General features: G+C 68.5%; 37 protein-coding genes, 1 other RNA gene and 1 pseudogene (1 of these 39 only partly in view). 11 read left to right on the top strand and 28 right to left on the bottom strand.

Annotation, left to right across the window (positions count from 1 at the left end; all coding sequences use genetic code 11):
- The 11 genes and pseudogenes from EZJ19_RS13205 to EZJ19_RS13160 form a co-directional block, all read right to left on the bottom strand.
- Positions 1-309: HAD family hydrolase (locus EZJ19_RS13205; RefSeq protein WP_476704073.1), on the bottom strand; the 309-nt coding region annotated here is incomplete at its 3' end.
- A gap of 157 nt (positions 310-466) precedes the next feature.
- Complete coding sequence (locus tag EZJ19_RS13200; RefSeq protein WP_131448324.1) at positions 467-1,318, bottom strand: thioredoxin family protein; 852 nt, start codon at positions 1,316-1,318, stop codon at positions 467-469.
- A 40-nt stretch (positions 1,319-1,358) separates the two neighbouring features.
- Positions 1,359-2,737: pseudogene (purB, locus tag EZJ19_RS13195) on the bottom strand (adenylosuccinate lyase).
- 15 nt (positions 2,738-2,752) lie between these two features.
- A complete protein-coding gene (locus EZJ19_RS13190) occupies positions 2,753-4,309 on the bottom strand; it encodes an HDOD domain-containing protein (protein ID WP_131448322.1) in 1,557 nt (518 codons plus the stop codon).
- Complete coding sequence (gene recR, locus EZJ19_RS13185; RefSeq protein ID WP_131448320.1) at positions 4,306-4,899, bottom strand: recombination mediator RecR; 594 nt, start codon at positions 4,897-4,899, stop codon at positions 4,306-4,308. The genes EZJ19_RS13190 and recR overlap by 4 nt, the downstream gene beginning before the upstream one ends.
- Before the next feature lie 7 nt (positions 4,900-4,906).
- Entirely contained in the window at positions 4,907-5,230 is a 324-nt protein-coding gene (locus EZJ19_RS13180; RefSeq protein WP_206199429.1) for a YbaB/EbfC family nucleoid-associated protein, read from the bottom strand.
- Positions 5,230-5,556, bottom strand: a complete 327-nt coding sequence (locus tag EZJ19_RS16705; protein ID WP_338069436.1) for a DNA polymerase III subunit gamma/tau C-terminal domain-containing protein — start codon at positions 5,554-5,556, stop codon at positions 5,230-5,232. Before EZJ19_RS16705 ends, EZJ19_RS13180 begins: the two co-directional genes overlap by 1 nt.
- 14 nt (positions 5,557-5,570) lie before the next feature.
- Entirely contained in the window at positions 5,571-6,848 is a 1,278-nt protein-coding gene (gene dnaX, locus EZJ19_RS13175) for a DNA polymerase III subunit gamma/tau (protein ID WP_338069435.1), read from the bottom strand.
- Positions 6,849-6,885: 37 nt separating this feature from the next.
- Positions 6,886-7,419, bottom strand: coding sequence for an acyloxyacyl hydrolase (locus tag EZJ19_RS13170; protein WP_131448316.1), 534 nt, complete (start codon positions 7,417-7,419; stop codon positions 6,886-6,888).
- A gap of 38 nt (positions 7,420-7,457) precedes the next feature.
- Positions 7,458-7,555, bottom strand: an RNA gene (gene ffs / locus EZJ19_RS13165) — signal recognition particle sRNA small type.
- A gap of 33 nt (positions 7,556-7,588) precedes the next feature.
- Positions 7,589-8,665, bottom strand: a complete 1,077-nt coding sequence (locus tag EZJ19_RS13160) for a 3-deoxy-7-phosphoheptulonate synthase (RefSeq protein ID WP_131448314.1) — start codon at positions 8,663-8,665, stop codon at positions 7,589-7,591.
- A gap of 253 nt (positions 8,666-8,918) precedes the next feature.
- Here EZJ19_RS13160 and EZJ19_RS13155 point away from each other — a divergent pair, with 253 nt between their 5' ends.
- On the top strand, positions 8,919-9,494 hold the full coding sequence (locus tag EZJ19_RS13155) for a peptidylprolyl isomerase (RefSeq protein ID WP_131448312.1): 576 nt from the start codon (positions 8,919-8,921) through the stop codon (positions 9,492-9,494).
- Between the two features lie 61 nt (positions 9,495-9,555).
- Positions 9,556-10,851: an HD-GYP domain-containing protein gene (locus EZJ19_RS13150; RefSeq protein ID WP_131448310.1), complete on the top strand. Its 1,296-nt coding sequence runs from the start codon at positions 9,556-9,558 to the stop codon at positions 10,849-10,851.
- Positions 10,852-11,249: 398 nt separating this feature from the next.
- On the opposite strand, the gene tldD is transcribed toward EZJ19_RS13150, so the two are convergent.
- The 9 genes from tldD to metH form a co-directional block, all read right to left on the bottom strand.
- Positions 11,250-12,695 carry a metalloprotease TldD gene (tldD, locus tag EZJ19_RS13145; protein WP_131448308.1) on the bottom strand — a complete coding sequence of 482 codons (1,446 nt, stop codon included), beginning with the start codon at positions 12,693-12,695 and terminating at the stop codon, positions 11,250-11,252.
- Positions 12,692-13,609 carry a carbon-nitrogen hydrolase family protein gene (locus tag EZJ19_RS13140; RefSeq protein WP_131448345.1) on the bottom strand — a complete coding sequence of 306 codons (918 nt, stop codon included), beginning with the start codon at positions 13,607-13,609 and terminating at the stop codon, positions 12,692-12,694. The genes tldD and EZJ19_RS13140 overlap by 4 nt, the downstream gene beginning before the upstream one ends.
- A gap of 91 nt (positions 13,610-13,700) precedes the next feature.
- Positions 13,701-17,516, bottom strand: a complete 3,816-nt coding sequence (locus EZJ19_RS13135) for a YhdP family protein (protein ID WP_131448306.1) — start codon at positions 17,514-17,516, stop codon at positions 13,701-13,703.
- Between the two features lie 75 nt (positions 17,517-17,591).
- On the bottom strand, positions 17,592-18,647 hold the full coding sequence (locus tag EZJ19_RS13130) for a GDP-D-glucose phosphorylase 1 family protein (RefSeq protein ID WP_206199427.1): 1,056 nt from the start codon (positions 18,645-18,647) through the stop codon (positions 17,592-17,594).
- A gap of 7 nt (positions 18,648-18,654) precedes the next feature.
- Positions 18,655-18,948 (bottom strand): type II toxin-antitoxin system RelE/ParE family toxin, encoded by a 294-nt coding sequence (locus tag EZJ19_RS13125; RefSeq protein WP_131448304.1) that lies wholly within the window; start codon positions 18,946-18,948, stop codon positions 18,655-18,657.
- The gene (locus EZJ19_RS13120) at positions 18,936-19,208 is read right to left on the bottom strand and encodes a toxin-antitoxin system (protein WP_131448302.1); all 273 of its coding nucleotides are present in this window, start codon (positions 19,206-19,208) and stop codon (positions 18,936-18,938) included. The genes EZJ19_RS13125 and EZJ19_RS13120 overlap by 13 nt, the downstream gene beginning before the upstream one ends.
- A gap of 82 nt (positions 19,209-19,290) precedes the next feature.
- On the bottom strand, positions 19,291-21,528 hold the full coding sequence (locus EZJ19_RS13115) for a tetratricopeptide repeat protein (protein WP_131448300.1): 2,238 nt from the start codon (positions 21,526-21,528) through the stop codon (positions 19,291-19,293).
- Between the two features lie 30 nt (positions 21,529-21,558).
- A complete protein-coding gene (locus EZJ19_RS13110) occupies positions 21,559-22,884 on the bottom strand; it encodes a hypothetical protein (protein WP_131448298.1) in 1,326 nt (441 codons plus the stop codon).
- A gap of 71 nt (positions 22,885-22,955) precedes the next feature.
- Positions 22,956-26,630 (bottom strand): methionine synthase, encoded by a 3,675-nt coding sequence (metH, locus tag EZJ19_RS13105; protein ID WP_131448296.1) that lies wholly within the window; start codon positions 26,628-26,630, stop codon positions 22,956-22,958.
- Positions 26,631-26,891: 261 nt separating this feature from the next.
- Here metH and EZJ19_RS13100 point away from each other — a divergent pair, with 261 nt between their 5' ends.
- Together EZJ19_RS13100 and EZJ19_RS13095 are read left to right on the top strand one after the other, a co-directional pair.
- Positions 26,892-27,278 carry a rhodanese-like domain-containing protein gene (locus EZJ19_RS13100; protein ID WP_131448294.1) on the top strand — a complete coding sequence of 129 codons (387 nt, stop codon included), beginning with the start codon at positions 26,892-26,894 and terminating at the stop codon, positions 27,276-27,278.
- A gap of 151 nt (positions 27,279-27,429) precedes the next feature.
- A complete protein-coding gene (locus tag EZJ19_RS13095; RefSeq protein ID WP_131448292.1) occupies positions 27,430-27,882 on the top strand; it encodes a hypothetical protein in 453 nt (150 codons plus the stop codon).
- A gap of 43 nt (positions 27,883-27,925) precedes the next feature.
- On the opposite strand, the gene EZJ19_RS13090 is transcribed toward EZJ19_RS13095, so the two are convergent.
- The 4 genes from EZJ19_RS13090 to coaBC are packed head-to-tail and all read right to left on the bottom strand — an operon-like array spanning position 27,926 to position 30,708.
- The gene (locus tag EZJ19_RS13090; protein ID WP_240754767.1) at positions 27,926-28,405 is read right to left on the bottom strand and encodes a retropepsin-like aspartic protease family protein; all 480 of its coding nucleotides are present in this window, start codon (positions 28,403-28,405) and stop codon (positions 27,926-27,928) included.
- On the bottom strand, positions 28,402-28,986 hold the full coding sequence (locus EZJ19_RS13085; RefSeq protein WP_131448290.1) for a hypothetical protein: 585 nt from the start codon (positions 28,984-28,986) through the stop codon (positions 28,402-28,404). Before EZJ19_RS13085 ends, EZJ19_RS13090 begins: the two co-directional genes overlap by 4 nt.
- A gap of 41 nt (positions 28,987-29,027) precedes the next feature.
- Positions 29,028-29,474, bottom strand: coding sequence for a dUTP diphosphatase (gene dut, locus EZJ19_RS13080; RefSeq protein WP_131448288.1), 447 nt, complete (start codon positions 29,472-29,474; stop codon positions 29,028-29,030).
- Between the two features lie 40 nt (positions 29,475-29,514).
- A complete protein-coding gene (gene coaBC, locus EZJ19_RS13075) occupies positions 29,515-30,708 on the bottom strand; it encodes a bifunctional phosphopantothenoylcysteine decarboxylase/phosphopantothenate--cysteine ligase CoaBC (RefSeq protein WP_131448286.1) in 1,194 nt (397 codons plus the stop codon).
- 51 nt (positions 30,709-30,759) lie between these two features.
- On the opposite strand from coaBC, the gene radC reads away from it, so the two are divergent.
- The 5 genes from radC (at position 30,760) to EZJ19_RS13050 (ending at position 35,705) form a co-directional block, all read left to right on the top strand.
- Entirely contained in the window at positions 30,760-31,434 is a 675-nt protein-coding gene (gene radC, locus EZJ19_RS13070; protein WP_131448284.1) for a RadC family protein, read from the top strand.
- A gap of 69 nt (positions 31,435-31,503) precedes the next feature.
- The gene (gene rpmB, locus EZJ19_RS13065) at positions 31,504-31,740 is read left to right on the top strand and encodes a 50S ribosomal protein L28 (protein ID WP_131448282.1); all 237 of its coding nucleotides are present in this window, start codon (positions 31,504-31,506) and stop codon (positions 31,738-31,740) included.
- 11 nt (positions 31,741-31,751) lie between these two features.
- Positions 31,752-31,919, top strand: coding sequence for a 50S ribosomal protein L33 (gene rpmG, locus EZJ19_RS13060; RefSeq protein WP_206199426.1), 168 nt, complete (start codon positions 31,752-31,754; stop codon positions 31,917-31,919).
- A gap of 200 nt (positions 31,920-32,119) precedes the next feature.
- On the top strand, positions 32,120-33,931 hold the full coding sequence (locus tag EZJ19_RS13055) for a PhoX family protein (protein WP_131448278.1): 1,812 nt from the start codon (positions 32,120-32,122) through the stop codon (positions 33,929-33,931).
- 100 nt (positions 33,932-34,031) lie between these two features.
- Positions 34,032-35,705, top strand: a complete 1,674-nt coding sequence (locus EZJ19_RS13050; protein ID WP_131448276.1) for a hypothetical protein — start codon at positions 34,032-34,034, stop codon at positions 35,703-35,705.
- 9 nt (positions 35,706-35,714) lie between these two features.
- Here EZJ19_RS13050 and EZJ19_RS13045 read toward each other — a convergent pair whose 3' ends face one another.
- From EZJ19_RS13045 to nhaR, 4 genes are read right to left on the bottom strand one after another with little or no spacing between them, the layout of a single operon-like run.
- Entirely contained in the window at positions 35,715-37,004 is a 1,290-nt protein-coding gene (locus EZJ19_RS13045) for a mechanosensitive ion channel family protein (RefSeq protein WP_131448274.1), read from the bottom strand.
- On the bottom strand, positions 37,001-37,570 hold the full coding sequence (locus EZJ19_RS13040; RefSeq protein WP_131448272.1) for a phospholipase D family nuclease: 570 nt from the start codon (positions 37,568-37,570) through the stop codon (positions 37,001-37,003). The genes EZJ19_RS13045 and EZJ19_RS13040 overlap by 4 nt, the downstream gene beginning before the upstream one ends.
- Positions 37,567-38,805 (bottom strand): RsmB/NOP family class I SAM-dependent RNA methyltransferase, encoded by a 1,239-nt coding sequence (locus EZJ19_RS13035; RefSeq protein WP_131448341.1) that lies wholly within the window; start codon positions 38,803-38,805, stop codon positions 37,567-37,569. The genes EZJ19_RS13040 and EZJ19_RS13035 overlap by 4 nt, the downstream gene beginning before the upstream one ends.
- Before the next feature lie 38 nt (positions 38,806-38,843).
- Positions 38,844-39,746, bottom strand: coding sequence for a transcriptional activator NhaR (gene nhaR / locus EZJ19_RS13030; RefSeq protein WP_131448270.1), 903 nt, complete (start codon positions 39,744-39,746; stop codon positions 38,844-38,846).
- 111 nt (positions 39,747-39,857) lie between these two features.
- Here nhaR and htpX point away from each other — a divergent pair, with 111 nt between their 5' ends.
- Positions 39,858-40,742 carry a protease HtpX gene (gene htpX, locus EZJ19_RS13025; RefSeq protein WP_131448268.1) on the top strand — a complete coding sequence of 295 codons (885 nt, stop codon included), beginning with the start codon at positions 39,858-39,860 and terminating at the stop codon, positions 40,740-40,742.
- A 63-nt stretch (positions 40,743-40,805) separates the two neighbouring features.
- A protein-coding gene (locus EZJ19_RS13020; RefSeq protein WP_131448266.1) for a TerC family protein crosses the window boundary here: on the top strand, positions 40,806-41,035 show its 5' portion. It continues 724 nt past the right edge of the window; only the first 230 of its 954 coding nucleotides appear in the window; its start codon is at positions 40,806-40,808; the stop codon falls past the right edge of the window.

Here is a 41,035-nt window from a genome sequence, read left to right as displayed (position 1 = left end):
CCCGGGGGTGGCGATCAGGTCGCCGAGCAGGCTGGCGATGCCCGGATACAGGCTGGCCTCCTCCCGGTACACCTCGGTCAGCGAGGCGAGCAGGCGCTTGCGGTTCTGTTTGCCGAACTGGCGCTTCAGGTTGACCGGAAACTCGCGCAGTCCGCCCAGGTACTTGAACAGCTTGCGCCGCTTCTGGAAACGGACCAGGTCGCCGATGGCCATGCCGTTGCGGGAAAAGGCCGCGTCGATGGCGCCGAAGGCATCGACCACCGTGCCGTCGGCGTCGAACAGGATCAGGCGTTCCCGGTTGCCGTACATGGGCGCATCCGGTTGCCGCCGGCTCGGCCGGCGGGGTGGTCAGGCATGGTCTGGCGCATGGGCCCCTCTCGATGTCGGTCGGGCCAAGCGGCCCGATGGACATTGAAAGACGGCGCCGTGACAGGCGCGTGACGAAATCGTGACAGCCGGATGACGGCTAGTTGAGCGCGCTCGCCAGCTTGCGCCGGTATTGCGCCACCAGGGGATCGCCGGCCAGCAGGCTGAACACCGACAGCAGGGTCTTGCGCGCCGCCTCCTCGTTCCAGCCCCGGTCGAGGCGCACCATGGCCAGCAGTTCGTCCATGCCTTCGCCGTAGCGGGCCATGGCGACCAGGTAGTTGGCGAGTTCCAGGCGCGCCTCCATGTCGTCCGGCTGGGCCGCGATGCGGGCGCGCAGCCCGGCCTCGTCCGCCTGCACGCCGGACTGGGCGAAGTTCAGCTTGGCACGCAGCCGCACCACCCGGTCGTCGGCCTGCATCTCGGGCGTCAGGCTGCCGAGCAGCTGGCTGGCCTCTTCCATCGCGTTCAGGTGGGCCAGGATCTCGGCCGCGTCGATGCGGACCTCCTGGTCACCCGGGGCGAGCTTGGAGGCCTGGCCCAGGGTGGTCAGGGCGCCGGCAAAGTCGCCGGCGTCGCGCTGCGCCGCGGCCTGGGCGCGCAGCTCGGCGGCCGGGGAGGGGAGGATGCGGTCGAGGAACTCGCGTACCTGGCCCTCGGGCAGCGCGCCCGAGAATTCGTCGATGATCTCGCCCCGGTAGACCGCCTTGACGGCCGGGATGCCGCGCACCTGGAACTGGGCGGCCAGGTCCTGGTTCTGGTCGGCGTTGATCTTGGCCAGGATGAATTTGCCCTGGTATTCCTCGGCCAGTTTCTCCAGGATCGGCTTCAACATCTTGCAGGGGCCGCACCACTCGGCCCAGAAGTCGATCACCACGGGCACCTGCTCGGCGCCGTCGATGACGATCTGCTGGAAATTGCCGGCATCCACGTCGTAAGCGAACTGTCCCATGTCTAACTATCCTGTCGTTGATGGCGGTTGATCGAATCTACTACTGAGCCTTGGCGATGCGTTTGGCCAGCTGGGCGGCCTTGCCGGTGTAGGCGGCCGGCGTCAGGGCCAGAAGGTCTTTCTTGGCCGCGGCCGGGATGGCCAGGCCCTCGATGAACTTGGCCATGCGGGCCGCGGTGATGCGCTTGCCGCGGGTCAGCTTCTTGAGCTGCTCGTAGGGCTTCTCCAGGCCGTAGCGGCGCATCACGGTCTGGATCGGCTCGGCCAGCACTTCCCAGTTGGCGTCCAGGTCGGCGGCCAGGGCGGCCGGGTTGGCCTCCAGCTTGTTGAGGCCGCGCAGCAGGCTTTCGTAGCCGAGCAGGGCGTAGCCCAGGCCGGTGCCCATGTTGCGCAACACGGTGGAATCGGTCAGGTCGCGTTGCATGCGCGAGATGGGCAGCTTCTCCGACAGGTGGCGCAGGACGGCATTGGCGAGTCCGAGATTGCCCTCGGAGTTCTCGAAGTCGATTGGGTTGACCTTGTGCGGCATGGTCGAGGAGCCGACCTCGCCCTCCTTCAGTTTTTGTTTGAAGTAGCCGAGCGAGATGTAGGTCCAGACGTCGCGGTCGAGGTCGACCAGGATGGTGTTGGCGCGGGCCACCGCGTCATAGAGCTCGGCCATGTAGTCGTGCGGCTCGATCTGGATGGTATAGGGGTTGAAGGTCAGGCCCAGGCCGGTCACGAAGCGGTCGGCGAAACCTTCCCAGTCGAGCTTGGGGTAGGCGGCCAGATGAGCGTTGTAGTTGCCCACGGCACCGTTGATCTTGCCCAGGCAGGCCACCTCGGCCAGGCGCTGCATGGCCCGGCGCAGGCGGTAGACCACGTTGGCCATTTCCTTGCCCAGGGTGGTGGGCGTCGCCGGCTGGCCGTGGGTGCGCGCCAGCATGGGCAGCTCGGCGAGGTCGACGGCCAGTTCGGTGAGCTTGCGCTCGACCTGCTTCAGGGCCGGCAGGAGGACATCGGCGCGGGCGTCGCGCAGCATGAGGGCGTGGGACAGGTTGTTGATGTCCTCGGAGGTGCAGGCGAAGTGGATGAACTCGGACACCTTGGTGACCTCGGCGTTGCTGCGCAGCTTGTCCTTGAGGAAGTACTCCACCGCCTTGACGTCGTGGTTGGTGACCTTCTCGTGGGCCTTCACGGCCTCGGCGTCGGCCAGGGAGAAGCCGGCGGCGACGGCATCCAGTTCCTTGATCGTGGCGGCGGAGAAGGCAGGCACCTCCTTGATCTTGTCCTCCGCCGCCAGGGCCTTGAGCCACTCGATCTCGACCAGGACACGGTACTTGATCAGGCCGAACTCGCTGAAATAGGGCGCCAGCTTGGCGCCGGTGCGGCGGTAGCGGCCGTCGAGGGGGACAGGGCGGTGAGGGTGGTCAGTTCCATGATGGCGGGTCCTTGCTATTGAATCGATTTCTGGCGCAGCGCCAGGGTGATCTGGTTGCGCAGGGCCTTGACCAGGCCCAGGGTTTGCGGGGTCAGTTGCAGGCTGGCGTCGCGCTTGTCGGCGTAGAGCACGGCGACCGTGCGGTTGTTCACGGTGATCGGCAGGAGCAGGAAGGAGCGGGCACCGATCTTCTCCGTATACCAGGCCGGGATGCGGCCACGTATGCTGTCCGCCAGGGTGTCGGCGATGAGCAGGTCGGCGTTCTTCGACACGGCGACGTGGAAGACGTCGGGGGCGAAGGCGAGCGGGATGCGGAAGGCCGCCTTCTGGCGCTCGGCGTTCGGGCCCAGGCCGATGCGGCCGACCAGTTCTTTGCCGCTCGCCGCGATGGTGGAGATGAGCACGTTGTCGAAGCACTTGGAGCGGTACAGGAGTTCGGCGGCGACGTGCAGGACGTCGGCCGGCCGGGCGTCCTCCAGGAGCAGGTTGGTGAGGTCCTGCATGCCGGTGATCAGGATGGTGGTCGGGTCGGCCGCCTCGGCCTCGCCGGGTTCATCGGCCTGGGCCGCCGTCTCTTCCGCCGGCGCGGCCGGTTCGCCGGCGGCGTCGGCCGCGGGCTCGGTCTGGCTGAGCAGGCGCGCCAGCATCGGGCTGGAACGGATGTCGACCTGGAGCAGGGCGGCGTCCTTCTCCATCACGGCACCGGCCTGGTGGACCAGTTCGTCGATCTCGTCCGTCTGCAGGTGCACGACCTCGCCATAGCGTTTCATCAACTCGGCGTAGGCCGATCTCGTCTCCTCCGGCGCCGTGTCGCGGGTGGCCTGGTAGACGTCGTGGGCGAGGTTGGCCATGACCTGGAGCCGGGGCACCTCGGCGCCGACCGCCCGGGCGGAACCGGGCGGCAACGGCGCCATGCCCTGGAGCAGGTTGTTGGGCAGGTGCCAATGGCGGCCGATGGCCTGGCCGAAGTCGTCGTAGGCGATGCCGAACACCCGGCGCGAGGCCGCGGCCTCGCTCAGGCCCTGTTCGGCGATCAGGGCCTCGACTTCCTTGCTCTTGTCGTAGAAATGCAGCCGGCACATCATGCGGCCGAGGTTGCGGAACAGCGAGCAGATCAGCACTTCCTCGTTGTCGCGCAGGCCCGAGCGGGCGGCCAGGGCACGGCCGAGCAGGCCGCAGTAGAAGCTCTCCACCGCCTCGGCCTTGAGCTCGTCGGCCTGGGCATGGTTGGCCAGGTGGTCGAACAGCATCAGTGACAGGGCGGTGTCGCGCACGACGTCGTAGCCGAGGATGACGATGGCGCGCGACACCGTGCTCACGGCGCCCGCACCGCGCTGCTTGTAGTTCACCGAGTTGACCACCCGGAGCAGCTTGTTGGTCAGGGCGACGTCCTTGAGTATCGACTCGGTCAGGTCGTCGGTGCGGCTGGTTTCCGAGCTGGCGATATGGTTGACCTTGCTGATCACCTGCGACAGGGCCGGGAAGTCGCGCGCCTTGGACAGGTCGGCGAGGAGCTGGCGGGCGCTGGCGACCTCGTCGTCGTCGTCGCCGCGGCGGTTGCCGTCGCTCATATCGGCTTGCGGTCCAGGAAGGCCTGCGCCACGGTCATGGCGTCGACGTGCTCGAGTTCGCCCCCGGCCGGCAGGCCGCGCGCCATGCGGGTGACCTTGAGGCCCTTGGCCTTGAGCAGTTCGCCCAGGTAGTGGGCAGTGGCCTCGCCTTCGACGGTGAAGTTGGTGGCCAGGATCACCTCTTCCGTGACGCCGTCCTGGGCCCGCCTGAGCAGGCGGTCGAGGCCGATCTCGCGGGGGCCGACGCCGTCGAGCGGGGAGAGGCGGCCCATGAGGACGAAGTAGAGACCCTTGTAGGCGTGCGTCTCCTCCATCCGGTTCAGGTCCACCGGCATCTCGACCACGCAGAGCAGACGGGGGTCGCGGCGCGGGTCGGCGCAGTTGTCGCAGACCTCGGCCTCGCTGTAGTTGTTGCAGCGTGCGCAGGACCGCAGGTTGTCGAGCGCGGCGGCGAGCCCGGCCGCCAGGCGGGCGGCGCCGGTCCGGTCGCGCTGCAGCAGGTGATAGGCCATGCGCGCCGCCGACTTGGGGCCGACGCCGGGCAGGACGCGCAGGGCGTCGATCAGGTTGGCGAGGGAGGCCGGCGTCACCGCGCGCTTAGAACGGCAGTTTCATCCCGGGCGGCAGCGGCATGCCGGCGGTCACCGAGGACATCTTCTCCTGGGTCACGCTTTCCACCTTGCGCACGGCGTCGTTGACCGCGGCGGCGACCAGGTCCTCCAGCATGTCCTTGTCGTCGCCCATCAGGGAGGCGTCGATGCTGACCCGGCGCACGTCGTGCTTGCCGGTCATGGTGACCTTGACCAGGCCGGCGCCGGACTGGCCTTCCACTTCCAGTTCGGCGATCTGGGCCTGGGCCTTCTGCAGGTTCTCCTGCATCAGCTGGGCCTGCTTCATGAGGTTGCCGATTCCGCCTTTGATCATTGCGTGGGTTCTCCGATGGGTTTGATGTTGGTCACGGTGGCGTCGAAATCGCGCACCATGGTCTGTACGAAGGGGTCGTCCATGATCGCCGTCTCGGCTTCGGCCTGGCGCTCGGCGCGCTGGCGGGCGACGATCTCGGCGGGGGCGTCGCCGGAGGTCTCGCCGAGTTCGAACTCGATGCGCGTCGCCGGGCCGAGCAGTTCGCGCAAGGCGGCCTTGAGCTTGTCGCCCAGGCTGTCGAGCAGGCTCTTCTTGTCGCCCGGCAGGCGCAGGCGCAGGACATCGCCGTCGTGGCCGGCCAGCTCGCAATGGGCGGCCAGCATCTTGATGCCGCCGCTCAGGCGCCGGCTGAGTGCGAACCAGTCGCCGTCGAAACCGGCCGGCTTGCCCGCCGGGACCGGGCGGGGTTCCGCGCGGGCCGCCGGGGCACTGGCGGGGGGGCGGCCGCACGTGCCGGGCGCGGATCCGGCGCCCGCGAGTCCGCTGCCGCCGTCGTCGGGCCGGTGGCGCGGGCCGGCTGGCCGAAGCTCCGGCCGGGCGCGAAGGCCAGCATGCGCAGCAGCGTCATGCTGAAGCCGGCATATTCGTCCGGTGCCAGTTCCAGGTCGCGCCGGCCGACGGCGGCGATCTGGTAGTAGAGCTGCACCGTCTCCGGCTCGATGCGGCCGGCCAGATCGAACAGCCGGGTCCGCTCCGGCACGTCCTCGGCGACCGCTTCCGGCACCGTCTGGGCCAGGGCGATCTGCTGCAGGAGCAGGGCCAGGTCCTGAAGGGCGGCGTCGAAGGCCAGGCTGCGCTCGGCGATCGCCTCGGCCTCGCGCATCAGGCGCGGGCCGTCGGCATCGGCCAGGGCTTCCAGGAGCGGGAACAGGTAGGCCTGGTCGACCGTTCCCAGCATGTCGCGGGTCTGCTGTTCCTCGATGCGGCCGCTGCCGTAGGCAATGGCCTGGTCGGTGAGCGAGAGGGCGTCGCGCATGCTGCCGGCGGCGGCGCGGGCGAGCAGGTTGAGCGCGCCCGGTTCGTAGGGGATGCCCTCGCTTTCCAGCACCCGGCGCAGGTGCCCGGCGACGTGGCCGGGCGGCATCTGCTTGAGGTTGAATTGCAGGCAGCGCGACAGCACGGTGACCGGCACCTTCTGCGGGTCGGTGGTGGCGAGCACGAAGACGACGTGCTCGGGCGGCTCCTCGAGGGTCTTCAGCATGGCGTTGAAGGCGCTCTTCGAAAGCATGTGCACTTCGTCGATGATGTAGACCTTGTAGCGGCCGGACGTGGGCGCGTACTGGGCGTTTTCCAGCACCTCGCGCATGTTGTCGACGCCGGTGTAGGAGGCGGCGTCGATCTCGATCAGGTCGACGAAGCGGCCCGCCTCGATCTGCCGGCAGGCGGGGCAGACGCCGCAGGGCGTCGAGGAGACGCCGGTGTCGCAGTTCAGGCAGCGCGCCAGGATGCGCGCCAGGGTGGTCTTGCCGACGCCACGGGTGCCGGTGAACAGGTAGGCGTGGTGCAGCCGGCCCTGTTCGAGGGCGTTGGAGAGGGCGCGCACGACGTGTTCCTGGCCGACCAGTTCGGCGAAGGACTTCGGTCGCCACTTGCGGGCGAGGACCTGGTAACTCATGGCCGGATTTTATCAGAGCCGGAACCGGCTCCCGGCGTCAATAAAGGTAGGTCAGGCGGACCTGATGCAGGTTGAGGCCGTCGTCGGGTTCCTTGAGCCCGAGGTTGGTCAGGTGCTGGAAGCGGTAGCCGAGGTCGTACTGGCTCTTGCCGCCGAAGGTGACGCCGAGGCCGACCAGGGGGGCGACCTGCAGGGCGCTGCCGAGGTCGTGGCGGTCGTCGAGTTTGCGGGTGCTGAGCAGGTGCAGGCTGAGGGCGAGGTCCCAATAGGGCTGGGCGCCGCCCATGGCGTTCGGACGCAGGCGGAACACCGGCGCGAAGCTGGCGTCGGCGGCGCTCTTGCCGTTGTGGCCGTCGCTGTTGAGGTAACCGAGGGTGCCTTCCCAGTAGCCGGTCATGTGCCAGTGGCCTTCGTTGAACCACTGGTCGTTCCACTGCCGGATCATGCCGACCCGCAGGGACTGGGTGTCGTCGGCACCGCCGACGGCCACGACGTAACCGTCCACCGCGCCGGCGGGCGTGGCAGCGGCCGCCAGACCGGCGAACAAGAAGGCGATTGCGCTGTGTCTCATCCCTGTGTCTCCTCAGGTACGCTCTCCATGGTGGAGAGGGTGGCGAGCCCGACCCCCGGCACTGGCATCTTCCGCTGTGGCTGCTTCCTTCCGGACCTGACCAGGTTCACGGCGTAGCCATGCGGGGAGACCCGCCACGGCGCATTCTAACCCACTTCGCCGGCTTCGGTTACTGTTCGTCCGCCGGCGCCGAGACGCGGCGCAGGCGCACGGCCTGGGCCAGTTCGTGCAGGAGCGGCACGGTGTCGTCCCAGCCCAGGCAGGCGTCGGTGACCGAGACGCCGTAGGCGAGCGTCTTGTCCGGCACGATCTCCTGGCGGCCCGGGTTGATGTGGCTCTCGATCATCACCCCGGCGATGCGCGTCTCGCCGCCGGCGATCTGGCTGGCGACGTCGCGGCCGACGTCCACCTGGCGCTGGTACTGCTTGCTCGAGTTGGCGTGCGAGAAGTCGATCATCACCTGCGGGCGCAGGCCGGCGCCGGCGAGCTGCTGGCAGGCCGTTTCGACGCTGGCGGCGTCGTAGTTCGGCTGCTTGCCGCCGCGCAGGATGACGTGGCAGTCCTCGTTGCCGGCCGTCTTGAATACGGCGACGTGGCCGGACTTGGTGATCGACACGAAGTGATGGTGCGAGGAGGCCGCCTTGATGGCGTCGACGGCGATCTTCAGGTTGCCGTCGGTGCCGTTCTTGAAGCCGACCGGACAGGACAGCCCGGAGGCGAGCTGGCGATGCGACTGGGATTCGGTGGTGCGGGCGCCGATGGCGCCCCAGGCGACCAGGTCGGCGATGTACTGGGGCGAGATCAGGTCGAGGAATTCCGTGCCGCAGGGCAGGCCGAGCTCGTTGATCTCGAGCAGCAGCTTGCGGGCCAGGCGCAGGCCTTCGTTGATGTCGAAGCTCTCGTTCAGGTGCGGGTCGTTGATCAGCCCCTTCCAGCCCACCGTGGTGCGCGGCTTCTCGAAGTAGACCCGCATCACGATCACCAGCTCCTCGCGCAGCGCGTCGGCCACCGGCTTGAGGCGGCGGGCGTAGTCCATGGCGGCCGCGGGGTCGTGGATGGAGCAGGGGCCGACCACCGCCACCAGGCGGTCGTCGGCGCCACGCAGGACGTCGTGGATCTCGGAACGCGCGATGAAGGTGGTCTTGAGCGCGTCGTCGCTCGCCTTCAGTTCGCGCATGATCTGCATCGGGGCGAGCAGTTCGTCGCTTTGCTCGATCCGGGTGTCGTCGGTGCGGAAACCCGCCATGGTCAATCTCCTATTGCAATGCCAGGACCCCAAAACAAAAACCGCCAGGAGCCCTGGCGGTTTTCGGGGAATTCGGCGCAAATCAGTTCACGTCAGCCTCTCCCGACCGCCAGTGGCGTGGGATAGAAATAAAATCGGAAGAAGCGGTTGCGAACGGAAGCCATGGCGGGATGCTATCAGACGCGACGACGAAGCGACAAGGATTTCAGCCATCCGGCGATAATGCGGCTTTTCCCGAACCCGAGGTTGCCCGATGTTGAAGACGCTGTTCGCCATCCTTGCCCTGTTCGCCGCCGGTCTCGCCCAGGCGGGCAACCCGGAGGTCGAGATCCGGACCAACCTGGGCGCCGTGACCGTGGAACTCTACCCGGACAAGGCGCCCGAGACGGTGCGCAATTTCCTCGACTACGTGCGTGCCGGGCAGTACGACGGCACCGTGTTCCACCGCGTCATCGCCGGCTTCATGATCCAGGGCGGCGGCTACGACCAGGCCTTGCGCAAGAAGGCGACGCGCGCGCCGATCCGCAACGAGGCCGCGAACGGCCTCGGCAACGAACGCTACACGGTCGCCATGGCGCGTACCGGCGACCCCCATTCGGCCACCGCGCAGTTCTTCATCAACGTCGCCGACAACGCCTTCCTGAACTACCGCTCCGCAGACGTCCGCGGCTACGGCTACGCGGTGTTCGGCCGCGTCGTGCGCGGCCGCGAGGTGGTGGACCGGATCGCCGCCCTGGCCACCGGCGCGGCCGGCCCGTTCGAGTCCGACGTGCCCGAGCCGGCGGTGGTCATGACCGCCGTACGGTTGCTGGAACCCGCCGTGCGGTAGGCCCTTGGCCGTTCATTCGGCACGGCGCTGGGCTATAACCGGAAGAAAGCTAGGAGCTGACATGAATGTCCCGACCCTGGACGTGCCCGAGTCCGGCCTGCACGTCGATTTGCGCGAAGCCATCTGTTGCCTGACCGAGGCGCTCAATCTGGTGGGGGTGGACGAACGTCAGCACGGCGAGCGGGTCGCCTGCATGGCGACCGAAACCGCCCGCCGCCTGGGCTGGGACGACCGGGCGATGGCCGACCTGTTCCACGCCTCCCTGCTGCACGACTGCGGCGTCTCCTCCACCCGGGTGCATACCAAGCTGGTCACCGAGTTGGACTGGGATGGTTCGGAACGTCACTGCAGGGTGGGCGCCGCCTATTTGCGCTCGGTGCGGCCGTTGGCGCATCTGGCGCCGGTGATCCGCTGGCACCACAGCCACTGGGATGGCCTCGGCCGCAACCCCGGCGTCGACGAGGCCACGGCCCGGATGAGCAACCTCATCTATCTGGTAGACCGTGCCGACGCCTTGCTCGCGCAATTCCGGGCGGCCGGCGACCAGGCCTGCTTCTGGCGCATCCGGGACAAGCTGGCCGCCCTGTCCGGCCGCTTCTTCGCCCCCGATCTCGTCGACGCCTTCCTCGACTGCTCGCGCGGCGAGGCATTCTGGCTGGCCCTCGACCCGCTCGACGTGGCGGACTACGTGACCAATTTCGAGAACCCGACCGCGCCGCGCATCGACAATGCCCAGGACCTGCACGACCTGGCCAAGGTCTTCGCCCACATCGTCGACGCCAAGAGCCCCTACACCTACGAGCATTCGCGCGGCGTGGCCCAACTGGCCGTCCACCTGGCCAGGGCGGCCGAGCTGCCCGACCAGCGGATCGGCCAGATCGAGATCGCCGGCCTGTTGCACGACCTGGGCAAGCTCGGGGTGCCGGACGAGATACTGGAATCGAACGGCCCGCTCGACGCCGACGGGCGCGCCATCATGCACCGGCACAGCTACGACACCTACCGCATCCTGCATCGCATCCGCGGCCTGGAAGAGATCGCGGAATGGGCCGGTTGCCATCACGAGACCCTGATCGGCGACGGCTATCCGTTCCAGTACAGCGCCAGCCGGTTGCCCACCGAGGCGCGCATCATCGCCGTGGCCGACGTGTTCCAGGCCCTGGCCCAGGACCGCCCCTACCGCAAGGGCATGCATCCTGCGGAAGTGCTCGGCATGCTGGAGAAGATGCGCGACGAGGGCAAGCTGGACGGCGACGTCGTCGCCCTGGCGGCGGCCGACCTGGACGGCTGTTACGCGGCCGCGCTGCCGGCCGAGGGCAATGGCCTGCCCTGGGACGGAGACGTTCCGCCGGACTGACCGGCGTCGTGCAAGCCGCTATGGAGCGTAGCTGGGCCCGGAGCAAGAGGCGTTTTTCCGTGCAATAGGAGGCTTGGTCGGAGCAGGCGGGTGTTGCCTCGCCCGATGGCCCGCCGATCGGGCCCATGACAAAGGGAGGGGCTATGCTGCATCTTCTTCAATTGGCGCTGGGGCTGGTGATTTTCTTTTACCTCTACCGGGCGCTACTGGGGAGGACACAAACCGGGGACTGGGGAAGGTTGGGCCTGGCGGCATTGGCTTGGGCGGCGATATCGCTGTATCGCTCCGGTTTGCTGGCAAACGGATAGGGCTCGGAAATGGCCGGCACGTCGGGATGACGCGCCAGCCTCAAGTCAGTGGTGACAAGTCCGCACCTGCGGGCTCAGCGCGTTGGCTCCCTAATGCGTTCCGCCCACCGTCAGGCCGTCGACGCGCAGGGTGGGCTGGCCGACCCCGACCGGCACGCTCTGGCCTTCCTTGCCGCAGGTGCCGACGCCCGGGTCGAGGCGCATGTCGTTGCCGATCATGGTCACCCGGGTGAGCACGTCGGGGCCGTTGCCGATCAGGGTGGCGCCCTTGACCGGATAGGTCAGCTTGCCATCCTCGATCATCCATGCCTCGGCGGCCGAGAAGACGAACTTGCCGCTCGTGATGTCGACCTGGCCGCCGCCGAAGTTGACCGCGTAGAGGCCGTTCTTGACCGAGGCGATGATCTCCTGCGGGTCCTTGTCGCCGGCCAGCATGCAGGTGTTGGTCATGCGCGGCATGGGCAGGTGGGCGAACGACTCGCGCCGGGCGTTGCCGGTGGGCGCCATGCCCATGAGGCGGGCGTTCAGGCTGTCCTGCATGTAGCCGCGCAGGATGCCGTCCTCGATCAGGGTGGTGCACTGGGTCGGCGTGCCTTCGTCGTCGATGTTGAGCGAGCCGCGCCGATCCGGGATGCTGCCGTCGTCCACCACCGTGACGCCCTGGGCGGCGACGCGCTGGCCGATGCGGCCGGAGAACGCCGAGCTGCCCTTGCGGTTGAAATCGCCTTCCAGGCCGTGCCCGATGGCTTCGTGCAGCAGGATGCCGGGCCAGCCGGAGCCGAGCACCACCGTCATGGTGCCGGCCGGGGCGGGCTTGGCGTCCAGGTTGGTGAGGGCCTGGTGGACCGCCTGTCCGGCGTAGTCCTTGAGCACGGCATCGGTGAAATAGGCGTAGTCGAAGCGGCCGCCGCCGCCCGCCGAGCCCTGCTCGCGGCGACCGTCCTGTTCGACGATGACCTGCAGCGAGACGCGCACCAGCGGCCGCACGTCGGCGGCCCGGCGGCCGTCCAGGCGGGCGATGTGGACGACCTCGTATTCGCCGGCCAGGCTGGCCATGACCTGGGTCACGCGCGGGTCGAGCTTGCGGGCGTAGTCCTCGAGCCGGTGCAGGAGGGCGACCTTGTCGGCCTCCGCCAGGCTGGCGATGGGGTCGAGCGGCGCATACAGCTTGCGTCCGGAAACGGCATTGCCGGCTGCGGCGCGGCCGTCGGCGCCGATGGCGGTGATCGCCCGGGCGGCCCGGATGGCCTGTTCCAGGGCCGGCAGGCTGATGTCGTCGGAATAGGCGAAGGCGGTCTTTTCGCCGGACACGGCGCGTACGCCGACGCCCTGGTCGATGTTGAAGCTGCCCGACTTGACCCGGCCTTCCTCCAGGCTCCAGGCCTCGGAACGGGAGTATTGGAAGTACAGGTCGGCGTCGTCCAGGCGATGGCTGGCCAGCCAGCCCATGGCGGTGTCGAGCTTGCCGTCGTCGAGGCCGTTCGGCGCCAGCAGGGTGGCGGTGGAAGTGTCGAGTGCGGGGTCCATGGTGCTCATGCCTGGATCACCTCGATCTTGACGCCCTGGGTACAGTCCAGGGTACGGTGCTTGAGGGCGGGCAGGCTCTGGCGCAGGCTGGTCTGGTAGGCCCGGTTGATGCCGGCGACGACGACGCCGGAACCGCGCGGCAGGCGGTCGAGCACGTTGCCCCAGGGGTCGACGATCATGGTATCGCCGTGGGTTTCCCGGCCGGACAGGTGGTAACCGCCCTGGGCCGGCGCGACCACGTAGGCCAGGTTCTCGATGGCGCGGGCGCGTACCAGGGTCTCGAAGTGGGCCTTGCCGGTGGTCGCCGTGAAGGCGGCCGGGACCAGGATGACGTCGACGTCGCCCATGGCGCGGTAGAGCTCGGGGAAGCGCAGGTCGTAGCAGATCGACAGGCCGATGCGCCCGAACGGGCTGTCCACCACCACGACCGTGTCGCCGGCGGCGATGGTGGCTTCCTCGTGGTAGTGCTCGTTGCCGAGGTCGAGGCCGAACAGGTGGATCTTGTTGTAGCGGGCCACCAGCTTGCCCTTGTCGTCATAGACCAGGCAGGCGTTGTAGATCTTGCCCGGGTGGTCGCATTCCATCGGCACCGAGCCGCCGACCAGCCAGATGCCGTGCTTCTTGGCCTGGGCGGCGAGGAACTTCTGGATCGGCCCCTTGCCGGGGTGCTCGCGCACGGCGATCTTGTCGGTTTCCTTGAGGCCCATGAGGGCGAAATTCTCGGGCAGCACGACCAGCTTGGCGCCGGCGCCGGCGGCGATCTCCACCAGCCGCCCGGCCTCGGCCAGGTTGGCCGGCACGCTCGGGCCGGACGCCATCTGGATGGCGGCGACGCGGACGATGCCGCCGGCCTCCTTTTCGGCCTTCGGGACGGCATGGCGGCGCGGTTTTGCGAAGCTGGAACTGGGTTTGCGGGTCACGATGTCATCCAATGCTGAGTACGTCCCCGAAACTTAACACAACGGCACGCCGCTGCGGCAGCCCGGCGCGTCCCGGGCCGTGGGAAAGGCCGCGTCAGGGCGCGCTGCCGGGGGTCGGGCCCGGCAGCGCCGCGGCGGGCGCCGCCGGACCGTTGCGCGGCAGCTTCTTGACCTTGGGGTCGTCCCAGCTGCCCGTGACCATGTATTCGAAACTCGCCGCCTTGGCGAACGGGTCCTTGAGTATCTTGGCCGCCACGTAGGCGCCCACGGCCACCGCGGGGCCGCCCAGCAGGCCGGCGCCGACCGCGACGCCCTCGTCCAGGCGCGGCTGGATGGTCAGGCGCAGTTCCTGGCCTTCCCGGACCAGGTCGATCTTGCCGTTCATCTGGATCTTGGCGGCCGGGCCGTTGATGCTCAGGCCGGGCAGATAGCCGACCCCGCGTTCGAGGTAGACGTCGCCCTTGATCTCGTCGAAAGCGAAGCCCTCCGAGAAGACGTCGCGGAAGTCGAGGACGATGCGGCGCGGCAGCGCCTGCAGGCTGAGGATGCCGAGCAGCTTGCCGGCGCCCGGGTCGAGCTGGGTGAAGCGACCGTTCTTGACGTTGACGTCGAGGTGGCCGCCGAGCAAGCCGATGGCGAAGTCCTCCGGGCGGCCGAGCCAGGTCAGCTTGCCGGCCACCGCCAGTTCGCCGCCCTTGACCGCCTCGGTGTAGCCCAGGCGTTTCATGAGCTTGCCCAGGTTACCGGAGTTGACCTTGAGATCGAGCTCGGTGGTACGCAGGGGCGAGGCCGACAGCCAGCCGCCGCTTTCGAGCCGGCCGTCCGGGTTGTTCAGCTTCAGGGCGTCGATGCGCAGGCCGTTCTTCTCGACCCGGAAGGACAGGTTCAGGCTGCCCAGGTCATGGCCCCGGATGCTGAACGACTGGGCGTTCAGGTCGACTTCGGCCGGCAGCTCGGACGGGTCCTGCGCGGTCGTGCCCGGCACGCTCTCCTCTTCGGGGATGGCCAGCTTGCTGAAGCGGCCGGCGAAGCGGCTGCCCGGCTGGTCGGGGCGGGGGCCGTATTCCACCTCGCCCATCATGTTCTGGCCGGCCAGCTTGACGTGCCAGGTGGCCTTCTCCGGGTGGGCGCGCACGTGAATCTCGCGCACGCGGCGCCCGAACGCCTTGAGTTCGTTGAAGCTCAGGCTGATGTCCCGGACCGGCAGGCTGTCGGCGTCGCCCGAGTCGCCCTTGAGGTCGAGCGCACGCCAGGCGTCGAGGTCGAGTTGACGCAGGCTGCCCTGGACGAACAGCCCCGGTTCCTTGGGCAGGCTTGCCTGGTCGCCGCCGAAGGTGACGCCGAGACGGGCGGCGCCCTGCTCGGGCAGCGCCATGGCGCCGGACAGCAGGGCCCCATAGCGGAAGTTGAGTACGGTGGGCTGGCGTTCGCTGTCGTGCCCGCTGATGCTGGTCGGCACGGCCAGGTCGGCGCGCTTGCCGATCGGCGCCGGCAGGTCGATGGCGAGCCCGGCCAGATCGGATTTCAGGTCGATCGTCATCTCGTGCTGGCGCAAGGTCACCTCGGCCTGTGCCTGGGTGGTGCCGCTGATGCGCTTCGCCAGCGTGGCCGGCAACCATTGCGCCAGGGTCGCGGCGCTCAGGCTGCCCTTGGCGGTGGCCCGCACCTTGCCGCCGGTTTCGCTGGCCAGGCTGACGCTGACCGGCTGGCCGAACATCTGGGCGCTGATGGCGTTGCCGCGTATCCACTCGCCGGTGAAGCCCAGGTTGCCGTTGACCCGGCTCAAGGAGGGCAGCTTGCCGCCCAGCTGGACCTGGTTGTCGGTCAGGGTGATGCGTCCGGCGACCCGGGTGTCGGCGACGTGGCGCAGCGGCATGTCGAGGTGCAGGTGCAGGTCGGTACGCCCGGTCGCGTTCAGGGTGTCGACGAAATGGCCGCTGTGTTCGTTGACCGGGCTTTGCCGGACGAAGTCGAGGAACGCCGGCGTGGCGCCGCTGGCGAGGCCGTCGACGACCAGGAATTCCTCATGGGCGTGGTGCAGGTCGGGGATGTCGGCGCGCACCTTGCCGAGGCGCGCGCCGAGGATGTCGCCGTTCTCGACGACGATGTGCATGCCCTTGTCCTTGAAGGTGAGCAGGCCGTTGATGCCGGTGATGTGCGGCCAGCCCGGCGCATAGTCGAGGACGGCGTTGCGCATCTGCACGTCGACCTGGAACTGGCCGCCGCCCTGGTCGAACGGGAAGCGGTCGAGGGGACCGCGCAGCACCAGCCGGGTATCCGGCGAGACGCCGGCGCTGATGCTGTCCTTCACCCAGGTGTAGGCGTCGTCGCTGACCGTCCGCGGCAGGTAGCGCCAGACGGCGTTGCCGTTGCCCCGGCTGAGGTGGGCGGTCATGTCGATGACCGGGGCCTGGCCGGGGCGCCAGGTGAGTTCGCCTTCGGCGTGGCCGTCGAGGTCGGCGTTGCCGAGGTCGGCACTGACCAGCTTGAAGTGGTAGCCGCCTTCGGCCACCCCGTTCCAGGATAGTTCGGCGTCGAAGCGGTTGAAGTCGAGCGGCTGCCGGAAGACCCGGTCGAGGACGAAATGGAACGCCTGGCTGTTGAGCTGGACCCGGCCCTGGCGCGGGTCGGCGTCGATCTCGCCGGACAGGCCGGAGAAGCCGGGCAGGGTGGCGCCGGCGTTCAGGCCGCCCTCGCGGAAGCGGGCCTGGACGTGGAAATCCTGCTTGCCCAGCCAGTCGAACGCCATGTGCTCGACGAAGCCGCGCGGGTTGAAGTCGGCGATCCAGTCGTGCGCCGGCTTGGGCAGCGGCAGGGAGCCGGACAGCGCGGTGAGTGCCTCGAGGCGCAGGCTGTCGGCCTCGATCTTGGCGGTTTCCACCTTGCCGGCCGCCGTCGGCTTCACGGTCACCCGCACGCTGGGGGGCTCGGCGCTATGGCCGTCCGGGGTGACGAAGACCAGCTTCTCGACGAAATAGGTCTGTTCGGCGCCTTTGCGTTGCCAGCCCATCCGGCCGCTGACCTGGTCGAACACCATGTCCGGCAACTCGTCGGCGAGCGAGACGGCCACCCCGCGCATGGCGACGTCGCCGACCACCCCCTTGATCTGGCCACCGCCGACGTCCATCCAGAAGCGCAGGTCGCCGGTACTGCGGCGCACGGCCGACTGCGACCACGGCGACCACTTGGTCAGACCGGTCGCCGAGGCACCCTGCAACGTGGCGTACAGGCGGCCGGACCAGGAGGCGATGTCGTGTACCGAGCCGCCGCGCAGTTCGCCGCGCAGGTCGAGGTGGCGGCCGGCCTCGGCCGGTGGCTCGGCGACCAGGCCGAAGCGGTGCCGGCCGAACAGGTTCTCGACCAGCAGGTTGACGTGCTCCAGGGCCAGCGGCGGGGCGCCGCGCATCTCGTCGAGCCAGATCAGGCGGCCGTCCGAGAGGGTCACTTCCTTCTGGCGCAGCAGCCAGTCGGGGAAGGGGTTGGGCGTGCCCTGGCTGTCGACCGGCAGGCCGGCGACGAACAGCTTGCCGGTCGCGTCGCGGCGGATCTCGAGGCTGGCCTGCTGGATGTCGAGCCGGCTCAGGTGCGGTTCCAGGAGGGCCAGGCTGAGCCAGGACAGGGTCGCGTCCACGCGCGCCAGGCTCAGGGTGACCGGCTGGCCGGGCGGCGCCAGGGTGAGGCCGCGCAGGCTGACGCGCGGATTCAGGTGCCACCAGTCGGCCTGGATGTCGGCGATGCGGATCTGCGCGCGCACGGCCCGGCTGGCGGCCGCCTCGATGTCGGCCTTGTAGCTGACGATGTCCGGCATGATCAGGAAGCGCAGGAGCAGGGCGATCACCGACACCGCGATCACGGCGCCGCCGACGACATAAGCGGCGTAGTGATACAGGTGATGGAGGAAGGACTTCATGAGATGCCGTGCCGGGCCGTCTTGTCGATATTCAAGGCCAACAATGCCACGCTGCCAGGCCGAAAGGAAGAGCGTTTACGAGGTTTGAAGCTCGACCGGTGCCAGGCGGGAAAGTTCGTCGGCGACCGTTGCGTCGTCCAGGCTGGCGTAGTCGTCCCGGTTGAACGTGGTCACCCCGCCGGCCATCTCGTACCAGGCGTGGCCGGCGCTCCAGGGCGCGGCGGTGAGGCTGCCCTGGGGGCGGCGCGCCAGGCAGTGGACGCGGTCGCCGGCATAGACCAGGTTGTAGGGCTGGTCGCGGCCGTGCAGGCCCTCGATGTGGAACCACGCCTCGAGGGCGGAATCGAAGGTCCGGCAAGGCAGCGGGTAGTCCAGCGTGCCGCCGTTGTGGCGCCAACCCGGTTCCGCGACCGGCAGCGGCGTCCCGCGCACGAAGGTCTGGAAGTGCAGGTGGTTCACCGAGGCCTGGCCGCCGTAGCTGTTGTAGGCGATGCCGAAGCCGGGCAGGCCGGCGCCCAGCTCGGTCGCCAGATGCCACATGTAGAGGTGCCAGTCCTGGCTCAGGCGCTGCGGCAGTTGCCGGTCCGGCTCCGGTACCAGGAGGCCGTGCAGGTCGGCAAAGGGGAACTTGTTGTAGAGCAGGCGGATCGGATGCCGGCGCAACTCGCCCTGCCAGAGTATCTCCGGCTTGAGGAACGGCTTGTTGAACTGGAAACCGTTCGGGTTGAAGGCGGGCGGCGTGCAGCCGGCGACCGGCTGGCCGCTGGCGCGGGCCGGGCGCAGGGCGCGCAACGGGTTGTACTGGATCTCCCACGGCCCGGCGCGGCGCCACTCGGTACCCGAGACGGCGTCGAAGCCGATGGCCATCAGCTTCAGGAATACCGTGAGGTCGTCGTCCGGATAATGCAGCTTGCGGCCGGCGCGCAAGCCGGCGCTCACTTCCTCGGCCAGTTCGGCGAAACGGCGTGCCAGGCCGTCCCGGAGCAGCGGCCAGATGGCCGGGTCGAAGCTGGCGTTGGCCAGGACCAGGATGTAGGTGCCCAGACCGGGTTCGGCGAGCTGGCGTTCCAGGCCGGCGACGAAGGCTTCCTGCAATTCGGTTTTCGATGCGAACAGGGATGGCAGGCTCATGGCGTACTCAATCTCCCCGCCATTCGCGGGTATGCCAGACGCGGATCACCACGGGTTGGCCGGAAGTGTTCAATCGGTAGCGCAGGACATAGGCCCCGGCGCCAAAGGCGGCGAAGACCTCGCGCCGCCGGTTGTCGTCGCGCATGGGGCGGCCGATTTCCGGAAAGGTTTCCAGTTGCCGTGCGGCGGCCTGGATGCACAGCACCGCATTGCGCGCGGCCTGGGGGTTCTTGTCGGCGAGGAAGGCGTACAGTCTTTCGATGTCGGCTAGGGCCTCGGGTAGCCAGATTACTTCGGGCACGCTTCGTTACGTCCCGTCGCCAGCGCGTCCAGCCATTGCATGACACGTGCCTGTGGGATGGCCTGGCCGCTCTCTTGGTAGCGCGCCCAGCGGACCTCGTCTTCGTGGCGTTCCTTGAGCGCGGCCTCCTCGCGGTCCAGCCACTCGGCCAGGGCGGTCTTGATGATCCAGTGCGGGGTGCGGTCGAGCCCGTCCGCCACGGTCTTGAGCCGCTGGCGGGTCTCGTCGTCCAGCTTGACGCCGACGGTGGTGATGCTCATGGGAATTCCCGGTTGCGCTTGGTGCAACCGATTCTAGGGCGTAGTCGCTACCCCGGCAACGGGGCGTCGCCGGTCGTCGGCGTCAGCCGGGCTTGCCGATCCGTTCCCGGAGACTGGCCACCCGACCCAGTCCGGCACCGTTACCGAGGGTCTGCCAGGCCTGCTCTACCGCATCCAGCACCGGTATCGCCTGGTCTGCAGCGCCGGCCACGATCATTACCTGGGCGAGCAGTTCACCCACCGCGCCGATGCCGTCGGGCCGCCCCGCCTTGAGGAGGATGGCGTAGGCGCGGGACAGGTCGTCGCGGATATCCACCAGGGCGCCGCCGTGTCCATGGTCACCTCGTTGCAGCCGGAGCCGGGCGCGCGACCACAGTATGTGGGCAAGGCTGACGATGTCGCCCATGTGCTCGGCCACGGGGAGACGTTCCTGCTGCAAGGCCAGGGCCTCGTCGAGCTGGCCGCGGGCCTGGAGGATGTCGGCGATCTTGCCCTGGGTGACGGCCTTCTCGCGCACGTCGCCCAGGCGCTCAAAGACCGGCAGTTGCTCTTCGGTGCGGATGCGCAGGGCCTCGTCGAGCTGGCCGCGGGCCTGGAGGATGTCGGCGATCTTGCCCTGGGTGACGGCCTTCTCGCGCACGTCGCCCAGGCGCTCATAGACCGGCAGTTCCTCTTCGGTGCGGATGCGCAGGGCCTCGTCGAGCTGGCCGCGGGCCTGGAGGATGTCGGCGATCTTGCCCTGGGTGACGGCCTTCTCGCGCACGTCGCCCAGGCGCTCATAGACCGGCAGTTCCTCTTCGGTGCGGATGCGCAGGGCCTCGTCGAGCTGGCCGCGGGCCTGGAGGATGTCGGCGATCTGGCCCTGGGTGACGGCCTTCGAGCGCACGTCGCCCAGGCGCTCATAGACCGGCAGTTCCTCTTCGGTGCGGATGCGCAGGGCCTCGTCGAGCTGGCCGCGGTCCTGGAGGATGTCGGCGATCTGGCCCTGGGTGACGGCCTTCGAGCGCACGTCGCCCAGGCGCTCAAAGACCGGCAGTTGCTCTTCGGTGCGGATGCGCAGGGCCTCGTCGAGCTGGCCGCGGTCCTGGAGGATGTCGGCGATCTGGCCCTGGGTGACGGCCTTCGAGCGCACGTCGCCCAGGCGCTCAAAGACCGGCAGTTGCTCTTCGGTGCGGATGCGCAGGGCCTCGTCGAGCTGGCCGCGGTCCTGGAGGATGTCGGCGATCTTGCCCTGGGTGACGGCCTTCGAGCGCACGTCGCCCAGGCGCTCATAGACCGGCAGTTCCTCTTCGGTGCGGATGCGCAGGGCCTCGTCGAGCTGGCCGCGGGCCTGGAGGATGTCGGCGATCTTGCCCTGGGTGACGGCCTTCGAGCGCACGTCGCCCAGGCGCTCAAAGACCGGCAGTTGCTCTTCGGTGCGGATGCGCAGGGCCTCGTCGAGCTGGCCGCGGTCCTGGAGGATGTCGGCGATCTGGCCCTGGGTGACGGCCTTCGAGCGCACGTCGCCCAGGCGCTCAAAGACCGGCAGTTGCTCTTCGGTGCGGATGCGCAGGGCCTCGTCGAGCTGGCCGCGGTCCTGGAGGATGTCGGCGATCCGGCCCTGGGCCGAGGCGCGGCCGAGCGGGTGGTCCAGCCGGATGAAGGCGTCGCGGGCGGTCTCGGCGTCGGCCAGGGCCGCATCCAGGCGGCCGACCCGCCTCGCCAGGTCGCTGGCCTCGATCATTAGTTCCGCGTCGGCCGCCGATGTCTCCCGGCGCTGGGCGAGGTGGGCGCGGATGTCAGCCAGCCGTTCTTCCACGGCGGCTAGTTCGGCGTTGCCGAGAAAGACCTGCTCGTGATGGATCGCTTCCCGCGCTGTGGGCAGATCGCTGAAGTCGAGCACCGCGGTGCGCCATGCCCACAGGTCCGGGGCCTGGGCGGCGAGGGTGGCCACGGTGGTGGGCTCGACCCAGAGCACCAGGGTGGTCGGCAAGATTTCAGCCAGGTGTTCGCGGCGGTAGTTGAGCGCCGCCAGCGCGTCAGGGCCGGCCAGGCGCAGCCAGGGTTCAAGCCCGAGCAGGTGGATCGGGTGGTGGTCCTGGCCGAGTTGGCTCAGCCGATCGATCAGCGCAGCCGGCGCGGTTTCAGGCGGGATTTCGTATATTGCCGAGCCCACGTGGGGGCCATCCAGACGCTCGATCAACTGCTGGCGGTAGGCAAAGGATGTGTAGGTGGCGATGACGAGCTGGAATCCGCCGCCACGTTCGAGCAGCCGAGCCAGGCGCAGGTAATCGCCGCTGTGGCGGCCGTCGAATTCTGCGCTGGTCTCGGAAGGGTTCATTGGTGCGGGGGCGCTGGAAGTGCCGACGGGTTAGCCGTATTCAGCCGCGGCTCGGGCCAGTTGGTAGGCGTCGAGGGCGCGCACCGCCGGGTGGGACTGCCACCAGTAGCTGTTGTACTCCAGCAGAACCAGGTCGTAGAGCAGGCGCCGGGTCTGGTCGGTGGCCGGGGCGTAGGAGGGGGCGGCGCGATCTATCTCCACCAGCAGGGGGAAGTCGGCCGGCTGGACCAGGCGTCGGTATTCATTGCCGAGCCGGCGCGCAGCGGTCTCGGCGACTGCCTGCGTGATCGGCCCTTCGTCGATGTCCTGGAAGCAAAGATTCACCAGACGCAGCAGGTCGCGCGGGTGGCCGCCGGAATGGGCGATGAGGCGGTCCCGGGTCTCCGGGGCGTCGAAGTTGTCCAGGGGCAGTCGCTTGTCGATGAACTCGCGCATGCGCTCCCACGCCACCGGAATTCGGTCCGCCGCGTCGTCCGCCTTGCCCTTGTCGGCCAGCTTGACCATGGGCAGGCGGATGATGGCGTCGAAGTTCTGGGCGATCTGGCCTTGTTCGTTGAGGACGCTGATGGGGGCGCAGTAGATGCAGTTGGCGCGCAATTGCCTGAGCTGGTGGATGTCGCGGATGAAGAATGCGTCGGCCTCGCTGCCGCGCAGGCGGTCGGTGCCGTCGACGACGAAGATCACGCAAACGCCTTTGTCTTGTCTGCTTATCTCTTCCTGCAGATAGGCGAGCAGCTTGTTGAAGGCACCCGCCAGGGAGGTGAACGAGTCGCGTACGCGCTCGCGGATCGCGGTCTTGTGGGTGGTGTTGCTGCGGATCGCGGTGGTCAGGCTGGCGAACAGCTTGCCGATGAAGGGCAGGCCGCTTTCGGCCTTGGCACCAGCCTTGAGTTCGGCGCTCGCGCCCGTCTCGATGACCGTGTCCTTGTTGACTTCGCGGAACCAGTTGCGCAACGGGTCCAGGAAGACATCGGGGACATCGATGCCGGCCGAGGCGGCTTCATTGGCGAGGGATTCCGCCAGGGAGAGCGCCACGTCGGCATAGCTCAGGTTGTTGATGTCGAGTGCCTTGAGGGCATCGATCTGGACGACGAAGTAGCGTTCGGGGCCGGCGAGCTTCGCGGCGACGGCACGCAGTTCGGTGCTCTTGCCGCAGCCGCGATGGCCGCCGAACAGTATGCATTTTCCCGATGGGATGTCGCGCAGGCGGTTGGCCGCGACATCGATGCCCAACTCGCGCAGTAGACGCTTGCGACTGTAATCGCCGCGCGCATCGTTCAGATGAACCCGGCGCGGGTCATCCGGATCGAGCGGATCGTCGTACGAGAAATTGGCGCGGTAATCCCAGATGCTCATCGAAATGTTTCCGAGTATTGGCTATGGTGTCGCGGAAGAAAGTCTAGACTGCTTTTCGTTCGGGTGGGCCACTATTCCGGCGTGTAGCCCAGGTTGGGTGCCAGCCACTTCTCGGCCGTGGCCAGGTCCCAGCCCTTGCGGCGGGCATAGTCCTCGACCTGGTCGCGGCCCAGCTTGGCGACCGCGAAGTAGCGCGAATCCGGGTGGCTGAAGTAGAAGCCGGATACCGAGGCCATGGGCAGCATGGCGTAGTTCTCGGTCAGGCTGACGCCGATGTTTTCCTGGACATGCAGCAGCTCGAACAACGGGCCTTTCTCGCTGTGCTCCGGGCAGGCTGGGTAACCGGGCGCGGGGCGGATGCCCCGGTATTCCTCCCCGATTAACTGCTCATTGGTGAGCGCTTCCTCACCGGCGTAGCCCCAGAACTCGGTGCGCACGCGCTGGTGCAGATGCTCGGCGTAGGCTTCGGCCAGGCGGTCGCACAGGGCCTTGAACAGGATGGCCGAGTAGTCGTCGTGGGCGGCCTCGAAGGCCTTCACCCGGGCGTCCTCGTTAATGCCGGCGGTGACCACGAAGGCGCCCAGGTAGTCCTTCACCGGGGCCGGGGCGACGAAGTCGGCCAGGCACCAGTTGGGCTGGCCGGCTGGCCGGGCCATCTGCTGGCGCAGGTTGTGCCAGACCATGAGTGGGCGCTCACGTCCCTCGTCGGCGTAGATGGCGATGTCGTCGCTGTTGATTTGATTCGCCGGGAACAGGCTGACCACGGCACGGGCCTCGACCCAGCGTTCGGCGATCATCTTTGCCAGCATGGCCTGGGCGTCGGCGTACAGCTTGCGGGCCTCCTCGCCGACCGTCGCGTCCTCGAGGATCTTCGGATAGCGGCCGTGCAGTTCCCAGGCCTGGAAGAAGGGCGTCCAGTCGATGTGCCGGGCCAGCTCGGCCAGGTCGTATTCCTTGAATACCTGGATGCCGGGCGCCTCGGGTACCGGCGGGGCGTAGCCGGCCCAGTCGGTCTTGAAGGCGTTGGCGCGCGCCTCGGCCAGGGTTACCCGCTTGCTCTCGCCGCGCTGGGCGGCATGGCGCTCGCGCACCTCGACGTACTCGGCCTTGGTCCGGGCGACGAAGTCGGCCTTGAGCTCATCCGAGAGCAGGTGGGTGCAGACGCCGACCGCGCGGCTGGCATCCTTCACGTAGACCACGGCGCCGTCGTAGCCGGTGTCGATCTTCACCGCCGTATGGGCCAGGCTGGTGGTGGCGCCGCCGATCAGCAGGGGCTGCTTGAGCCCCAGGCGCTGCATCTCCTTGGCGATGTGGCTCATCTCCTCCAGCGAGGGCGTGATCAGGCCGGACAGGCCGATGATGTCCACCTTCTCGGCCTGGGCGGTGGCCAGGATCTTGTCGGCCGGCACCATGACGCCCAGGTCGATGACGTCGTAGGCGTTGCAGCCGAGGACCACGCCGACGATGTTCTTGCCGATGTCGTGCACGTCGCCCTTCACCGTGGCCATCAGGATGCGGCCCTTGGCCGAGGTGCCCTCGGACTTGGTGGCTTCGATGTAGGGGGTCAGGTAGGCCACGGCCTGCTTCATGACGCGGGCCGACTTCACCACCTGGGGCAGGAACATCTTGCCGGCGCCGAACAGGTCGCCGACGACGTTCATGCCGTCCATGAGGGGGCCTTCGATGACCTTGACCGGGTGGCCGAGGGCGACCCGGCACTCCTCGGTGTCGGCCTCGATGAATTGGGTTATCCCCTTGACCAGGGCGTGGGCCAGGCGCTGCTGCACCGGCAGCTCGCGCCAGGCCAGGTCTTCCTTGGCCTCCTTGGCCTGGCCCTTCACGGTCTCGGCGAATTCCACCAGGCGGTCGCCGGCGTCGGGGCGGCGGTTGAGGACCACGTCCTCGACGCGGCTGCGCAGTTCCGGCTCGATCTCGTCGTAGACGCCCAGCTGGCCGGCATTGACGATGCCCATGTCCATGCCCGCCTGGATGGCGTGGTAGAGGAACACGGTGTGGATGGCCTCGCGCACCGGCTCGTTGCCGCGGAACGAGAAGGAGACGTTGGAGACGCCGCCGGAGACGTGGGCATGGGCCAGGTGCTGGCGGATCCAGCGGGTCGCCTCGATGAAGTCGACGGCGTAGTTGGCGTGCTCCTCGATGCCGGTGGCGATGGCGAAGATGTTGGGGTCGAAGCAGATGTCCTCGGCCGGGAAGTCCAGGACCTCGGTGAGCAGCTTGTAGGCGCGGGAACAGATCTCGACCTTGCGGGCGTAGGTGTCGGCCTGGCCCTGCTCGTCGAAGGCCATGACGATGACCGCGGCGCCGTAGCGGCGGGCCAGTCGGGCCTTCTCGATGAAGGCGGCCTCGCCTTCCTTCATGGAGATGGAGTTGATGATCGGCTTGCCCTGCACGCACTTCAGGCCGGCCTCGATGATCTCCCACTTGGAGGAGTCGATCATGATCGGCGCCTTGGCGATGTCCGGCTCGGAGGCGATCAGGTTGAGGAAGCGCACCATGGCCTTCTCGCCGTCCAGCATGGCCTCGTCCATGTTGACGTCGATGACCTGGGCGCCGTTCTCGACCTGATTGCGGCAGATGTCGAGGGCCGCCTCGTACTGGCCTTCGAGAATGAGCCGCTTGAACTTGGCCGAACCGGTGACGTTGGCGCGCTCGCCGACGTTGACGAAGAGGGCGCCTGCGCCGACGTTGAACGGCTCCAGGCCGGACACGCGCAGGGCCGGCTCGATGGCCGGGATCGGCCTCGGGGCAAAGCCGGCGACCGCCTCGGCGATGGCCCGGATGTGCTCCGGGGTGGTGCCGCAGCAGCCGCCGACGATGTTCAGCAGTCCGCTCTGGGCCCATTCCCGGATGTCGGCGGCCATGTGTTCGGCGGTTTCGTCGTAGCCGCCGAAGGCGTTGGGCAGGCCGGCGTTGGGATGGGCGGAAATCAGGCAATCGGCCTTGGCGGCCATGTCGGCGACGTGCTGGCGCAATTCCTTGGCGCCCAGGGCGCAGTTGAAGCCGAACGACAATGGCTCGGCGTGGCGCAGGGAGTTCCAGAACGCCTCGGCGGTCTGGCCCGACAGGGTGCGGCCGGAGGCGTCGGTGATGGTGCCGGAGATCATGATCGGCCGGGTCAGGCCGGCCTCGTCGAAATACTTCTTCACCGCGAATACCGCCGCCTTGGCGTTCAGGGTGTCGAACACCGTCTCGATCAGGATCAGGTCGGCGCCGCCCTTCACCAGGCCGTCGGTGGCATCGTAATAGGTGGCCACCAGGTCGTCCCAGGAGACGTTGCGGTAGCCGGGGTCGTTGACGTCGGGCGAGATGGACAGGGTGCGCGAGGTGGGGCCGAGGACGCCGGCGACGAAGCGCGGCCGGTCCGGGGTCGAGTACTGGTCGGCGACCTCCCGGGCCAGGCGGGCGCCCTCGTAGTTGAGTTCGAACACCAGGGCCTCCATGCCGTAGTCGGCCATGGAGATGCTGTTGGCGTTGAAGGTGTTGGTCTCCAGGATGTCGGCGCCGGCGGCCAGGTACTGGCCGTGGATCTCGCGGATCACCCCGGGCTGGGTCAGGAGCAGGAGATCGTTGTTGCCGCGCAGGTCGCTGGGCCAGTCGGCGAAGCGCACGCCACGGTAGTCCGCCTCGGCCAGCTTGTGGCGCTGGATCATGGTGCCCATGGCGCCGTCCAGGATCAGGATGCGGCGGCGGGCCAGGGCAAGCAGTTCGGCGGAACGGTCGGACATGATGTGAAAATTAGGCCTCAAGGCATTGAATTGTACACGGCGCGCCGAATCCGCCCGGTCCGGCCGGAGGGGGCCCGGTGTTACGGGGAGGGTTATTAATAAAATAAATTTCTATGCATATAAGTTAATTAAATAGAATGGGCGCCTGTCCCGTTGTCCATGAATCGCCATGTATCCCTTCGTCGCCGCCATGCCGGGTTTCCGATGTCGCCGCAGGCCGGAATAGAACCGTCCTGCCAACGCCAATTTGAGGAGACCGCCATGAAGAATCTGACCCCGCGCGAGACCTACGACTTTCTCGCCAGCACCCCCGATGCCGTTTTCGTCGACTGCCGCTCGGAATGGGAATTCCTGTTCGTCGGCCATGCCAGGGACAGTCTGCTGATCCCCTGGTACGAGGGTGAGAACTGGGATCTCAATCCGCGCTTCCTGGGCGAGGTCCGCGCCGCCGGCTCGCACAACCGGCCGGTGGTGCTGATCTGCCGCTCCGGCAATCGTTCCCGCGAGGCGGGCGAGTTCCTGGAGCGGCACGGTTTCACCGACGTCTACAACGTCCTGTACGGTTTCGAGGGCGAACTGGACGAGCAGCACCATCGCTCGACCCTGAACGGCTGGCGCCACGACGGCCTGCCCTGGGAACAGTGCTGAGCCGGCGCCCGGCCCCGGGGCCGGGCGCCTTTAACAATTGCTTACATTTAGCAACAGGCTGGACAACGATTCGTCCAACTCCCGGTCTAGAGTGCGAAGCGTCCGGCGCCGAATGGTTCGGTGCCAGGAATCGAACCCAGGAGAAGAAGACATGAACGCGTCCCGCAAACGGAAGACGATCGCCCTGCTCGGCCTGACCTCGCTGTCCGTGCTGGCCGGCTCCGCCCAGGCCGACAACGGCTACTACGGCAACGGCTATCAGCCCGGCAACCCGTGGCTGGCCAACCAGGCCCAACCCCGCTACTACAACAACATGCGCGACAACGTCGCCGACCTGGACAAGCGCATGGACAACCAGATGCAACGCATCCTGACCGGCATGGAAAAGGGTGACCTGACCATGCGCGAGGCGGTGTCCCTGTTGCGCGAACACCTGGCGATCAGCACCCAGGAACGCCAATACCTGGCCGACGGCCGCCTGGGCCAGAACGAACTGCGCGACCTCGACCGCCGGTTGAACGAGGCGAGCCAGCACATCCGGTTCGAGCGTCATGACCGCGAGGAGACCGGCGGCGCCCGTCCCTACAACTACGATCGCCGCTGACCGCACCGCCTCCGCGCCGGCCAGCCGGCCCGGCGGCATCCCCTCAGCGTGGCCTGATGCTCATCGCGTTGCCGTTCATGGTGATTTCGAAGCGCGCCAGGAAACTCATCCCCAGCAGTACCTCGTTGCCGGCCATGCCGGGAACGATGTCGGCCGGCACGTTCCCGGCTCGCGCGCCACCCAGGTCGACCTCGGTCAGCCGGGTGGCGTAGGCCACCGCCGTGCCGTTCGCCGTGACCACGCGTTCGGCGACGCCGGCGTGCAGGCCGAGCCGTTCGGCGACGGCCGCCGGGACCGCCACCACGGTGGCGCCGGTGTCGACCAGGAAGGCGACGGGCTGGCCGTCGATGCGCCCGGGGGCGCGGAAATGGCCGTCCGGCCCGCGCTTGAGCACCACCTCGCCGGTTGCTGCGCTGACCTCGGCCAGGCGGGCGTTGGGGTTGAGATAGATGTCGAATCCCCACCAGATCATCCCGGCCAGCAGCAGCCAGCCGAGCGCCATCATGACGGTGCCGCCCTTCAAATCCGCCCCTCGCTCTTGAGGTCGCGCAGCAGGTGTGCGACCAGGTCGTCGACGACCTGGATCGCGGCTTCCATGGGCGACATGGTGGCCACCCCTTGGGGCGGGTCGGCATTGCCGATCATGGAATGGATGGCGTGCCGGTATTCGTGTTCGCTGGCCTCGCCGTCGGGGCCGCTGAAGGTGGCGCGCATGACGTAGCCGTCGGTCACCGTCGAGCCGACCAGGCCGAGCGTCAGGCCGGTCATGAAGCCTTTGCCGAACGCGGTGCCCATGTCGCCGACGTTGTCCATGTCCACGGCCAACTTATGCCGCGCCGTACCGGGCGACGCGCTCGGCGCCAAGGCATGGGAGTCGTCGAGCGCCTTGGTGATCTGCCGGGTCCAGAACTCGGTGGCCCGGGCGTTCTCCTTCCCCTGGGTATACCCGCGCACGCGGAGTTCGACGGGAATCGGGGTGTCGAGCCGCGGTGCGGTCTTCAGACCGCCCTGGTAGAGGCCGGGATCGACGAAGGATTTGGGCATGCACCCGGCCAGGCCGACGAGACCGAGCCAGAGCACGGCGACGCCGAGACGTATCTTCATTGCGACCTCCGATCGTTGTCTGGCCGGGGCGAGGCCCCGGATCAATGCTGGCCGGTACTGCCGAAGCCGCCGTCGCCCCGCGCGCTGGCGTCGAATTCCTCGACGACGGTGAACTGGGCCTGGACGACCGGGACGATGACCATCTGGGCGATGCGCTCGAAAGGCTGGATGGTGAACGGTTCCTGGCCCCGGTTCCAGAGCGAGACCATGAGCTGGCCCTGGTAGTCCGAGTCGATCAGGCCGACCAGGTTGCCGAGCACGACGCCGTGTTTGTGGCCGAGGCCGGAGCGCGGCAGGATCATCGCCGCATAGCCGGGATCGGCGAGGTGGATGGCCAGGCCGGTCGGGATCAGCTGCGTCTCGCCCGGGTTGAGCACCAGCGCCTGGTCCAGACAGGCGCGCAGGTCGAGGCCGGCGCTGCCGGCGGTGGCGTATTGGGGCAGTTGGTCGCGGACGCGCGGGTCCAGTATCTTCAGGTCGACGTGCATGCTTTCTCCGGTCCGCCGCGTTCGGTCGCGGCGCTTGGCATCAGGGGTTGTTGGCGTTGTAGAGGCGGGCGACGTGTTCCACCAGCCGGCGCGCCTGGGTCGCCTTGTCGGCCAGGGCGAGCACGTGGCGGCCGGCATCGTCGAGCAGGACCAGTTCGACTTCGTCGCTGCCGATCGCCTTGGTGGCGTCGTTGGCGACGATCAGCGGCAGGTGCTTGCGCTTCCGCTTCAGCTCCGCGTATTCCTCCAGGTTCTCGCTCTCGGCCGCGAAGCCGACGCAGAACGGCGGTTTGTCCAGGCTGCTGACGTTGGCCAGGATGTCCGGGTTGGGCGCCAGTTCCAGGGTGAGGATGTGGGCGTCCTTCTTGATCTTGTTCTCGGACGGGTTGAGGACGTAGTAATCGGCCACGGCGGCGACGGCGATGAATATGTCGGCCTCGTCGACCCGCGCCTCGACCGCCTCGAGCATCTGCTGGGCGCTGGTGACCGCCACCGTCTCGGCCACGGCGGGGCCCGGGATGCCGGTCGGGCCGGTCACCAGGCTGACCCGGGCGCCCGCGGCGGCGGCCGCCTTGGCGACCGCGTAGCCCATCTTGCCCGAGGAACGGTTGGTGATGCCGCGCACCGCGTCGATGGCCTCGTAGGTCGGTCCGGCCGTGACCAGCACCCGGAGCCCGCGCAGGCTCTTCGGCTGCAGGTAGGCATCGACGCCGTCCAGGATCGCGTCCGGTTCCAGCATGCGGCCCGGTCCGGTCTCGCCGCAGGCCTGTTCGCCGTGGCCGGGGCCGAGCAGTTCGACGCCGTCGCCGGCGAGCAGGTCGACGTTGCGCTGGGTGGCCGGGTGTTCCCACATCTGCCGGTTCATGGCCGGCGCCAGCAGGAGCGGACAGTCGCGCGCCAGGCACAGGGTGGTGAGCAGGTCGTCGGCATGGCCGCCGGCCAGCTTGGCCAGGAAGTCGGCCGAGGCCGGTGCGACCAGGATCAGGTCGGCGTCGCGCGACAGGTCGATATGGGCCATGCCGTTGGCCACCCGGGCGTCCCACAGGTCGGCGTACACCGGTCGGCCGGTGATGGCCTGGAAGGTGGCGGCGCCGACGAAATGGCCGGCCGCGCCGGTCATCACCGTCTGCACTTCGATGCCGCGCTTGACCAGCCGCCTGGCCAGTTCGGCCGCCTTGTAGGCGGCGACTCCGCCGGTGACCCCCAGGACGATCCTTTTCAGTGTGGTTTCCATGGCCGTATCGCGGTAAAAATCCACTGCATTCTAAATAAAAGGGAGGTTGTCATGGCGATAACCGATTGGCCGGCCGGCGAACGGCCGCGCGAACGCCTGCTCGCCGAAGGCGCCGGCGCGCTCTCCGATGCCGAACTGCTGGCCATCTTTCTCCGGGTCGGGGTGCGCGGCAAGAGCGCGGTCGACCTGGCCCGCGACCTGCTGGCGGAATTCCAGGGCCTGAACGGCCTGTTCTCGGCCGGCCGCCAGGCCTGTACCCGGGTGCGCGGCCTGGGCGACGCCAAGTACGCCCAGCTCCAGGCCGTGCTCGAGATGAGCCGGCGCGCGCTCGCCGAGCAGATGCGCCAGCGCGACGCCCTGTCCTCGCCGTCGGCGGTGCGCGACTGGCTGCGCCTGCGCCTGGCCGGCCTGGCGCACGAGGTCTTCATGGTCGTGTTCCTGGACGCCCAGAACCGGGTCATCGGCGCCGAGGAACTGTTCCGCGGCTCCCTCACGCAGACCTCGGTCTACCCGCGCGAGGTGGTCAAGCGGGCCCTGGCGCGCAACGCCGCCGGGGTGATCCTGGCCCACAACCACCCCTCCGGCGTCGCCGAGCCGTCCCAGGCCGACCGCTGGCTGACCGAGCAACTGAAGGCCGCCCTGGCCCTGGTGGACGTCCGGGTGCTCGACCATTTCGTGGTCGCCGGCGACGCCGGATTGTCCTTTGCCGAGCAAGGTTTGCTTTGACCGGGCGAAAACATCTGTGATATAAAGCGCGTCTTTTACTGAACCGATTCACTCACAGGGGTAGCCATCATGGCCCGTGTATGCCAAGTCACCGGCAAGAAGCCGATGGTGGGGAACAACGTGTCCCACGCCAACAACAAGACCAAGCGTCGTTTCCTGCCCAACCTGCAGAGCCGCCGTTTCTGGGTCGAAAGCGAAAACCGTTGGGTGCGCCTGCGCCTGACCAACGCCGCCCTGCGGACCATCGACAAGAACGGCATCGACGTCGTCCTGGCCGAGATGCGCGCCCGTGGCGACAAGGTGTAAGGAGATAGATCATGGCTAAAGGCGGACGCGAAAAGATCAAGCTGGAGTCCACTGCGGGCACCGGCCACTTCTACACCACCACCAAGAACAAGAAGACGATGCCCGAGAAGATGGCGATCATGAAGTTCGATCCCAAGGCTCGCAAGCACGTCGAGTACAAGGAAGTGAAGCTGAAGTAATCTTCGGCCCGCTTGCCCTGTGAAAGGACCCGCCTCGGCGGGTTTTTTCATTTCCGGCCCGGTTGCCAGCGGGCCGGCCAGTCGTCATAAAACTGACCTCAAGGCTAAACATTCGCCCCCGAGAATTCCCCAGGCCGCCGCGGCGCTTGTCGTACTTGTGAGTTCCGCTTTGTCTTGATTGTCCTTCTGGGGAGAAACCAATGAACCGTTCCAAGCTTGCCCTGGCCGTCGCCTCGGCTATCGCCGCCATGGCCCAGGCCCATGCCGGCAGCATCGAATTCACCGGCGTCGACGTGCCCGTCACCGACGCCGCCAAGCGCGTCATCCAGGCCTCGCCGAGTGCCGTGGTGGACGGCCGTACCGCCAGCATCGGCTTCCACACCATCCTGCGTTCCGGCGACAGCGCCGGGTCCGGCGTGTTCGGCCAGATCTACGACCAGTCGGGCGCCCCCCTGCAGACCGAGGACGGCGCCAACGTCATCTCCAACGACAACGACTTCGCCTCCCTGCTGCAGAACAAGCGCGGCCAGTTGTTCATGGTCTCCCATTTCGAGTCCCGTCCGGCCGCCATGTACCTGACCGAGTTGCGCCAGACCCGTACCGGCGACCTCCAGGCCGTGCGCACCCGCGCCCTCGACTTCTCCCAGGTCAACGGCGGCTGGGTGCACTGTGCCGGCAGCGTCACCCCCTGGGGCAGCCACCTCGGCTCCGAGGAATACGAGCCGGACGCCAAGCAATGGCGCGACGGCAACATCAGCGACTACAACGCCGCCATGGCCGCCTACTTCGGCGCGAGCGCGAGCGCGGCGACCGACATGAACCCGTATGACTACGGCTACCCGGTCGAGGTCAAGGTCGACAGCTTCAGCGCCGCCAGCGTCGCCAAGCACTACGCCATGGGCCGCATCGCCCTGGAGTTGGCCTACGTGATGCCGGACGGCAAGACCGCCTACATGTCCGACGACGGCACCAACACCGGTCTGTTCCGCTTCGTCGCCGACGCCGAGGGCGACCTGAGCGCCGGTACCCTGTGGGCCGCCAAGTGGAACCAGAAGAGCGGCACCGGCACCGGCTATGCCAAGCTGAGCTGGGTCAACCTCGGCCACGCCAGCGACGCCCAGGTCAAGGACTGGATCGCCAGCTACAAGTTCGCCGACATCTTCGACGAGGTCGCCCCGGTGAGCGGCGCCTGCGACGAGGGCTACACGTCCATCAACGCCGGCCACGACGCCGCCACCCAGCAGTGCCTGAAGCTGCGCGACGTGAACGGCGACGGCGTCGTCGACGTGGCCGACGAGGCCATCGCCTCGCGCCTGGAGACCCGCCGCTGGGCCGCCATGGAAGGTGCCACCACCGAGTTCCGCAAGATGGAAGGCATCACCTTCAACCCGGATGCCGGCCAGCTCTACATCTCGATCTCCGAAGTCTCCAAGGGCATGGAGGACGACAAGGGCTCCGACGTCGGCGGTCCGAACAGCATCCGCGTCGCCAAGAACGCCTGCGGCGCCGTATACGCCCTCGACGTGGACGGCAACTACACCGCCACCGACATGTACGGCCTGGTTGCCGGTACGCCCAAGACCTACGCGGTCGACAGCCCGTACTACGGCAACACCTGCGACCTGGACGGCATCGCCAACCCGGACAACATCACCTACCTGCCCGGCTACAACACGTTGATCATCGGCGAGGACACCGGCACCGGCCACCAGAACGACGCCATCTGGTCGTACAACCTGGACAGCGGCGTCCTGACCCGGATCGAGACCACGCCGTACGGTTCCGAAACCACCTCGCCCTACTTCTACCCCAACATCAACGGCTATGCCTACATCATGTCGGTGGTGCAGCACCCGTACGGCGAGTCCGACCAGGACAAGCTGGAGAGTGCCGACCAGGCGCGTGCCTACACCGGCTACATCGGTCCGTTCCCGCGCATGGACGGCAAGCTGACCGGCAAGAACACGCTCAACCCGAAGTCCAAGGGCTGGCTGGACAAGCTGGCCAAGTGACCATGGCGATCCCGGCCCGGTCCGCCTCCGGCGGCCGGCCGGCGGCGCCGAGGCGCGGGGACCTTCGGGTCCCCGTTGTTTTCCCGCAAAAGGACATCAGATGAACAAGACCTGGCGAACGGCGGTCCTGTGCGTGCTCGCCCTGTGCGGCCGCGCCGAGGCGCCGGCCGCGGAGCCGGCGGCCGCCCCGCCGCTCAAGGCCCGCATCCTGGCCAACGAGGCGGCCTATATCCCGGCGCAATGCTACACGCGCACCCAGGATGCCGACGGCCGCGCCCACAACCCCTGCTACGCCTGCCATACCCAGCCGTGGCGGCCGAACTTCGTCAACGACGCCAGCCTGCAGCTGGCCTACGACTTCGCCGAGATCCCGCGCCGCAACCGCTGGCGCAACCTGTTCAAGGACCGCCGCGCGGCGATCGCCGCCATCCCGGACGAAGCGGTGCTGAGCCACATCCGGACCAGCAACTACCTCGATGCCCGGGGCCACATCATCCCGGCCGAGCGCCTCGGCCACGTCGAGCCCGCCTGGGACTACGACGGCAACGGGCTCTGGCAGGGCTTCGTGCCGGACGCCCGCTTCGCTTTCGACGCCGAGGGCTTCGACCGCGACGCGCAGGGTCGGCCGACCGGCTGGCGCGCCTTCGCCTACTATCCCTTCCTGGGGACCTTCTGGCCCACCAACGGGTCCACCGACGACGTCCTCATCCGCCTGGCGCCGGCCTTCCGCAACGACGTCAAGGGCCAGCCCGACCTGACCGTGTACAAGACCAACCTGGCCATCGTCGAGGCCCTGATCCGGGAGCGCGACGTCGCCATCGAGCCGGTCGACGAGGCCGCCTTGGGCGGCGTAGACCTGGACAAGGACGGCCGCATCGGCACGGCGCGCAAGATTGCCTACGACTGGGCGCCGCTCCGCAAACGCCACATGTGGTACGTCGGCCAGGCCCTCGAGGAGCAACGGCGCGGCCGCGTGCACCTGGCCGCCGGGCTCTATCCCGAAGGTACGGAGTTCCTCCACACGGTGCGCTACATCGACGTCGACGCCGCCGGCGAGAACCGCCTCTCGGCGCGCATGAAGGAGGTCCGCTACGCCAGGAAGCGCTACTGGGCGACCTACGCCGACCTGCAGAACCTGGCCCTCAAGGAGGTCAAGGAGAAGCACGACTTCCCGGACCGCCTGCGCACCGTGCGCGGCAACATCGAGGCCGGGGTGAGCAACGGCCAGGGCTGGACCTACGCCGGCATGATCGAGGACGCGCGCGGCGAACTGCGGCCGCAGACCTACGAGGAACTGGCCTTCTGCGTCGGCTGCCACGGCGGCATCGGCGCCAACCGGGACGGCATCTTCTCGTTCCAGCGCAAGTTCGACGCCACCGCCTACCGGGCCGGCTGGTACCACTGGAGCCAGAGGGGCCTGCGCGGCACGCCGGAACGCCTGCGCGCGGACGGCGAGCCGGAGTACGCCTACTACCTGCGCCAGAACGGCGCCGGCGACGAGTTGCGCGCCAACGCCGAGGTCACGGCGCGCTTCTTCGACACTGCCGGCCGGCTCCGCCCCGAGCGCCTGGCGGCCCTGCGCCAGGACATCGCCGAACTGCTGTACGCCTCCCGGGAACGCGCCCTGGCGCTCGACAAGGCCTATTGGCTGATCGTCCGCGAGCAGAGCTTCGCCGACGGCCGCGACACCACGATCGCGCCATCCGGCAACGTCCACGAGGTGCTCGACGAAGGCGTGCGGACCGGCATCGCCAAGCCCCTCGCCGGCTTCTGAACGGTCGCCTCAGGCGGACGCCGGGGCGCCGTCGTTGACCAGGTGGACGACCCGCTGCGGGAACGGGATCTCGATGTTCTCGCGCTGGAAGGCCTCCCAGATGGTCCAGTTCAGGTCGGAGCGCAGGAGGACCTCGCCGGCGTCCGGGGTGTCGATCCAGAGCGCCAGTTCCATGTCGATGCCGCTCTCGCCGAAGTCCTTGAGCAGGACCACCGGGGCCGGCGCCTTGAGGACGCGCGGATGCGCCGCGGCCGCGGCCAGCATGATCTCGCGCACCCGCGCGAGGTCGCTGCCGTAGCCGACCTGGATGGGCAGGTGGACGCGGTTGTTCTTGTCGGTCAGGCTGTGGTTGATCACCGTGGCGGTGATCAGGGTCTCGTTGGGGATGATCGACTCGGTGCCGTCCTGGGCACGCAGGACCGTGTAGCGGGTGGCGATCTCGGTCACCTTGCCGTAGCGGCCTTCGACCTCGATCATGTCGCCGATGCGCAGGGAGTTCTCGATCAGGAGCGAGAAGCCGGAGACGTAGTTGCTGGCGATCTTCTGCAGGCCGAGGCCGAGGCCGACCCCGAGGGCGCCGCCGAACACCGACAGGACGGTGATGTCGATGCCCACCAGGGGCAGGGCGATGAGTACCGCGAACACCAGGAGCAGGGCGCGCACCAGCTTGCTCAGCACCACCTTGAGGTTGCCGTTAAGGTGGCTGGCGGCGATCAGCCGGCCTTCGATCAGGCGCCCGGCCGAGAGCGCGCCGAGCATGGTGACGGCGACCGAGGCCAGGCCGAGCAGGGCCGTGTAGAGCGAGATGTGCTGCTTGCCGATGCTGAAGCCGACGGCGTCCATGCCGGCCACCAGGGTGCCCAGGTGGCCGGTGATGTGCAGCGCCACCACGCCCCAGACCAGCCAGGACAGGGAGCGCTCGGCGGTGCGCAGGCCGGCGCCGGGGTTGAACAGGGTGCGCAGCAGGAAGAAGCTGAACTGGATGATGAACATCGACAACAGCAGCGGCACCGCCAGGTTGAACAGGTGCACGGTCTGGCTCAGCGCCAGGAGCGGCCGGCTGACCAGGATGGCCAGCAGGGTGAGGACCGGGATCATGAAGCGCGGCCATTCGTCGGCGTGCCAGGCCTCGCGGTTGACCGGCGACAGGCGCGCGACCAGGTGGCGCAGGACCAGCCAGGCGAGCGCCAGGGCGACCACCAGGATGGCGCCCTGGCTGAGCAGGACGGTGTTGGACAGGTCGGACAGAAGGGCGTCGACCAGGTTTTCGACGGGCGGCTCGGCAGCGGGCATGGTCATGGGCGCAAGGGCAGGGAATGGGCGCGGTGGCGCCGCCAGTTGGCGGCGTAGGCCTCCGCCAGGAGCGGATCGCCACGCAGGATAAGCAGATTTTCGGCGTTCCGGTACTGGGCCGCCTGGGTGAAGTTGAAGCTGCCCGTGACCACGGCCGCGTCCGGGGTGCCGGCGTCGATCACCATGACCTTGTTGTGGGCGGCGGCGTGCTGGCCGTCCAGCCAGACCGGGATGCCGCTCCCGGCAAGCCGGCCGACCAGGCTGGTGGCGATCTGGGCGTCCTGCTCCCGGTCGGCCAGGACCCGGACCTCGACGCCGCGCCGGTGGGCCGCCACGAGGGCGGCGGCGATCGCCTTGTGGGTGAAGCTGTAGGCCTGCACCAGAATCTGCCGGCGGGCGCCCTCGATGGCGGCAACCACCAGGGCGCCGGCGTCGTCGCCGGGCGTGAAGGCGACCTGGACGCGGCCCGCCAGGCCGAGCTCCAGGGGCGGGGCGGCCGCCGCCGCGCCGGCGAGGATGAGCAGGACGGCGGCGAGGAGCCGGCCGTACCGGCGGCGCGCGGCCCCGGTCACCTCTTTTCCAGCACCGCGGCGAAGAAGCCGTCGGTGCCGTGCGCGCTCGGGTCCAGGCGCAGGTAGTCGGCCATCGCCAGGGCCACGCCCTGTTCGGCGAGGACGCTGCCGGCCGGCTTCAAGTCGAACTCGGGATGGCTGGCCAGGAAGGCCTCGACCACGGCCTCGTTCTCCTCCGGCAGCAGGCTGCAGGTGGCGTAGACCAGGCGTCCGCCGGGCTTGGCCAGGCGCGCCGCCGAGGCCAGGATGGCGGCCTGCTTGGCGGTCAGCTCGGCGACCGACTCCGGGCTCTGGCGCCACTTCAGGTCCGGGTTGCGGCGCAGCGTGCCGAGGCCGGAACAGGGCGCATCGACCAGGACGCGGTCGAACTTGCCGGCCAGGCGCTTGACCTTGGTGTCGTTCTCGTCCGCCAGCAGTTGCGGATGCACGTTGGAGAGCTGCGACCGGGCCAGGCGCGGCTTCAGGTTGGCCAGGCGCTTCTCGGCCACGTCGAAGGCATACAGGCGGCCGGTGCTCTTCATCATGGCGCCCAGGGCCAGGGTCTTGCCCCCGGCGCCGGCACAGAAGTCGCACACCATCTCGCCGCGTTTGGCGCCGGTGAGCAGGGCGAGCAACTGGCTGCCCTCGTCCTGCACCTCGATGACGCCGTCCTGGTACATGGGTTCCTTGCTCAGCGAAGGCTTGCCCTTGAGGCGCACGCCCCAGGGCGAATACGGGGTCGGCGTACCCTCGATGCCGTCGGCGGCGAGGTTCTCCAGCACCGCCTCGCGGCTCATCCGGGCCACCCTGAGATCGAGCGCGGCGGGCCGGTTCATGGCCGCCATGAGCGTCTCCAGGTGCTCGCCGTAGGTCGCCGCCAGGCGCTCGTGGAGCCAGTCGGGCAGGTCCAGGCGGACTGCCGCCGGGGCGTCGTCCAGGCGCGCCGCCTTGATGGTCTTCAGCCACTCCAGCTCGCCCTGGCCGACCGCCGCCTCGAACTCGCGCAGGGTGTGGCCGCCGTGGCGGGCCAGCCAGGCCAGGAGCAGGCGACGCGGCTGGCGGCCCTCGGTGAGGCGTTCCAGGCTGCGCAGGCGGCGGATGACGCCGTACACGGACTCGGCGACGAAGGCGCGCTCGCGGCCGCCCAGCTTGGGGCGCTTGCGGAAGAAGGCCGAGAGCACGGCGTCGGCCGGCTGCGTGAAGGCGAGCAGGTCGGCGAGGGCGGCGGCGGCGGTATCGAGCAGGGCGGGGGTCATGGTGTCGGGCGGGTGCGTATTCAGGGCCGCAGGATAGCTCAATTGGCGCTTCCGAAGCGGTCCCGGCTGGCGTTTTCCAGTATCGCCAGCACGGCCGGGTGGCTGACCCGGCGCGCCACCGTGATGGCGTAGAAGCGTTCGGCCAGGGCGTCGGTGCGGCCGAGCAGCTCGACGCCGTACTGCCGGCGGATCTCGTCGGCCACCAGGGCGGGTGCCGGGAAGACGCCGCTGCCGCCCTGGCCGAAGGCGTTCATGAGGGCGGCGTCGTCGAACTCGCCGACCACGCGGGGGTGCAGTTGCTGGGCGGCCAGCCAGCGCATCAGCTGGCCGCGCAGGGCGGTGCCCTCGCCCGGCACCAGCAGGGGCGCCTCGGCCAGGCAGGCCGGGAAGCCGCCGACGAGGCGGGCGGCCAGGGCCGGGGCGGCGAGGAAGGCGACGCCGCATTCGCCGAGCTTGTGGCTGTAGCCCTTCACCTCGGCCTGCTCGGGCATCGGGCTGTCGGCCAGGACCAGGTCGAGCCGGTGCATGGCCAGCTCGCCGAGCAGGCGCTCCAGCTTGTCCTCCTTGCCGACCAGGCGGATCGGGTCGGGCAGGGCCATGGCCGGGGCGAGCAGGCGGTAGGCCACCGACTTGGGCAGGACGTCGGCGATGCCGACCCGGAACTGCAGGGGGCGGCCGCCGCGGCCGCCGCGCAGCACCTCCTCCAGTTCGCCGCCGGTCCGGAAGATGTCGTCGGCATAGGCGAGCGCCAGTTGCCCGGCCTCGGTCAGTTCCAGGCGGCGGCCGACCCGGCGGAACAGCGCTTCGCCCAGGTTTTCCTCGAGCAGGGCGATCTGCCCGGACAGGGTCTGCGGCGTCAGGTGCAGGCGCTCGGCCGCCCGGGCCACCCCGCCGGCCTTGGCGACCTGCCAGAAGTAGTGCAGCTGCTTGTAGTTGAGCATTCCGTTAATGTTCGTAATTTACGAACGAATTATAAGAAATATTCGAATTTTTTTACTTTACCTGATTCGCTAGCATGGCCGACATCGCCACTTTCCGAATGGAGTCCAGCCATGAAACGCATCCTGCTGTTCCTGGCCACCAACCTGGCCATCGTGTTCGTCCTCTCGGTGACCATGCGCCTGCTCGGCGTCGAACCCTACCTGGACGCCCAGGGCCTGAACCTCGGCGCCCTCCTGGTGTTCGCCGCCGTCATGGGCTTCGGCGGCGCCTTCATCTCCCTGGCGATCTCGAAATGGACCGCCAAGATGTCGGTCGGCGCCCAGGTCATCGCCGAGCCGCGCAGCGCCGAGGAGCGCTGGCTGGTGCAGACCGTCGCGCGCCAGGCCCAGGCGGCCGGGATCAAGATGCCCGAGGTGGCCATCTACGACTCGCCCGAGGTGAACGCCTTCGCCACCGGCATGACCCGGAACAGCGCCTTGGTCGCCGTCTCCACCGGCCTGCTGCGCAGCCTGACCCGGGAGGAGGCCGAGGCCGTGCTCGGCCACGAGGTCAGCCACGCCGCCAACGGCGACATGGTGACCATGGCCCTCATCCAGGGCGTGGTGAACACCTTCGTGATGTTCCTGTCGCGGGTGATCGGCTACGTGGTCGACAAGGTGGTGTTCAAGACCGAGCGCGGCACCGGCCCGGCCTTCTTCGTCACCATGATCGTCGCCGAGCTGGTGCTCGGCATCCTAGCCTCCATGATCGTCATGTGGTTCTCGCGCCAGCGCGAGTTCCGCGCCGACCGAGGCGGCGCTTCCCTGGCCGGGCGCCAGAACATGATCGACGCCCTCAAGCGCCTGGGCAACCTGCACCCGGCCCCGCTGCCGGACAAGATGGCCGCCTTCGGCATCGCCGGCGGTGGCGGCGGCGGTCTCAAGCGGCTGTTCATGACCCACCCGCCCCTGGAGGAGCGCATCGCCGCCCTGCAGGCCGGCGTCGAGATCCGCTAAGCCAGTCCAGCCGTTGCCGCCGTCCTGCCCGCGCGCCGGGGCAGGGCGGCAGGGAGACCCACCATGGAACTCACCAGCATCGTCACGCCCGCGTTCTGGGCCGGCTTCATCGCCTTCGTCCTGGCCATGCTGGCCCTGGACCTGTTCGTCCTGGGCGGCCGCAAGGCGCACGCGGTATCGACCCGCGAGGCGCTGGCCTGGACCGCCGTCTGGACGACCCTGTCGCTGGCCTTCTGCGGCCTGCTCTGGTGGTGGCTGGCGGGCACGGCCGGGCGCGCGGTGGCCGACGCCAA

The organism is Parasulfuritortus cantonensis (assembly GCF_004337445.1).
Classification (GTDB): domain Bacteria; phylum Pseudomonadota; class Gammaproteobacteria; order Burkholderiales; family Thiobacillaceae; genus Parasulfuritortus; species Parasulfuritortus cantonensis.
The sequence above is the reverse complement of the archived record's forward strand: the minus strand, read 5'-3'. Positions and strand labels throughout refer to the sequence as shown.

What these genes read in the sequence shown, in the direction of transcription:
- EZJ19_RS13200 (WP_131448324.1), bottom strand. Translation starts at nt 1,318, where the DNA reads ATGGGACAGTTCGCTTACGACGTGGATGCCGGCAATTTCCAGCAGATC.
- EZJ19_RS13190 (WP_131448322.1), bottom strand. Translation starts at nt 4,309, where the DNA reads ATGAGCGACGGCAACCGCCGCGGCGACGACGACGACGAGGTCGCCAGC.
- EZJ19_RS16705 (WP_338069436.1), bottom strand. Translation starts at nt 5,556, where the DNA reads ATGCTGGCCGCCCATTGCGAGCTGGCCGGCCACGACGGCGATGTCCTG.
- dnaX (WP_338069435.1), bottom strand. Translation starts at nt 6,848, where the DNA reads ATGAGTTACCAGGTCCTCGCCCGCAAGTGGCGACCGAAGTCCTTCGCC.
- EZJ19_RS13170 (WP_131448316.1), bottom strand. Translation starts at nt 7,419, where the DNA reads ATGAGACACAGCGCAATCGCCTTCTTGTTCGCCGGTCTGGCGGCCGCT.
- EZJ19_RS13160 (WP_131448314.1), bottom strand. Translation starts at nt 8,665, where the DNA reads ATGGCGGGTTTCCGCACCGACGACACCCGGATCGAGCAAAGCGACGAA.
- EZJ19_RS13155 (WP_131448312.1), top strand. Translation starts at nt 8,919, where the DNA reads ATGTTGAAGACGCTGTTCGCCATCCTTGCCCTGTTCGCCGCCGGTCTC.
- EZJ19_RS13150 (WP_131448310.1), top strand. Translation starts at nt 9,556, where the DNA reads ATGAATGTCCCGACCCTGGACGTGCCCGAGTCCGGCCTGCACGTCGAT.
- tldD (WP_131448308.1), bottom strand. Translation starts at nt 12,695, where the DNA reads ATGAGCACCATGGACCCCGCACTCGACACTTCCACCGCCACCCTGCTG.
- EZJ19_RS13135 (WP_131448306.1), bottom strand. Translation starts at nt 17,516, where the DNA reads ATGAAGTCCTTCCTCCATCACCTGTATCACTACGCCGCTTATGTCGTC.
- EZJ19_RS13130 (WP_206199427.1), bottom strand. Translation starts at nt 18,647, where the DNA reads ATGAGCCTGCCATCCCTGTTCGCATCGAAAACCGAATTGCAGGAAGCC.
- EZJ19_RS13120 (WP_131448302.1), bottom strand. Translation starts at nt 19,208, where the DNA reads ATGAGCATCACCACCGTCGGCGTCAAGCTGGACGACGAGACCCGCCAG.
- EZJ19_RS13115 (WP_131448300.1), bottom strand. Translation starts at nt 21,528, where the DNA reads ATGAACCCTTCCGAGACCAGCGCAGAATTCGACGGCCGCCACAGCGGC.
- EZJ19_RS13110 (WP_131448298.1), bottom strand. Translation starts at nt 22,884, where the DNA reads ATGAGCATCTGGGATTACCGCGCCAATTTCTCGTACGACGATCCGCTC.
- metH (WP_131448296.1), bottom strand. Translation starts at nt 26,630, where the DNA reads ATGTCCGACCGTTCCGCCGAACTGCTTGCCCTGGCCCGCCGCCGCATC.
- EZJ19_RS13100 (WP_131448294.1), top strand. Translation starts at nt 26,892, where the DNA reads ATGAAGAATCTGACCCCGCGCGAGACCTACGACTTTCTCGCCAGCACC.
- EZJ19_RS13095 (WP_131448292.1), top strand. Translation starts at nt 27,430, where the DNA reads ATGAACGCGTCCCGCAAACGGAAGACGATCGCCCTGCTCGGCCTGACC.
- EZJ19_RS13085 (WP_131448290.1), bottom strand. Translation starts at nt 28,986, where the DNA reads ATGAAGATACGTCTCGGCGTCGCCGTGCTCTGGCTCGGTCTCGTCGGC.
- dut (WP_131448288.1), bottom strand. Translation starts at nt 29,474, where the DNA reads ATGCACGTCGACCTGAAGATACTGGACCCGCGCGTCCGCGACCAACTG.
- coaBC (WP_131448286.1), bottom strand. Translation starts at nt 30,708, where the DNA reads ATGGAAACCACACTGAAAAGGATCGTCCTGGGGGTCACCGGCGGAGTC.
- radC (WP_131448284.1), top strand. Translation starts at nt 30,760, where the DNA reads ATGGCGATAACCGATTGGCCGGCCGGCGAACGGCCGCGCGAACGCCTG.
- rpmB (WP_131448282.1), top strand. Translation starts at nt 31,504, where the DNA reads ATGGCCCGTGTATGCCAAGTCACCGGCAAGAAGCCGATGGTGGGGAAC.
- rpmG (WP_206199426.1), top strand. Translation starts at nt 31,752, where the DNA reads ATGGCTAAAGGCGGACGCGAAAAGATCAAGCTGGAGTCCACTGCGGGC.
- EZJ19_RS13055 (WP_131448278.1), top strand. Translation starts at nt 32,120, where the DNA reads ATGAACCGTTCCAAGCTTGCCCTGGCCGTCGCCTCGGCTATCGCCGCC.
- EZJ19_RS13050 (WP_131448276.1), top strand. Translation starts at nt 34,032, where the DNA reads ATGAACAAGACCTGGCGAACGGCGGTCCTGTGCGTGCTCGCCCTGTGC.
- EZJ19_RS13045 (WP_131448274.1), bottom strand. Translation starts at nt 37,004, where the DNA reads ATGACCATGCCCGCTGCCGAGCCGCCCGTCGAAAACCTGGTCGACGCC.
- EZJ19_RS13035 (WP_131448341.1), bottom strand. Translation starts at nt 38,805, where the DNA reads ATGACCCCCGCCCTGCTCGATACCGCCGCCGCCGCCCTCGCCGACCTG.
- nhaR (WP_131448270.1), bottom strand. Translation starts at nt 39,746, where the DNA reads ATGCTCAACTACAAGCAGCTGCACTACTTCTGGCAGGTCGCCAAGGCC.
- htpX (WP_131448268.1), top strand. Translation starts at nt 39,858, where the DNA reads ATGAAACGCATCCTGCTGTTCCTGGCCACCAACCTGGCCATCGTGTTC.